A 54,913-nucleotide genomic window follows, 5' to 3' on the forward strand; every position below is an offset into this window, starting at 1 on the left:
TTTGACAAGTGCACGCTGTTGAGTTCTCAAGGATCGGACGCTCCCCCGACCCAGTCATCACAACCAGGCCCGAAGGGCAACTTCTCAATCTTACCTGTCCTGCTCGGCTTGTCAAATCGACACGCCGTGAGGCTCAGAACCAGATTCGCAACCTCACCGCTCAGGGCGCCGAGGCAACTTCACTAGCTTATCCGCCCCGCCTCGCTTGTCAAATCAGCGCGTCGAGCAGATCTGAGATCCGCCGCGCAGCTGGAGACAGCCGCAGAAGGGGTGGACCTCCCATCCTAGACGCAGGCGTCTGATCTCACAAGTGAGAGGATCGGGAGGTGGTTCTCCGCTTGAGGGGGGTGAAGCTCTCGGCCTCTCCGCTTCCCTGTGGGGCGAACAAGTAATAAGTTACGCGGATTCCGGGGTTCCGGCAAATCGGGCCGTACCCCCCGGGCGTGTCGTCGTCGCCGGTCCCGCTGTTTCCCCCTGGCCAGATCGCGAATCCGGCGTCGAACGCGCCGCGGAGTACGATCGGCTCATGTCTGCGCCCCTCCTCCCCCGTCCGGACCAGGCCCTGCACGATCGCGTTCTCACCGAGCTCGGCATGGATCACGCGTCGGTCCCGATTCCCGCGCCGGCACACCGCGTACCCCTGCCCTCCCGCCTGGCGACGGCGGATCTCGCCTGGGCGAGCGTGGCCTCGGTGGCATCTGTGGCGGGGATCAGCGCAGAGCTCGACCCTGACCGGATCGCCCTCTCATACCGGAGCGACCGCCTGCTGACCGTCGACGACACGGCGCCATCGGTGTGGTCGCCGTACTCGGGGTTCTGGCGCTCCCGCGACGGGTGGGTGCGCACCCACGGGAACTACCGCCACCACGCGGAGGCGCTGCTGCGGGGTCTCGGGATCACCGACCTCGACGCGATCTCCTCCGCGTTCGCCGAGCGGACATCGACGGAGGCTGCCACCGCGATCTCCTCCGAGGGAGGTCTCGCCGTGGTCGTCTCCACCGAGCGGCCGGCCGAGGATGCCGCACTGCGCAGGACTCCTCTGCTGGACGTCCGCGGTGTCGAGGGCCCCGGTCGAGCACCCCTTGCTCCGGAAATCCCCCTCCCCCTCTCGCCCGTCCGCGCACTCCCACTGTCGGGGATCCGCGTCCTCGATCTCACCCGCGTGATCGCCGGCCCCGTCTGCACTCGCACGCTCGCGCTCCTCGGCGCCGACGTCCTCCGTATCGATCCGCCGCACCTGCCGGAAGCCGAATGGCAGCACTTCGACACCGGCCACGGCAAAAGGTCGGCCCTGCTCGACGCCCGCTCGTCCGAGATGCACGCGCTCCTCGCCCAGGCGGACGTCGTCGTGCTCGGATACCGCCCCGCGGCGCTGGATCGACTCGGCTTCTCCCCAGAAGTCCTCGCCGAGCGCTATCCAGGTCTCGTCATCGCGCAGCTCAGCGCCTGGGGTGTCGACCACCCGGAGCGCGCCGGTTTCGACAGCCTGGTGCAGGCGGAGTCAGGCATCGCGCTCGTCGAGTCGGCGGACGGCGACCGTCCGGGGGCGCTTCCCGCGCAGGCACTCGACCACAGTGCGGGCTATCTGCTCGCCGCGTCCGTCGTCGCGCTGCTCGAGCGGCGACGACGAGACGGCGGCACCTGGCAGGTGCGAACCTCCTTGCGTCGCATCGCCGCCGAGCTTCTCGGGATGCCGCGGAACGCGGAACCCGCGCCGGAACGCGACGTCGACCCCGCACCCCATACGGCGCACTTCGCCATCGGAGGACGACGACTCGCCACCGCGCGACCCGCTCTTCCCGGGCTCGACTTCCGTGCCCCGCACGAGTGGGGCGCGGATCAGCCCCGCTGGTGACGACCGCGGAACACCGGCAGCAGCAGGCAGAGGATCACGGTCAGCGCACCCCACACCGCACAGGCCGGTGGGAGCACCCGATAGGCGAGGTGCTGCAGGGTGAAGTCATCGGTGAACGGACCGTAGGCCGCGAACCCGATGATCCACGCCGTGGCGAGGATCATCGGGAGCGACAGCCACCAGGAGATCCGCACGGCCGAGGGGAGCGCCCGCACGATGCTCTCTCGGGGCACGGCCCTGGTCACTCGAAGGATCGCCCAGCCGCCGATGATGACCAGCGCGCCCGCCCCCGAGCCGTACTGCAGCCATTTGAACCCGGTCAGAGGTCCCCACATCCGATCGAGCGCCGGCAGCATCTCGACACCCCACCGCCCCTCGTGTGTGAAGGAGTCCCAGAGGATGTGGGACAGGACACCGAGGATCAGCGAGGCCGCGAGAAGCAGGGGGAAGAAGCGCGACTCGCCATTGCCGATCGCCTTACGCAGCGCAGGGAGGCCCCGGTCATCCCAGCTCGCAGGAAGCCGACGCGCCAACCAGACCGGTGAGAGCTCCGGAACGGCCGGACGCAGCACGACTCGCCAGATCAGGAACAGCGCGAATGCGACGAGCGCCGTCCAGATCACGTTCGCGTAGGTGTGAGTGAACCCGTAGTCCAGCCCTGTTCCACGGATGAACAGGGGCAGATCGGGCGCCATCGCACCTATCGCGATCGCCGACGGCACGAGCGGCGTGCGTACGAACGGCAGTGCGACCAGCGCGTGACTCGGGGTGAACGGCATCCGCTCTGCTCGCGACGGACGACCGTCAGCCGACGAAGACGCCGGCGAGAGTCTTCTTGCCTCGACGGAGCACGGAGACTCCGCCGGGAAGCGCACCGCTCACGGTTGCGGACTCGTCGTCGACACGGATGCCGTCGACCGACACCCCGCCCTGCGTGATCGCACGCCGGGCCTCGCTGAGACTGGACACCAGACCGGTCGTCACGAGAGCCTCGACGACCGGAGTCCCCGAAGGCACGGTGGCGTTCGGCAGCTCCTCCAGCGCGGTCCGCAGCGTCGAGGCGTCGAGCGCGGTCAGGTCGCCCTGTCCGAACAGCGCCTCGGATGCCGCGATCACGACGGCGGCGGAATCGATGCCGTGAACCGTGGCGACGACCTCGAGCGCGAGACGCTTCTGCGCCGCACGGCGGAACGGCTCGGACTCCACGAGCGCCGCGTACTCCTCGATCTCTGCCCGGCTGAGGAAGGTGAAGACCTTCAGCCGGTCGATGACGTCGGCATCCGCGGTGCTGAGCCAGAACTGGTACATCCGGTAGGGGCTGCACATCTCGGCATCCAGCCAGATCGCGTTGCCCTCGCTCTTGCCGAACTTCGTGCCGTCGCTGTTCGTGATCAGCGGGGTGCCGATCGCGTGCACCGAAGCGCCCTCGACGCGGTGGATGAGGTCGGTTCCGCTGGTGAGGTTGCCCCACTGGTCGCTGCCGCCGGTCTGCAGCACGCAGTCGTACTGGCGGAAGAGCTCCAGGAAGTCCATCCCCTGCAGGATCTGGTAGCTGAACTCGGTGTAGCTGATGCCGGCGTCGGAGTTCAGGCGCGCGGCGACCGCGTCCTTCTTCAGCATGGTGCCGACGCGGTAATGCTTGCCGATCTCGCGCAGGAAGTCGATCGCCGACATCGGCGCCGTCCAGTCGAGGTTGTTGACGATGCGTGCGGCGTTGTCGCCCTCGAAGCTGAGGTAGCGCTCGACCTGGGTGCGCAGGCGCCCGACCCACTCGACCACGGTCTCGCGCGTGTTCAGCGTGCGCTCGGCGGTCGGCCGCGGATCTCCGATGAGGCCGGTCGAGCCGCCGACGAGGCCGAGAGGCTTGTGGCCGGCGAGCTGGATGCGACGCAGCGTGAGCAGCTGCACGAGGTTGCCCAGGTGCAGGCTCGGAGCGGTCGGATCGAACCCGCAGTAGTACGTGATGGGGTCTCCCGCGAGCAGGGCGCGCAGCGCCTCCTGGTCGGTGGACACGTGGACGAGGCCACGCCACACGAGTTCGTCCCACACGTTGTCGAACGTGGGATCGATCGCGGGCGCCGCAGTCGTCAGAGCGGGATCAGACACGCGATCAAGGCTATCAGCGGTGAACCGCTCAGCTGTGCGCGGCCCACCAGACAAGGAACGTCGCTCCCAGCCCGATCACCCAGCTGACGAGGCTTCCGACGAGGAAGTACTCCGCCCTGGCGCCGGTCTCGCCGTCGCGCGAGATCTCCGGGAAGCGCACGATGCCCTTCGCCGCGAGCATCGCTGCCAGGATCGGGTACGCCGATGCGAGGGTGAGGATCATCACAAGCGTGCGCTCCAGCGGCCCGATCAGCCGCCCGCCTTTGAACCCGCCGCGCGGATCAGCAGGAGTCGCTGCGCTCTTCGCCGCCGCATCGTCCGACGACTCGGCGCCCGACGACTCGGCCTCCACGACGGGGGTCGCCGAGTCCGACGGTGCGGTGACGACCGCCACCGGATCGGCCGGACGCCAGGTGTGCTCGCCGTCGAGTGCGGCGCGCACCACGAGGTTCGCGGATTCGAGCAGGAAGACTCCGGCGCCCAGCGTGAGCACCGCCAGATCGAAGGACACGTCGCCGAACGGCGAGCGCAGACTCCAGACTCCGCCGATGAGACCGGCGTCGGTGCGGGCTCCCCACCACACCACCGCGCCCACGCTGAGGACGCCGAGGAGGACCGCAGGCCAGAATCCCAGGGGCGCCGGTCGATCGTCTGGCATGCACCACACCCACAGAGCGCCCACGACGAGCGCTGCGATCATCGGCAGCAGGGCGTCGCTCACGCTGCCGAGCAGGAGCAGGATCACCACCACGGAGAGATAGCCGATCCACCGGCGGGGCGCGAACTGCCGCACGAGGTCGGCGGCGCCGACGGCCAGCAGGACGAATCCGGCGACGATCATGCGAGCTCCCCTCTGAGCGCGGCCAGTCCCTCGACGATCGCGGCGGCTCCCGCGGTGCGCAGCGCCTTCGAGATGCTCGGCTGGGAGATGCCCTCCTCGGCGGCGAGCTCCTGCTGCGACCGTCCGATGATGCGTCCGTAGGTCAGACGCCGTTCGCGCTCGTTCATGGCGCCCACCAGCTCGTCCCTGACGAGGAGGTAGGCGTTGGACGCCGCGATCGTGGTCTCCATGACCTCATCCTGCCCGGGGGCTCCGACAATCCACGTGCGCGTGCGCGGCACGGCGCGGCCTTCCCTCGCGTGCACGGTCTCGATCGCCGCGCGCGCGGCGTACCACCCCGGCCCGTCTGCGAGCTCGCCGTGCACGGATGCGACGGGACGCACCTCTCCCACGCCGATCCCGAACCGGAACGCGATGCCGTCCGGCAGCCGGAGCTGGATCATCAGGAGCGAGATCAGCGCGTCTCCGAGGTCGCTGTAGACGCCCTGCTGCTCGTCTCCCACCGTGGGAGTCAGCGGCTGCGCGGCCAGCGGGAGGTCGGCCTCGACCTGCGCGATCGTCCGGTCGAGCACGTGCTGCGCGGCCGTGCGATCATCGAGCCTGCGGGAGCCGACGATGTCGGCGAGTACGGCGATGACCATCGGATAACCGTATCACGAATAACTCTGTACTTATGCGTTATTTAGTTATATCTTGAGGATATGCCTGAATCGCACATCATCCCCTGGTCCGACGGCTCGTGGACCCATGCCCCCTTCGCCCAGTCGACGGCGGCATCCGACGAACCCCACCTCGACGTCACGGCCGTCGAGGGCAGCGACGCCTGGCGACGCACCGCCTACGGCTTCGTGCACGACAGCGAGCACGCGCTTCTCGCGCCCCTCGCCGTCGGCGAGGCCATGGACGTGTCGTTCCAGGCTCCGTGGGACGGTCAGTTCGACCAGGCCGGTGTCTTCGTGAAGATCGACGACGAGCACTGGATCAAGGCGGGGATCGAGTACGCCGACGACCACCTCGGACTCGGCGCCGTCGTCACCGACGTCGGCTCGGACTGGTCGGTGGGCCACGTCGACGACTGGCACGGAAGCGAGATCACCGTGCGCGTGAGCCGCTGGCCGGATGCCGTGATCGTGCGGGCTCGCGCCGACGACGGCGACTGGCGCCTGGTGCGGGTCGCGCCGTTCGACGGAGACGCCGCGGCATCCGCCGGTCCGTTCCTCGCCGCCCCCATGCGCTCCGGGCTCACCGTGCGATTCACGCGCTGGGTGCGCTCCGCGGCGGACGCGACCCTGCACTGAGCCGGATCCGCCGCGGCAGGACTACAGCCCGAGAGCGTGCGCCGCTGCCTGTGCCCGTGCGACGAGCTCGGCGCGCTGCTCCGCGACGCGCACGGGGGCGGTGCCACCGGCGCCCGTGCGCGAGGCGACGGATCCCTCGATCGTCAGCACCTCGCGCACCTCGGGCGCCAGGTGTGCGGACACCGAGAGCAGCAGCTCGTCGGAGGCGTCTTCGAGGCCGATCCCCCGGTCCTCGCAGGAGCGGACGAGCGCACCGGAGATCTCGTGCGCGTCGCGGAAGGGCACGCGGCGCTTGACCAGCCACTCCGCGACGTCCGTCGCGAGGGAGAAGCCCTGCGGGGCGAGCGCGGCCATCCGCTGCGTGTCGAACTGCAGCGTCGCGACCATGCCGGCGAACGCGGGCAGCACGACTTCCAACGTCTGCACGGAGTCGAAGACCGGCTCCTTGTCCTCCTGCAGGTCGCGGTTGTACGCCAGGGGCAGCCCCTTGAGCGTCGCCATGAGACCCGAGAGGTTGCCGATCAGCCGGCCCGACTTGCCTCTGGCCAGCTCGGCGATGTCGGGGTTCTTCTTCTGCGGCATGATGCTCGACCCGGTCGAGTAGCCGTCGTGCAGCGTGACGAACCCGAACTCGCGCGTGTTCCAGAGGATGATCTCCTCGGCGAGGCGCGACAGGTCGACGCCCGTCATGGCCGTGATGAAGGCGAACTCCGCCACCACGTCACGCGCGGAGGTGCCGTCGAGGGAGTTCTCGGCGGGACGGTCGAGTCCGAGCTCCGTCGCGACGAGCGCCGGGTCGAGGCCCAGGGTCGAACCCGCGAGCGCTCCGCCGCCGTACGGCGAGACGCCGGCACGGCGACGCCAGTCGACGAGCCGCTCGAGCTCTCGCACCAGAGGCCAGCCGTGCGCCTGCAGGTGGTGGGCGAGGAGCACGGGCTGCGCGTGCTGCAGATGGGTGCGACCGGGGAGGATCGCATCGGGGTGCGCCTCGGCCTGGGCGACGAGCGCGTCGATCACGCGGAGGATGTCACGGGCGATCACCCGGGCGTGGTCGATCAGGTACATGCGCACGAGCGTCGCGATCTGGTCGTTCCGGCTGCGACCCGCGCGCAGGCGTCCGCCCAGCTCGGGCCCGAGCTCGGCGATCAGGGCCTGCTCCAGGGCGCCGTGCACGTCCTCGTCCGTCGGCTGCGGCCGCAGCGAGCCGTCCGCGACCTTGCGGGCCACGGCATCCAGTCCCTCGTGCATCCGCGTCGCCTCATCGGCTTCGAGGTACCCTGCGGCTTCGAGGGCCGTCGCATGTGCATGGGATCCGGCGATGTCGTACGGTGCGAGGATCCAGTCGAAGTGCGTCGAGCGGCTCAGCTCGACGAGCTCGGGAGAGGGACCGCTCGCGAAACGCGCTCCCCACAGGGCTCCCTCGTTCGTGCCCTCGTTCTTGTCCGCGCCCATCAGGCGGCCTCCCCGTTCTTGCGGAGCAGCCAGACCAGCAGCGCCTTCTGCGCGTGCAGGCGGTTCTCGGCCTCGTCCCACACGACGCTCTGCGGACCGTCGATGACCTCGGAGTCGACCTCGTAGCCGCGGTCAGCGGGGAGGCAGTGGATGAAGATCGCCTCGGAGTCGGCGATCGTCATCGTCTCCGGCGTCACCTTGTAGCCCCCGAGATCGCGGATGCGCGCGAGCTTCTCCTCCTCCTTGCCCATCGACACCCACGTGTCGGTGACGACCACGTCGGCGCCGGCCGCCGCCTCCACCGGGTCCGTGTAGAGCGTGATCGAGCCGCCGGTCTCGGCGGCACGGCGGTCGGCGGCCTCGACGACGTCGGCGCGCGGCGCGTAGTCGGCCGGCGAGGCGATGCGCACGTGCATGCCCGCCGTGACGCACGCGAGCGCGTAGGAGTGCGCCATGTTGCTCTGCCCGTCGCCGAAGAACGTGAGGGTGAGACCCTTCAGCTCGCCCTTGTGCTCGCGGATCGTGAGGAGGTCGGCCAGCAGCTGGCAGGGGTGGAAGTCGTCGGAGAGCGCGTTGACCACCGGCACGCGGGTGCCGTTCGCCATCTCCTCGAGACCGGCCTGGGCGTAGGTGCGCCAGACGATCGCCGCGACCTGGCGCTCCAGCACGCGTGCGGTGTCGGAGGGCGTCTCCTTGCCGCCGAGCTGGCTGTTGGCCGTCGAGATGATCAGCGGGGAACCGCCGAGATCCGCGATGCCGACCGCGAAGGACACGCGAGTGCGGGTGGACGACTTGTCGAAGATCACCGCGACGGTCTGCGGACCGGCGAGGCTCTTGTCCGCCCAGCGGTCCTTCTTCAGCTCCAGCGCGAGATCGAGGATCTCCGCCTGCTCGGCGGGGGTGAGGTCGTCGTCACGCAGCAGGTGGCGGGTCATGCGGGGGCCTTTCCGGAGTCGGTGAGGGATGCCTGGACGTCGGCGAGGGATGCAGTGAACAGCTCGCGGAACTCGGCGAGCTCGGCGGCGCCGATGGTGAGCGCCGGCGCGATGCGCACGGTCTCGGGGTTGGCGGCGTTCACGATGAGACCGCGCTCCTGGGCCGCGGCGACCACGGCGCCGGCCACGGGAGCGGTCAGTGCGACGCCGATGAGGAGACCGCGACCGCGGACGCCCTCGATCAGCGGGAAGTCGATGGCCTCGATGAGATCGCGCAGCTCGGCGCCGCGCAGGGCGGCGTTCTCGACGAGACCCGCGTCCTCGATCTCGGCGAGGACGGCATCGGCCACTGCGGTCGCCAGCGGGTTGCCGCCGAACGTCGAGCCGTGCGAACCGGGTGTGAAGAGCGCGCTCGCGGCCCCGTAGGTGACCAGGGCGCCGATCGGGAAGCCGCCGCCGATCCCCTTCGCGAGGGTGATCGCATCGGGGGTGATGCCCTCGTGGCTGAAGCCGAACCAGGCTCCGGTGCGCCCTGCGCCGGTCTGGATCTCGTCGACGATGAGCAGCGCGCCGTGCTTCAGGGTGAGCGAGCGGGCCGCGGCGAGGTACCCCTCGGGCAGCTCGACCACTCCGGCCTCTCCCTGGATGGGCTCGACGATGACCGCGGCGACGCGGTCGTCGATCGCGGCCTCGAGCGCCTCGATCGTCGCCGGGATGTGCTCGACACCGCCGGGCATGGGCTCGAACGGGGCGCGCATCGAATCCTTCGCCGTCATGGCGAGGGAGCCCATCGTGCGCCCGTGGAAGCCGTTCTCCAGTGCGATGATGCGCGGCTTCCCTGCTCCGCCGTGCAGACGGGCGAGCTTGAACGCCGCCTCGTTGGCCTCGGCGCCGGAGTTCGAGAAGAACACGCGGCCGTCGAGGCCCGCACCTGCGAGCCGCTTCAGGCGCGCGGCGAGCGCGAGCTGCGACGGTGTGGCGAAGTAGTTCGACACGTGAGCGAGGGTCGCCGCCTGGCGGGACACGGCCTCGACGAACACGGGGTGCGCGTGGCCGAGGGAGGTCACCGCGATGCCCGCGAGGAAGTCCAGCAGGCGCCTGCCCTCGGAGTCCCACAGATACGAGCCCTCGCCGCGCGTGAGCATGGCGAGTCGGGGCCCCGCGTTGAGGACCAGATCGCTCGCCGCGTCATCCTGCCAGTTGCTCATGCCGTCGTCCCTGCGCTTCCCATGACCACTTCTGTTCCGATTCCCTTGCTGGTGAAGAGTTCGACGAGCACCGAGTGCGGCACCCGTCCGTCGATGATCGCCGCGGCGTCGACGCCGCCCTCGACCGCGTCCAGGCAGGCCCTCATCTTCGGGATCATCCCGGACTCCAGGCTCGGCAGCATCTCGACGAGCGCGTCCGATGTCAGGTGCGAGACGAGGGAGTCCCTGTTGGGCCAGTCGGCGTAGAGCCCCGGCACATCGGTGAGGATGACGAGCTTGCGCGCCCCGAGCGCCACCGCGAGGGCGGCGGCGGCGGCATCCGCGTTGACGTTGAGCGACTGACCAGGGTGGTCCAGATCGGGCGCGATCGACGACACGACCGGCACTCGCCCCGCCGCCAGGTGATCGAGCACGGGGGTCGGATCGACCTCGACGACATCGCCAACGCGACCCAGATCGACCTCCTCCCCCTCGATGATGACGCCGCGACGACGCCCGCCGAAGAGACCGGCGTCCTCACCGCTGAGACCGGTGGCGATCGGGCCGTGCGAGTTGATCTTCGAGACCAGCTGCGGGTTGACCTGGCCGGTGAGGACCATCCGCACGACGCTGATCGCCTCGGTGGTGGTGACCCGGTAGCCGCCCTTGAACTCGCTCGGGATGTCGAGACGATCGAGCATGTTCGAGATCTGCGGGCCCCCGCCGTGCACGACGACGGGCTGCACGCCGACGTAACGCAGGTACGCGATGTCCTGGGCGAACGCCTCCTGCAGCTCGTCGGAGACCATGGCGTTGCCGCCGTACTTGACGACGACGATCTGGTCGCGGAACTTCTTCAGCCACGGGAGGGACTCGATGAGGGTCTCGGCCTTGACCGCGGCGATCTCGGCCGGGGTGTCCTGGATGTCGGTCATGAGGCGTAGGCGCTGTTCTCGTGGACGTAGTCGTGGGTGAGATCGTTCGTGAGGATGGATGCCGTGGCCTCGCCGACCTTGAGGTCGATGACGAGGTGGGTGGCCCGAGGGGTCAGGTCGACCTCATCGCGCGGACGGTCGGGGCCGCCCTCGCTGCACACGCGGACGCCGTTCATCCACACGTCGACGTCGTAGGGGTCGAACTGCGCGGCCGTGGTGCCGATCGCGGCGAGCACGCGCCCCCAGTTCGGGTCGTTGCCGAAGATCGCCGCCTTGAAGAGGTTGTTGCGGGCGACGGAGCGGCCGACCTCGACGGCGTCCTTCTCGGATGCCGCGTGCTGCACCTCGATCGTGATGTCGTGGCTCGCCCCCTCGGCGTCGCCCTGCAGCTTGACGGCGAGCTCCTGGCAGACCTCGGAGAGCGCGGCGGCGAAGTCGTCGAGGTCGGGAGCCACCTCGGACGCCCCGTTGGCGAGCAGCGTCACCTGGTCGTTGGTCGACATGCAGCCGTCGGAGTCGAGACGGTCGAACGTCTGACCGGTCGCCCGACGGAGCGCCTCATCGGCCTCGAGCGGTTCGAGGACGGCATCCGTGGTGAGCACCACGAGCATGGTGGCGAGACCGGGCGCGAGCATCCCCGCGCCCTTCGCCATGCCGCCGATGGTCCAGCCGTCGCGGCTGACCACCGCGGTCTTGGCGACCGTGTCCGTGGTCATGATGGCCTGGGCTGCGGCGTCTCCACCTGCGGAGGAGAGCTCGGCGATCGCCTGCGCGGTGCCGGCGAGGACCTTCGAGCGGAAGACCTCGTCACCGGTGCCGATGAGCCCGGTGGAGCACACGAGCACATCCCCCGCGCTGACGCCGAGGAGCTCGGCCGCCTTCTCGGCGGTCTGGTGCGTGGTCTGGAAGCCGAAGCTGCCGGTGAAGCAGTTCGCGCCGCCCGAGTTCAGCACAACGGCCTCGACGACCCGGTCGGCCACGGCCTGCTGCGACCAGATGATGGGGTTGGCCTTGGCACGGTTGCTCGTGAAGACGGCCGCTCCGACCTTGCGCGGGCCGCGGTTCACGACCACGGCGACGTCGGGCTTTCCCGTGCTCTTGAGGCCTGCGGCGACGCCGGCCGCCTCGAATCCTGCAGGTGCGGTGACACTCACGGTGCGACTCCGTTCACGGAGAGGGCGCGGTCTTCGGGGAGGCCGAGCGCGATGTTCATGGACTGGATGGCGGCACCGGCGGTGCCCTTGACGAGGTTGTCGACCGCGGTGACGACCGTGACGCGGTTCGCGGCGCGGTCGATCGCGAGTCCGATCAGTGCGGTGTTCGCCCCGAGCACGTCGGCCGTGCGCGGGAACTGCCCCTCGGGGAGCAGTTGGACGAAGGTCTCCCCCGCATAGGCGCTCTCCCACGCGTCGCGGATCTGCGCGTCGGTGACGCCCTCGACGATCGGAGCGGTCGAGGTGGCGAGGATGCCGCGCGACATCGGGACGAGCACGGGCGTGAAGGAGATGCGGATGCCGTCGGCGTCTGCCCCGGACGCCGCGGCGAGCGCCTGCCTGATCTCCGGGATGTGGCGGTGCGTGCCACCCACGGCGTAGGGGTTGGCGGTGCCGAGGATCTCGCTGCCGAGGAGGTTCGTCTTGAGGCTCTTGCCCGCGCCGGAGGGGCCGACCGCGAGCACGGAGACGATGTCGCCGGGATCGATCACTCCCGCGGCCACACCGGGGGCCAGGCTGAGGCTCACGGTCGAGGCGTTGCACCCCGGCGCCGCGATGCGTGTGGCACCGCGCAGGTTCGCCCGCTGCTTCCCCCCGCCGACGGGCAGCTCGGGAACGCCGTACGCCCACGGCTCGTGGAAGTCGCCGCCGTAGAAGGCGTCCCACGACTCCTTCGAGGTGAGCCGGTGGTCGGCGCCCGCGTCGATCACGAGCGGCACCGAGCCGAGCGCGTCGGTGTACTGCCCCGACTGCCCGTGCGGCAGGGCGAGGAACACGATGTCGTGCCCTGCCAGGATCTCGGGTGTCGTGTCCTGCAGCGTGAGATGGGCGAGCGAGCGCAGGTGGGGCTGATGCTGGATCAGCGGCTGCCCTGCGTTCGAGTGCGCGGTGACGGTGCGGATCTCGATGTCGGGATGGGCGGCCAGGAGGCGCAGAATCTCGCCGCCTGCGTAGCCGGATGCGCCGGAGACGGCGACGGAGTACGTCATGCTTCTACCTTAACGGTGGGAGGGTCGGAGGCCTGAGCGGCGACACCGGCACTCGACCGCCGTGCGTGCACAGGCAGGAGCGCGGGGTCGCCTAGAGTCGGCGGCCGCCGCGGCGTCGGCGCACAGCGATGACGCTCGGAGCGAGCGTCAGAGAAGCGGTGGCGGCCGAAGGCATGTCGCGACAGTAGCGCGAGCGCCGAGGCATCCGCAAATCCTGCGCGTCACATGCCCTGCGGGATCGGCGCAGCGAAGAAGGCGAGCTCGTGCGCGCTCGCGATCTCGAAGGCGCGGAGCATCCTCTCTCTACGCGAGGGCGACGATGCCGCCGCGGCCCGCGACACGTACGCGATCGCCGTCTCCGTCGCGGCTTCGAAACCGGGGTCGGCGTAGGTCGCGAGCCAGGACGCGTACGGATGCCGTGGATCGCGGGCGTACTCCCCGGACTCCCCCGCGTGCAGACGCCGACCGAGGTCGGTGTAGAGCCAGAAGCAGGGCAGGATCGCCGCGATGAGCTCGGCGTAGTCGCCCCCGAAGGCGACGGAGCGCAGGTGGTCGAGGTAGGCCGTCGTGGTCGGGGCGGGCGCGGCGGAGAACGTCTCCTGGCCGACGCCCGTCGCGGGGGTCAGCCAGGAGGCGTGCAGCTCGAGCTCTCCGACGATCGCCCCGTGTGCGGACTCCGCCCAGAACGCCTGCTCCGCCGACGACGGCGCCAGGCGGGACGCCTCCGCCAGCACTCTGGCGTACTCCCGCAGGTACAGCGCGTCCTGCGCGAGGTAGAACACGAACGCGTCCCGATCCAGCGTTCCGTCGGCGAGGGCACGGATGAACGGGAGCTCGTCGATGCCGGAGCGGATGCCGGAGATGCCCTCCCACCAGTCCGCGCGGACCTCGCCGGGGGTGGGTCGGGTGTCGAGTCCGCCGCGGGACCACAGGCCTGCGAAGTGGTGCACCGGACCGTGTCCGCGTCCGACACGGAGTTCGTGGCTCTCGCGCAGCGCCTCTCTCAGCCAGGTGCGCGCTCCGGCGACGGCATCCGCCGGGCTCTCCCCCCTCGCGAGCAGCGTGGCCAACGCGGAGGACAGCGAGCAGCCGGTGCCGTGCGTGTGCGGGGTGTCGATGCGGGCGCCGGAGAACTCGCGCCGCACCCCGGCGCCGATCAGCGCGTCCGGGGTCTCCGCGCCGGTGAGGTGCCCGCCCTTGACGAGCACCTGGGCGCCGATCTCGGCCGACAGATCCTCCGCCGCGGCGAGCGCCTCCTCCCAGCCTGCGATCCGACGGGAGGTCAGCACGGCGAGCTCGGTGAGATTGGGGGTGACGACGTCGGCACGGCTCAGCAGTCCGCGCAGCGCTCGCTCGGCCGCCGCGTCGAGCAGGCGGTCCCCGCTGGTGGCGACCATGACGGGATCGATCACGACGATCGGCGGGCGCACCCTGTCGAGCCAGTCGGCCACCGCGCCGATGACCTCCGCGTCGGCGAGCATGCCGATCTTCACGGCGTCCACGACGATGTCGTCCGAGATCGCGTCGAGCTGCGCGCGCAGGAACTCCGTCGGCGGCACGTGCACGGCGCTGACGCCCTGCGTGTTCTGCGCGGTGAGTGCGGTGAGGACGGCCATGCCGTATCCCCCGTTCGCCGCGATCGACTTCAGGTCGGCCTGGATGCCCGCCCCTCCCGACGGGTCGCTGCCGGCGATGCTGAGCACCCGCGGCACCCCCGCTGCACGCCAGCGGCGGAGGAGGCCTCGCGCCGCCGCCGCCGGATCATCGGCGGCGCACAGGGCCGACACGACCGCGAGACCGGCGGCGCCCGCCTCGCGCAGAGGCTCGGCGTCGTCGATGCCGACGCCGCCGATCGCCACGCACGGCAGCGGAGTGGCCGCGGCCACCGCCGCGAAGCCCTCGATGCCGAGTGCCGGCGGATGGTCGGGCTTGGTGCTTGTCGGTCGGATGACGCCGACGCCGAGGTAGTCCACGGTGCCCTCCGGCAGCTCTCCGAGTGCGGCGAGGTGCTCAGGGCTGTTCGCGGTGAGACCGATGAGGGCGTCGGGGCCGAGTGCGGCGCGGGCGCGCAGCACCGAGGAGTCCCCCTGTCCGAGGTGCACGCCGTCGACGCGGGCGCCTGCGGCACGAGCGGCGAGCGCGGCGTCGAGCCGGTCGTTCACGACGAGGAGCGCTCGACCGTCGATCACCCGGGAGAGCTCGACGAGCTGCGCGGTCGTCTCGGCATCCGTCGCCCGTTTGTCGCGCAGCTGCACGATGCGCACTCCCCCGTCGACGGCCATCCGCACGGTCTCCACGACGCCGCGTTCTCCGCACAGCCCCGGATCGGTGACGAGGTACAGAGAGAGGTCGGCGATCACAGCGCGCCGCCCTCGACGCGCGCCGCTCCGGCGAGATCGTCAGGGTGCACGGCGGCGAGCGCATCGAGCAGTGCGACCGCGAAGCTGCCCGGGCCCGCGGATGCCGCAGCGGCGCGCTCGGCGGCGATCGTGTAGACGAGGCTGGCCGAGGCGACCGCGGTGAGCGCATCGGCTCCCGTGGTCCGTGCGGCCCCGAGGAACGCAGCCATGACGGCGCCGAGAGCGCAGCCGCCTCCGGTGACCCTGGTGAGCAGCTCGTGTCCGTTCGCGAGCCGCAGTACGCGCTGCCCGTCGGTGATCAGGTCCACCGGCCCCGACACCGCGACGATGCTGCCGAAGCGCGAGGAGAGCGCGACCGCGGCGTCGGCGGCGGCATCCGTGGTGTCGGTGGCGTCGACCCCACGTCCGCCTGCGCTGAGACCGGCCAGTGCCAGGATCTCCGAGGCGTTGCCTCGGATGGCCGTCGGGCGCAGCGCCACGAGCTCCTGCGCCAGCGCCGTGCGCACCGGGAGCGCGCCGATGGCGACGGGGTCGAGCACCCAGGGCGTGCCGGACGCCGCGGCTCCGGCCGCCGCCTCCAGGCTCGCCGCTCGCTGCTCGGGGTTCGGCGTGCCGAGATTCACGAGCAGGCCGGAGGCGACGCCGGCGAACATCCCGGCCTCGCCGACGATGTCGACCATCGCGGGGGCCGCGCCGACGGCGAGGAGCACGTTGGCCGTGAACCCGGTGACGACGGCGTTGGTGATGCAGTGCGTGAGAGGAGGCGCCTCTCGCAGCACCCCCAGCAGCGTGGCGGCCTCGAAGACGAGATCGGAGGCGGATGCAGGACGCAGAAGATCGCTCATGCGACATTCCCTTCGCTAGTGCTAACTAGATCAGGTTCGACGGGTCTGTTCTCAGCCGCGGATGCGGCACCCCGTGTCACTGCTCGCAGTCTAGCGAAGAGCGCGGGTCACCCGAGCTCGGCGAGCAGCTCCAGCTCGTGGGATCGGGTGAGCCCCGCGCGCCGCTCGCGGTCGACGCCGCGTGCTCGTTCGTCCGCGAGAACCGCGTCCACGGTGTCCGCGAGCGGACGCAGCGTCCCGCCGTCGGAACGATAGGCGGCGTTCGAGCGCGTCATGAAACCGGTCATCTCCGCCGGCAGCCACAGCGGCAGCGAGCGCTCCCCCATCCAGTACTCGACGCCGTGCTCCACGAGCCATCCCTCGTCGGCGGACACCGTGGCGCCGGCATGCCCCGCCACCGCGCGGAACAGTGCGAGCACCTCGCCGAGCGGATGCTCGTCGCCGATCGTGTTCACCGCACCGGTCGATGCCGTGGCGGCCACGTACGCCGCGAGATCATCGACGTCGATCACCTGCGTCGTGCGCCCCTCGGTCGGCGGCAGCAGCACCGTCCCGTCGCCCGCGCGGTCGAAGGCCGCGGCCCAGTATCCGAACCGATCGCTGGGGTCGCCCGCGCCGACGATGAGTCCGGGTCGCACGATGAGCGCCCGGTCTGCGAGAGTGCGCACCGCGTCCTCCGCCGCGACCTTCTGCGGACCGTACTCGTACTCGTCCCCCGGTTCGGCGGCGATGTGCAGCGGAGCGGACTCGTCGGCGCCGACCGTGACGTCGTCGGAATAGGCGGACATCGACGAGACGTACGTCCAGCGTGCGGCTCGGTCTCCGAGCGCCTCGACGGCGGCGACGACATGGTCGGCTCGGGAGGAGATGTCGATCACACGGTCCCAGTCACGGACGGCCGCCTCCGCGTATGCGTCGGGCTCATCGCGGTCGGCCCGCACGAGAGCAGCCCCGCTCGGCGCCGTGCGTGCGCCACGGGCGAGGCACGTGACCTCGACACCGTCGTCGATCAGCCGTCGCGCGATGCGGCCGGAGAGCCAGCCGGTCCCGCCGAGGATCAGTGCAGTCGTCATGCGTCCATGTCATCAGCATCCGCCTCCGCACGGAAGCCCGTTCCGCCCAGAGCAGAGCGCCGACACCGCAACAGAGCAGACCTCAGGGGCGCCGCAGCCCCTCCAGGCCGCGAAGCTCGGGGAGGGTCCACGTCGGGTCGGGGCGCCATGCGACCCACTCCGGGTCGAAGGGCCAGTCGCCGTCGTGGAAGGACTGGATCGCGGCATCCGCATGCCTCTCGATCTGCGCGGCCTGCTCGCAGGTGAGCCGACCCTGCACGATCGCCGCGGCGACCTCGTCTTCGTCCTTGAGATGAACCGTGCGGTCCGCCGCGATCCAGACGTCGAGGATGTGATCCGAGGAGTAGGTGTCGCGGTCGGTGCGCAGGTGGGCGTTCTCCAGATTCACGTACCAGCCGTCGAAGCGCCAGTCGCCGTCATCCGCGTGCGTCCAGAACAGGCACACCGACCAGGGCGCTCCGGCCGGAGCGATGCGCAGGCTGCCGCCGCCCCACCATGCCTCGACGATCCTCGTGCGGCCGTCGAGCCAGCGCCGCTCCAGCGGGATCGAGCGCACACGCTCGCCCGTGACCGTGCCCTGAGCCTCCTGCAGCGTGCCGGAAGCGAGCCAGGCCACGAGACCGCGCTCATCGTCGCGCACGACGCGCATGGGGCTGATCGTCGAGGGATCTCCCGGCTGCCAGCCGGGCGCGCGGTAGTGCCAGTCGATCTGCTCTCCCGGCGTGAGGAACGGACCGTCGCCGAGCGGACGGGCGCCCTCGGGAACGGCCGCCGGGGTGCTGTGCGGGAGGATGCTCATCCCGACACGCTACCCCGGCGCCGTGCCGGAACCGGGCTCAGTCGCGCAGCGCGGCGCCGAACCGCTCCGCCGCGACCGCGACCCCGGCGAGCTTGGCCTCCGTGGCCTCCGCCGCGGTCAGCGTGCGGTCGTCGGCGCGGAAGCGCAGTGCGAACGTGAGGCTCTTGGACCCCTCGGGAACGCCCTCGCCGCGGTAGTCGTCGACCAGTCGCAGGGACTCGAGCATGGGCCCCGCCCCCTCGATGAGAGCGGCACGGACCTCCCCAGCGGGGACCTCCGCAGGCACCGTGAGCGACACGTCCTGCGTCGCCGCGGGGAAGGTCGACAGCGAGGCCGCGACCGTCCCTCCCCCGGCGAGCGAGAGGATGCCGTCGAGATCGAGCTCGAGCACCGTCGCGCGACCGGGCAGATCGGCGTCCTCGGAGACCGCGGGGTGCAGCTCGCCGACGTAGCCGACCTCCACATCCCCGATGCGGAGCGCACCGGCACGGCCGGGGTGGAGTGCGGCGCGCTGCGTCTGCACCACGTCGATCTCGACGCCCGCCGCCGCGGCGATCACGCGCACGGCGTCGAGGGCCTCGGAGAGACCGGCCGCCTCGGCTGCTCGGCCCGGCTGGCGCGCCGACACGTTGCCCGTGAACAGCGCCGCGACGTGACGGTGCTGCGGCGGGATCGACGCGTTCAGCTCTGCGAGCGTCTCGTCCGACGGACGCACGCCGAGCGGCGGCACCTCGTCGGTGCCGTAGACGACGCCGGGCTCAGGCAGGAAGACGACGCCGGTCTCGAAGATCGCGAGGTCCGTGAAGCCGCGCGAGATGTTGCGATGCGCGATCTGCAGCAGCCCGGGGATCAGCGAGCGCCGCAGGTACGGTGCCTGGCCGTCGAGGGCGTTCGCAAGGCGGATGCTGGGCAGGTGCTCGCCTGCGGCGGAGCCGTGCAGATCGTTCTGCGACTCGTTCGTGAACGGGAACGCGGACGTCTCGACGAGTCCTGCGGACGCGAGCGCGTTCGCGACCCGGCGGCGACCCTGCTGGTGCGCGGTGAGTCCGCGGCCGGAGGGCGGCGTGGGCAGCACCGACGGGATGCGGTCGAGCCCGTGGATGCGCGCGACCTCCTCGGCCAGCGTCCACTTGTCCGTGAGGTCGGGACGCCAGGTGGGCGGGATGACCGTCCAGCCGGCGTCGGTCGCGGTGACTTCGGCGCCGATCGTCTCGAGCGCGCCCGAGATCTCGGCATCCGTGTAGTCCACGCCGATGAGCCCCTCGACGAAGCCCGTGGGCAGCTCGATGTCGCCGACGAAGACCTCGGCGAACAGCGCGCCGCCCTCCTCGGTGAGCGTGCCGCCGGCGAGCTCGACCATGAGGTCGGCGGCGCGGCGGGCCGCGACGAACGGGATCAGCGGGTCGACGCCCCGCTCGAAGCGCTTGGACGCCTCGCTGGGCAGCTTGTGACGACGTGCCGAGCGCGCGATCGTGACCGGGTCGAACGTCGCCGCCTCGATGAGGACGTTGCGCGTGGTCTCCGTCATCTCGGTCGTGCCGCCGCCCATGACCCCGGCGATGCCGATGGGGCCCGAGTCGTCGGTGATCAGCAGGTCAGAGGCGTCGAGCGTGCGCTCCTGGCCGTCGAGCGTCGTGATCTTCTCGCCCGCGGAGGCGCGGCGCACGGTGATGCCGCCGCTCAGGGCGTCGAGGTCGTAGCCGTGGAGGGGCTGGCCGAGCTCGAGCATCACGTAGTTCGTGATGTCGATGAGCACGCCGAGAGAGCGCATGCCGGCGAGGGTCAGACGCGCGATCATCCAGGTCGGCGTCGGACGCGACGGGTCGACTCCGCGCACCACGCGGGTGACGAACTCGCTCGCGCCGACGCGTCCGCGCACGGGGGCTTGGTCGTCGACGATCGCGGTGTGACCGGTGCCCGGCTGAAGCTCGGCGAAGTCGCGCTCGGCGGGGTCGCGGAACGCCGCCCCCGTCGCGTGCGAGTACTCGCGAGCCACTCCGCGGAGCGAGAAGGCGTAACCGCGGTCGGGGGTGACGTTGATGTCGACGGCGACGTCGTCGAGTCCGAGGAGCGCGATCGCGTCGGCGCCGACAGGCGCGTCGATGCCCAGGTCGGAGAGCACGACGATGCCGTTGTGCTCATCCCCCAGGCCGAGCTCGCGCGCCGAGGCGATCATGCCGTCGGACACGTGCCCGTAGGTCTTGCGCGCGGCGATCGGGAACGGCCCGGGCAGCACCGCACCCGGAAGCGTCACGATCACCTTGTCGCCGGCGACGAAGTTGTGGGCGCCGCAGACGATGCCGCGGATGCCGCCGTTCGCCTCACCCACGTCGACCTGGCACCAGTTGATCGTCTTGCCGTTCGACTGCGGCTCGCCCTCGAGCGAGACGACCTGACCGACCACGACGGGACCGGTGATGTCGAAGCGGTGGACGTCCTCCTCCTCGAAGCCGACGCGCACCATCGCCTCGAGGACGTCCTCGGGCGTGGCATCCGCTGCCAGATCGACGTACTCACGCAGCCACGAAAGCGGGACGCGCATCACACCACCATCCCGTACTGCTCGCTGAATCGGATATCGCCCTCTGCCATGTCGCGCATGTCCTGCACGTCGCTGCGGAACATGAGCCCGCGTTCGACGCCCATGCCGAAGGCGAAGCCGCTGTAGACGTCGGGGTCGATGCCCGCCGCGCGGAGCACGTTCGGGTTGATCATGCCGCAGCCACCCCACTCGATCCAGCGCGCGCCGCCCTTGAAGGTCGGGTGCCACAGGTCGAGCTCTGCGGAGGGCTCGGTGAAGGGGAAGAAGTTCGTGCGGAAGCGCGTCTTGGCCTCCGGGCCGAAGAGCTGACGCGCGACGTGGTCGAGCGTGCCCTTGAGGTGCGCCATCGAGATGCCCTTGTCGACGACGAGTCCCTCGAACTGGGTGAACACCGGCAGGTGGGTCGCGTCGAACTCGTCGGTGCGGTACACACGGCCGGGGCACAGCACGTAGATCGGCACGTCGCGGTCGAGCATGGACCGCACCTGCACGGGGCTCGTGTGGGTGCGCATCACCAGGTGACGCGAGGCCGGGTCGACGTAGAACGTGTCCTGCTCCTGGCGCGCCGGGTGGTCGACGTCGAAGTTCAGGGCGTCGAAGTTGAACCACTCGTGCTCGAGCTCGGGGCCTTCCGCGATCTCCCACCCCATGCCGACGAAGATGTCGGAGATCTGCTCGCTGAGCAGGGTGAGCGGATGCCGTGCGCCGACGCGCGTGCGGGACGGCACGGCGGTGATGTCGACGCGCTCCGATTCGAGTCGCGCGGCGACCTCGGCCTCGGCGAGCTCGGCTTCCTTGGCGGCGAGCGCCTGGGTGACCTGGCCGCGGCCCTGGCCGACCAGCTTGCCGAACGCCGCTTTGTTCTCGGGGGCGACCTGCCGCATGGACGCGTTCAGGACCGCGAGCGGCGACCCCTCGGCGACGTGTGCGGCGCGGGCCGCCTTCAGCTCGGTGGTGTCGCGCGCCGCCCCGATGGCCTCGAGGGCTGCGGCGACGGCGGCTTCGACCGCTTCTGGGGTGATCTCTGGAGACTCAGACACGAGAGTCGAGTCTACCGGGGGCACGCCGCCGCGCCGTGCGGCTGCTCACAGACCTTGGGCGCCGGAGTTGCTCCCGTCGTGCTTCCCGGCTCGGCTCTGCAGCGCGATCACCTCGGTCATCGTCGACTCGTCGTCTGCAGCCGCGTTGTGCGCGACCGCCGCCTGCTTCGGCGAGCGCTTGGCCCGACGCTGGAGCCGGTAGGCGATGTAGGAGAGCACGAGACAGACCGCCACGTACATCGAGCCGCCGACCATAGCCGCCTGGATCAGTGGAGATCCGTACGGCGCCTGGTTGCCGATCTGGTTGATCACATAGAGCAGCTCCTGGTACGTGATGATGAACCCGAGTGCGGTGTCCTTCAGCGCGACGACGAGCTGAGCGATGATCACAGGCATCATCGCGCGAATGGCCTGCGGCAACAGGACCAGCTGCATCACACCGCTCTTGCGCAGGCCGATGGCGTAACCGGCCTCCCGCTGCCCCCTCGGGAGCGACTCGACGCCGGTGCGCAGCACCTCGGCGAGCACGGACCCGTTGTAGACGATCAATGCGATCACGACCGCGAAGTACGGCGGCATCTTCACGCCGATCACGGGAAGACCGTAGTACAGCAGCATCATGAGAACGAGCACCGGAACCGCCCGCAACACCTCGATGATCCATCTGACCGGCTCACGCACCCAGGCATGGTCGGAGAGACGCCCGATGCCGAGGATGAAACCGAAGACGAGCGATCCGACGCCTGCCGCGGCGAAAGCTCCGAGGGTGCTGAGCAGACCCTGCCCGAACCGCACCCAGACCGCGGAGAAGGTGAAGATGTTCCACTTTTCCGCGCTGAACTGTCCGGTGACGTAGAGCCGCCATGTCACCCAGCCGAGAGCGGCGAGAACGACGAGCACGGTGAGGACGCCGATGATGCGGTTCCGGGCGATCGCCCTGGGTCCAGGGACGTCAAAGAGTACAGAGCTCATCGAGCGATCCTCCACTTGTTCTCGAGATAGCGCTGCAGCCAGCCGAGCAGCAGGACCAGTGCCACGAAGACCACCATGACCCAGAGCAGAACCACCAGCGCGTTCTCGCCCACCTCACTGAGTGACGCGCGGATCGTGCCGAGGTTGACGACCGAGAACCCGGCCGCGACCGTGGTGTTCTTCATGAGGGCGATGAGCACGCTCATCATGGGAGGCACGACAGAGCGCGTAGCCTGCGGCAGCACGACGAACCGCATGACCTGCCCGAAGTTCAGGCCGATCGCCCGCGCCGCCTCCGCCTGCCCGACCGGGACCGTGTTGATGCCGGCCCGGAGGGCTTCGGCGACATAGGTGGCGGTGTAGACGCCGAGCGCGACGATGGCGAGCAGCGTGTAGTTCATCCGCTCGCCTACGAGGATCGGCAGGCAGAACGCGAAGAAGAACATCACGAGGGTCAGCGGCGTGTTGCGAATCCAGTTCACGTACACGCCGCCGACCGCCCGTGCGATCGGCACCGGGGACACCCTCGCTGCTCCTACGACCAGCCCGAGCACCAGGGCGATGAGCCCACCGCCCAGGAACAGCACGATCGTGCCCCCCAGTGCTTCTCCCCAGAGATCGAGGTTGTCTGTGATGACTCCCACTGCTGCTCCTGTCGATTCGTGTGCTCGTGCTGCCCCTGCCGATCAGCGGGCGGCCGAGGATATCGGCCGCCCGCCGGAACTCAGCCGACCGGGTCGACCTTGGGCTGAGTCGCCTTGACCCCGGATGCGCCGAGGTTGTTGTCGAAGATCTGCTGCCAGACGTCGCCGCCATCGGTCAGCTGCGTGTTGAAGTACTCCACCAGCGCGGTGTCGCCCTTGGCGACGCCGATGCCGTAGCGCTCCTCGCTGAACGGCTTGCCGACGACCTTGATCTTGTCGGGGGCCTGCGCCGCGTAGCCGATGAGGATGGCCTCGTCGGTGGTGACGGCATCCACCTGCCCGTTCTTCAGGTCCTCCACGCACTTCGAGTACGTGTCGTACTCCTTGGTCGGGACCTCGGGGTAGTTCGTCTTGATGTTCTGGATCGGCGTCGAGCCGGTCGCGGAGCACACCGTCGTCGACGAGCTCAGGTCGTCGACGCTCTTGATCTTGCTGTCGGAGGCGACGAGGAGGCCCTGCCCGGTGACGAAGTACGGGCCGGCGAAGGAGATCTGCTCCTTGCGCTTGTCGGTGATCGAGTAGGTGCCGACGTAGTAGTCGATGTCGCCGTTCACGATCGCCTGCTCACGGTTCGCCGACGCGATCGCCTGGAACTCGATCTTCTCGGGGTCGACGCCGAGGGATGCCGCCATCCAGCGGGCGATGTCGACGTCGAAGCCGGTGCGCTTCCCCGTCACCGGGTCGAGGTAGCCGAGACCCGGCTGGTCCTCCTTGACGCCGACCTTGACCGTGCCGGAGGACGAGATCCTGTCGAACGTCGGGCTGCCGTCGATCTTGACGTCGGTCGCCACCGTCCACGGCGTGCTGCTCGTCGACGGCTCCTCCTCGGCGCCTCCGCCGGTTCCGGTGCTGGTCGGGGTGCCGCTGTTGCAGGCGGTCAGCGCGAGCAGCGCAGCCGCAGCGATCCCGATTCCTGCCAGTGTCCGTGTGCGTCGCATGTGCGTCTCCTTCGTGTGCTGTGTGTGCAGGGTGGAAAGGTCAGTGGGTGAGGAGCTTCGAGAGGAAGTCCTTGGCGCGATCGCTCTTCGGGTTCGTGAAGAACTCCTCCGGCGTCGCCTCCTCGACGATGCGCCCGTCGGCCATGAAGACGACGCGGTGGGCGGCCTTGCGGGCGAAGCCCATCTCGTGGGTGACGACGATCATCGTCATGCCCTGCTGGGCGAGCTCGATCATGACGTCGAGCACCTCGTTGATCATCTCGGGGTCCAGCGCGCTGGTCGGCTCGTCGAACAGCATCACCTTCGGATGCATCGCCAGCGCACGGGCGATGGCCACGCGCTGCTGCTGACCGCCGGAGAGCTGCGCGGGGAGCTTCGAGGCCTGCTTGGCCACGCCGACGCGCTCCAGGAGCTCCATCGCCTCCTTCTCGGCGTCGGCCTTCTTGATCCCGCGGACCTTGATGGGCCCGAGCGTCACGTTCTCCAGGATCGTCAGGTGCGCGAAGAGGTTGAACGACTGGAAGACCATGCCGACATCGGCGCGGAGGTTCGCGAGCCCCTTGCCCTCGGCGGGCAGCTCCTTGCCGTCGATGCGGATGCTGCCGCTCGTGATCGTCTCCAGGCGGTTGATCGTGCGGCAGAGCGTCGACTTGCCGGAGCCGGAGGGCCCGATCACGACGACGACCTCGCCCTGATCGACCGTGAGGTCGATGTCGGTGAGCGCCTGGAACTCGCCGTAGTGCTTCTGCACGTTCTCGACCACCACAAGGGCGTTACCAGAGGTCATGTGTTCTCCAAACTCGCAGGGTGGTCAGCGGTGCTCGATCGGGGGTGCTCTCCCAGAGAGCTCATGCGCGCCACCCGTCCCCACGGGCGTCTGAGTTCTCCATCGAATCGTGCGCGACCGACCTCACGATGGCAGAGCGCGACGAGCGGTGTCAGACTTCTTGAGGGTTTCTTGAGGCTCGTAACACGGGTGTTACCCAACGGACACGGAGCGACGTGCGTGCGGCGCTCCGCGGCTCAGTTCCTGGTGTCCCGGTAGTACGTCAGCGCACCCGGATGCAGCTCGACGGGCTCGGTGAAGATCGCCTGCCTCCGGTCCAGTCGCGCGGCGACCGGGACCTCCTGAGCGATACGGGAGCGGGCGTCGAACAGGGTGGAGACGATGTCCTCCACCACGGCATCCGGCGTGTCCGTGGCGGTCATCAGGAAGTTCGGGACCGCCATCGTCAGCGTCGGCTCCTCGATGCCATAGGTGCCCGCCGGGATGTCGGCTGGTCGATACGCTCCTGAGTGGCTCGCGTTCACGCTGTTGACCCAGGCCTGCTCCACCGGGAGCAGCCGCACGGGGGTGTTCTCCGCGAGCTGGGCGATCCCCGGAGTGGGCAGGCCGCCCACCCAGAAGAAGCCGTCGATGTCCGAGCTCTGCATGGCGTCGATGGACTCGGCGAGTCCGAGCTGCGGGTCGCTGATCGTCGCGGCATCCACCCCCGCGGCCTCGAGGAGCCTCGTGGCGATCACGTGCACGCCCGAGTTCTCGGCGCCCAGGGAGATGCGCATGCCGGCGAGATCGCGCACATCGTCGATGCGGGAGTCGGCACGCACCACGATGTGCAGGTACTCGTCGTAGAGCCGCGCCACGGCCTTCACGGCGAGGGGTTCCTGGAACACCCCGGTCCCGGCGACGGCGTCGGCCGCGGCATCCCCCTGCGCGAAGCCGACGACGGCCCGTCCGGAGGCGATGCGCAGCAGGTTGTCCACCGAGCCGTTGGTCTCCGCGACGGTCACGGGGGTCCCGAGGCGGGTGGAGAGCTCTCCCGCGAGATGCTCCCCGTAGTCGTAGTAGACCCCCGTCGTGCTTCCGCCGGCGATCACGGTGCTGCTCGTGCTCCACTCGTCGCTCGGCGCGCTGCAGCCGCCGACCCCGACGGCGACGGCTGCCGCGGCGAGCACCGCGACGACCCTGCGCAGGCCTCTCCTCATCGGACGGCTCCGTCCGGGATCCACAGCGACACGAGCAGCCCTCCGTCGTCCGGCGCCTCCACGCTCAGCTCTCCGCCGATCGAGGCGAGGAGGTCGGTGGCGATCGCGAGCCCGAGGCCGGATCCGCTCACGGTCCCCGTCTCGGAACTGCGCCAGAACCGCTCGGTCGCGCTTCCGACCTCGGACGCCTCGAGACCGGGGCCGTTGTCGCGCACGGCGATCCCCGTGCGACCGTCAACTGCGACGGCGCGGACCTCGATGCGACCGCCCTCGGGCGAGTACTTCACGGCGTTGTCGATCACCGCGTCCAGAGCGCTCTCCAGCACCGTCCTGTCCGCCATCGTCGGCACGGCCCGATCGCCGGTCACCTCCACGGTCACCGAGCGACGGCCGGCCACCTCCCGCCAGGCCTCCGCTCGGCGCCGCGCGAGCCCGGCGAGGTCGACGGCGGCGAAGCTCGCATCGCCTCGTCCGCCCTTCGCGAGGCTCAGGAGGGTCTCCAGGATCCGCGTCATCCGCCGCCCCTCCTCCCTGGTCTCCTCGATGTCCTCGCGCCACTCGCGACCGAGGCCCGTCATCAGGTGCTCGACCCTCAGGAGCAGCGCGTTCAGCGGGTTGCGCAGCTCGTGCGAGGCGTTCAGGGCGAACTCCTGCTGACGGGCGAGCACGCGTTCGATCTCGGCGGCCATGCTGTTGAAGAGCACCGTCATGCGACGCAGCTCTGGCGGACCGGTGTCTTCGGAGACCCTGGCGTCCATCTCGCCGCGCTCGATCGCGACCATCGCCTGATCGAGTCGGCGCACCGGCGCCAGGACCCAGTTCGCCAGCCCGAACACGAGCAGCAGCCCGGCGAGGATCGTCGCGATCACGATGAGAGACAGCACGAACCAGTGCTGAAGGATCTCCGACCTCGGCGAATCGGTGCTCGACGAGATCAGGACCACGCCGATCACGTCGCTGTCGTCGAAGACCGGCTCGGCCATGACCGCATCGTTGTCGATCAGGGGGAAGGTGGGCTCCGGCGGCTCAGCGCGACGCCCGCTGAGGGCGAGTTGCACCCGTTCGGACTCCGCCTCCTCCAGCACCGCCGAATCCGGTCCGCTCGCCGCCCACACCTCACCCGACACGTCGACGACCACCACGCGGATGCCGTACACGTCCTGGAACCTGCGGACTTCGCCCTCGAGCACCGCGGGGGTGTCGGCGCGCAGCGACTGCCGCGCACTGGTCACGAAGTAGGTGAGGTCGCCGAACTGATCGCTGTAGAAGGACTGCTGCACGCTGCGCGCCGCGCTCCAGGCGTACGCTCCGCTGAGTGCGAGGACGATCGCGATCAGGGGCACGAGGAAGACGATGACGAGGCGGTTCCGCATGGATCAGCCGCCGATCAGCCGATAGCCGACTCCGCGGACGGTCTCGATGAGCGGCACTGCGACCTTGCGCCTGACCGCGCCCACGTGCACCTCGAGCGAGTGGCTGAAGCCGTGCCAGTCGGTGTTCCAGACCTCTCTGATCAGCCGGTCTCGCGGCACCGCGACACCGGGGTATCTCGCCAGCACGGCGATGATGTCGAACTCCTTCTTGGTGAGATCGACCGGATCGGCGCGCACCCGCAGCTGGCGCTTGACGAAGTCGACCTCGACGGCGCCCCCGTGCAGGCGCACGATCTCCTCCGACTCGACTCTCGCGGGCCGGGTCCTGCGGGTGACCGCCTCGATCCTGGCCAGCAGCTCCTGGATGTCGTAGGGCTTCACGACGAAGTCGTCGGCTCCCGCCCTGAGCCCCCTGATGCGCTCGTCGACCTGACTGCGCGCCGTCACGACGATGATCGGCACATCCGTGCGCGCTCGGATCCGGCGGCAGAGGTCGATGCCATCGACATCGGGGAGGCCGAGATCGAGCAGCACGACCTCGGTGTCGGCTCCGAGGGCGTCCAACGCCTCCTGACCGGTCGCCGCCCGGACCGTGGCGTACCCGGAGCGGCTCAGGAACGCATCGAGAGCCTTCGCGACGCCGGCGTCGTCCTCGACGATCAGAACTCGCATCGGCCCCTGTCCCCACGTCAGGCGGGAACGGCGCCCTGCCGCTCCATCCGGATCAGTCTGCCACGGCTGCGCGCTGCGCGAAGGCGCTCTCGTACAGGCACACGCTCGCGGCGGTCGCGAGGTTCAGCGACTCGGCACGGCCGAAGATCGGGAGCTTGAGGACGCGATCGGCGAGTTCCAGTGCGCTGTCCTCGAGACCGCGGGCCTCGTTGCCGAACAGCCAGGCCGTCGGCTCGGCGAGCACGCCCTCCGCGCGGGCGGCGAGGAGGTCGTCGCCCTTCACGTCTGCAGCGAGGATGCGGAGCCCGGCGTCGTGCGCCCGCTCCACGACCTCGGCGAGATCGCCCGCGACCGACACGGGCAGGTGGAACAGCGACCCCGTGGTCGCGCGGACGACCTTGGGGTTGTACGGGTCGACGGTGCGGCCGGTGAGCACGACGGCATCGGCTCCGGCGGCATCCGCTGCCCTGATGATCGTGCCGAGATTGCCGGGGTCGCGCACCTCCTCGCAGATCGCGACGAGACGAGGCGACGACGCGAAGACATCGCGCACCGACGTCGGCGTCTGCTGGACGACCGCGACGAGCCCCTGAGGGGTCACGGTGTCGGCCATGGCGTTGAGGACGTACTCGGTGACGTACTCGACGTCGACGTCGGCATCCACCGCCTTCGCCCTGATGTCCGGATGCTTGTCCCACCCCGTCGGGGTCGCGAAGAGCTCGACGATCGTCTCGGGTCGGTAGGTCAGCGCCTCGCGCACGGCCTGCGGGCCCTCGAGGAGGTACAGCCCTGTCTCTGTTCGCGCGCTGCGCTTGGTCAGCTTCGCGACGGCACGGACTCGGGGGGACCGGGGGTTCTCCAGCACGATCACAGTCTAGGGAACGTGGAGGTCCTTCTCGCGCCATCCGGATAAGGTGCGTGCATGATGACGGATGCCGCCCCGACGCCGATCCGCCGACGGCTCGTGCTCGCGGTGCTCGCCGCCCCGACCGTGGGGCTGGGGCTGCTCGTGCACCGGTCGGTCTCGGGCCCCGTCGGAGATGTCGTCGGCGATGCGCTCTACGCCGTGCTCATCTATCTGCTCGCGACCTTCGTCGCCCCACGTGTGCGGCCGTTGCGGCCGGCCCTCATCGCCTTCACGATCTGCGCGGGGATCGAGCTGCTCCAGCTCACCGGGCTCCCCCGTCTCTGGGCAGCGGAGTTCCCACCGATCGGCCTGGTACTGGGGGCCGGCTTCGACCCGCGCGACCTCGTCGTCTACGCCGTCGCCGTCATCGCGGCCGCCGTCGTCGACGAGGCCATCGCGCGTCGTCGGGGCTCACTCGCTCCCGGAAACGCCACAGGGCGCCCTCCCGAAGGAGAGCGCCCTGTGTGAAGAGGTGCTTACGCAGCCGACTTCGGAGCGTTGACGTCGGAGGGCAGAGCCTTCTTCGCCGTCTCCACCAGCGTGGTGAAGGTCGCAGCGTCGTTGACCGCGAGGTCGGCGAGCATGCGACGGTCGACCGTGACACCCGCGAGGCCGAGGCCCTGGATGAAGCGGTTGTAGGTCATGCCGTTCTGGCGGGCAGCGGCGTTGATGCGCTGGATCCACAGACGACGGAAGTCGCCCTTGCGCTTGCGACGGTCCCGGTACGAGTAGACCAGGGAGTGGATGACCTGCTCCTTGGCCTTACGGTAGAGGCGCGAACGCTGACCGCGGTAGCCGGAGGCGCGCTCGAGGATGACGCGACGCTTCTTGTGGGCGTTTACCGCCCGCTTGACTCTTGCCATTTTCCTGTGTTCCTATTCGTGCGTTCGATCGCGTCAGCGACCGAGAAGCTTCTTCGCGACCTTGAAGTCTGCCTTCGACAGAACCTGGTCCTGGTTGAGGCGACGGGTGCGACGGCTCGACTTGTGCTCGAGGTTGTGGCGCATCCCGGCCTGCTGCTTCTTCAGCTTGCCGCTGCCGGTGATCTTGAAGCGCTTCTTAGCACCCGAGTGGGTCTTCTGCTTCGGCATCTTCTCTTCCTTCGTATGGCGCCTTCTCAGGCGACGGTGTCAACCCGCGGTGCGGGAGTATGTGGGGCGGGAGTTACTCCGCTGCGGCGCCTTCGGCGGGAGCATCGGTCTTGGCCTCGCGGGCCGCCTGCTTGTTCGCTGCGCGCTGCGCGTCGCGAACGGCGTTCTGCTCCTGCTTCGCCTCGGACTTGCTCTTGAGCGGAGCCACGATCATGACCATGTTGCGTCCATCGATGGTCGGGTTGGACTCGACCGTTCCGAGCTCGGCGACGTCCTCGGCGAACTTGCGGAGAAGACGGACACCCTGCTCCGGACGCGACTGCTCGCGACCGCGGAACAGGATCATGGCCTTGACCTTGTCGCCCGCCTTGAGGAAGCCCTCGGCGCGCTTGAGCTTCGTCGTGTAGTCGTGCGCCTCGATCTTCAGGCGGAAGCGGACCTCCTTGAGGATGGTGTTCGCCTGGTTGCGGCGAGCTTCCTTCTCCTTCTGGGCGGCTTCGTACTTGAACTTGCCGTAGTCCATGATCTTGACCACGGGCGGCTTCGAGTTGGGTGCGACCTCGACGAGGTCGAGGTCGGCTTCCTGCGCAAGGCGCAGCGCCGCCTCGATGCGGACGACGCCGATCTGCTCACCCGCGGGGCCGACGAGGCGGACCTCGGGGACGCGGATGCGCTCATTGGTGCGGGGATCGCTGATGCGGAACTCCTTAGACGATGGTTTCGGCCACCGGATGCTGTTCGCAATCCGGGCGAAATCAGAATCGTCTCCCACCCACCGGCATCCAGACGCCGGCTTCGCACCCAGTCTGCCGGCGGCATCTGTCGATGCGATCCGGTGGAGTGCAAGACCCGGTAGCCTGGAACGGCAAGCGCGGGTGGGAAGTGAATCCTCTTTCGTACCGGAGCATGACGCTCCGGAGCCCGACAAAGTCTAACAGAAGGCAAGGCGAAGTGACGAACCAGGCATCGGACGAGGCTGCACGCGAGCGCGAAGAGCGCTGGGCCCGACAGGAGGAGGCCGCGTCATCCGCCACCCGGGACATCGCAGACGTCCCCGCCGTCGAGGTGATCACGACCGCGGCCGTGCACCTCATGAGCGCCGCAGCCGTCAAGCTCGGCCTCGCCGACGACCCGGATGCCGCAGCGCAGCTCGACCTCGACGAGGCGCGCAAGCTCATCAACGCGCTGGCCGGACTCATCACGGCCGGCGCCCCCGAGATCAGCGACATGCACGCGCGGTCGCTGCGCGACGGACTGCGGTCCCTGCAGCTCGCTTTCCGCGAGGCCTCCGTCATCCCCGACCCGATCGGCAAGGGGCCGGGCGAGAAGTGGACGGGGCCGGTCAACTAGTCTCTCGTTGCCGGACTCCGGGATGTCTTGGTCAGGCAAAGAACGGGACCCTCCCGATTCGCGGGCCCCTCCCGATTCACCCGAACAGGGCAACCCTGCGCCCTCACGTCCTGTTGACGAACGGCTGGGGTAGAAGTCCGCAACCCGGACGTTGAGCGAGCACAGCGAGACGACACGCGGCGAGGACCGCGCGACCGAGGTGCCGCTCGTCGTCAGGCGGAGCGGCGGAGCTTGACGGTGAGCGAGTCGACGAGCACAGCGATGCGATCGTCGGCGGACCAGCGCTGGGCGAGACGCGCGAGAACCGCGTCAAGCACCTCGCGCTCGAGTCCGTCGACGAGCTCGAGGATCACGACGAGCTCGGGGCCGCGGAGCCTCGCGTCCGGGTCGCCTGCGGCGACGGCGACGTCGATCACCGCGAGCTCGTGCGCGACGCTCTCCTGGAGTGCGCCGAACACCTCCGGCGAGAGGAAGCTCGGCTCCCACGCGTGCCCCTGAGCGATCGCCCACACCGCGGGTCGGCGGATCACGAACTCCGTGTCGGACGTCGGGTCCAGCACGATCAGATCGGTGTCGTCGGCGGAGGCCGCCAGCGCGGCGCGCACGGCTTCGACCGGGATGGGCCGGGCCGTGGCATCCCACCGCTGCATCGCGTCGACCGAGGAGAACACCGGCTGCACGCGGCGGCCGTCGGGGGCCGCGACCGTGACGATCGACAGCTCCTGCGTCTTGTCGACGACCAGGCCCGTGGGACCTACGCCCTCATCACCCTTCTCGGCGACGAGGGGGATCAGCACGCGCGCGGAGCGGAAGGCGTCGACGACCTCCGTCTGCGCGCCATCGCCCGCACGGAACCTCTGCAGAGCCTCGAGCAGCGCGGGGTCGGCGGAGCCGTCGTCCGCGGCGTGCGGATTCGGCTCGAAGCTGCGCCCCTCCCACGGAACGCCCGCCGAGTCGCCGTGATTGTGCGACTCGGGCCCGCAGGAGTGCGCGTCAGTCTCCTGCGACATCCAGAGCCTCGGCCAGCGTGAACGCGCCTGCATACAGCGCCTTGCCGACGATGGCGCCCTCGACGCCCAGCGGCACGAGCTCGCGGAGAGCGGCGATGTCGTCGAGGTTCGCGATGCCGCCCGAGGCGACGACGGGCTTCGGGGTGCGCGAGGTCATCTCGCGCAGGAGCTCGAGGTTCGGTCCGCGGAGCGTGCCGTCCTTGGTCACGTCGGTCACGACGTAGCGGCTGCAGCCGGCGTCTTCGAGGCGATCCAGGACCTCCCAGAGATCGCCGCCGTCCTTCGTCCAGCCGCGGGCCGCGAGGGTCGTGCCGCGCACGTCGAGGCCGACCGCGATCGCCTCGCCGAACCGGCCGATGACGTCTGCCGCCCACTCGGGGTTCTCCAGCGCCGCAGTCCCGAGGTTGATGCGCGTGGCGCCGCTCTCGAGCGCCGCCTCCAGCGTCGCGTCGTCGCGGATGCCGCCGGAGAGCTCGATGTTGACGTTCTTGAACTGCTTGATCACCTTGCGCAGGATGGGGGCGTTGCTCCCTCGTCCGAAAGCGGCGTCGAGGTCGACGAGGTGGATCCACTTCGCGCCCTGCGCCACCCACTCCCCTGCGGCGTCGAGAGGATCGCCGTAGCTGGTCTCGCTGCCGGCCTCGCCCTGCGTGAGGCGGACGGCCTTGCCGCCCGCGACATCGACGGCCGGGAGCAGAGTGAGGGAGGGAGACTGCGCGAAGTCGTTCATGACGTCCTTGAGTGGTGGGAGTGCGCCGATGAGAGGCACGAGAACCGAGGTTACCCTCGCAATCGGCGCTCGTTCAAATGCGTGACGCCGATCGAGGAGGTCAGAGGCTGCCGACCCAGTTGCGCAGCAGCTGGATGCCCGCGTCTCCGGACTTCTCCGGGTGGAACTGGGTGGCCGAGAGCGGGCCGTTCTCGACGGCTGCGAGGAAGGGATCGCCGTAGGTCGTCCAGGTGAGCACGGGCTGCGGGAACGGAGGGATGACGTCGAGCTCCCAGGACTGCGCCGCGTACGAGTGCACGAAGTAGAACCGCTCCTGCTCGATGCCGCGGAACAGCACGCTGTCGGCGCCGGGCTCGACCGTGTTCCAGCCCATGTGTGGCAGGACCGGCGCGTTGAGCTCCGTCACCGCGCCCGGCCATTCGCCGAGGCCCTCGGTGTCGTGCCCGCGCTCGACGCCATGGGAGAACAGCACCTGCATGCCGACGCAGATGCCCAGCACCGGGCGTCCACCGGCGAGCCGACGATCGATGATCTCGTCACCACCGTGGGCGAACAGCGCGTCGCGGACCGCCTGGAAGGCGCCGACGCCAGGAACCACCAGGCCGTCGGCCTCCAGCGCCTGCGTCTTGTCGCGGGTGAGCACAGCATCCGCTCCCGCGGCGACGAGCGCTTTGACGGCGGAGTGGACGTTGCCGGACTCGTAGTCGAAGACCGCGACCGTGGGGGCGCTGCTCACAGCGCGCCCTTGGTGGACGGGACGCCGTCGACCAGCGGATCGAGAGCCTTCGCCTGGCGGAAGGCACGCGCGAAGGCCTTGTACTCCGCCTCGGCGATGTGGTGAGGATCGCGGCCGCCCAGCACGCGGACGTGCACGGTGAGTCCGGCGTTGAACGTGATCGCCTCGAACGAGTGCCGCACGAGGGCGCCCGTGAAGTGACCGCCGATGAGGTGGTACTCGAATCCTGTGGGCTCACCCTCGTGCACGAGGTACGGGCGACCGGAGATGTCGACGACCGCCTGCGCGAGCGCCTCGTCGAGAGGGACCAGCGCGTCGCCGTAGCGGGAGATGCCGGATTTGTCGCCCAGCGCCTCGCGGATCGCCTGCCCGAGCACGATCGAGACGTCCTCGACGGTGTGGTGCGCATCGATGTTCGTGTCGCCGGACGCCCGCACCGTGAGGTCGGTGAGGGAGTGCTTCGCGAACGCGGTCAGCATGTGGTCGAAGAACGGCACCGAGGTGTCGATGCGGCCCACACCCGTCCCGTCGAGGTTGAGCTCGAGCTCGACCGTGGACTCCGACGTGCTGCGCACGCGGCGGGCTGTGCGCGGGGCGGGGGTGCTCATGATGCCGATCCTATCGAGGCGAGGGCGTCGAGGAACGCCGTGGTCTCGGCCTCCGTACCCGCGGTGACGCGGAGGTGGCCGGGGATGCCGACGTCGCGGATCAGCACGCCCCTGTCGTACAGCTGCTGCCACGTGGCCTTCGGGTCAACCACCCCGCCGAAGAGGACGAAGTTCGACCAGGACTCGTGCGGCGTGTACCCGAGGGCTTCCAGGGTTGCCGAGATGCGATCGCGCTGCTCGACGATCTCGTCGACCATGCCGAGCATGACGTCGGCGTTGCGCAGCGCGGCGATCGCCGCCGCCTGGGTGAGGGCGCTCAGGTGATAGGGCAGGCGCACGAGGCGCAGCGCGTCGATGAACGCGGGATCGGCGGCCAGGTAGCCCACCCGCGCTCCCGCGAAGGCGAAGGCCTTGCTCATCGTGCGCGACACCGCCAGACGCGGACGCCCTTCGAGGAGAGAGAGGGCGGATGCCGCCTCCCGCGGTGCGAACTCCTGATACGCCTCGTCGACGATCACGATGCCTCTGGCCGCCTCGTAGACGGCCTCGACGACATCGAGCCCGAGGGGCGTGCCCGTCGGGTTGTTCGGGGAGCACAGCAGGATCACGTCGGGGTCGACAGCGCGCACCTGAGCAGCAGCGTCTTCCGCGGTGATCGTGTAGTCGGGCTCGCGGACGCCCGCCACCCAGCGCGCGCCGGTGCCCTGAGCGATCAGCGGGTACATGGAGTACGTGGGGGCGAAGCCGAACGCCGTGCGTCCAGGACCGCCGAACGCCTGGAGAATGTGCTGCAGCACCTCGTTCGAGCCGTTGCCCGCCCAGATCTGGTCGGCAGTGAGCCCGTGCCCGAGATACTCGGCGAAGCCCTCGCGCAGAGTCGTGAACTCTCGATCCGGGTAGCGGTTCATGTCGCGCAGCGCCACGGCGATGTCGTCGAGGATGTCGCTGGCGACGGCATCCGGAATGGGATGCGTGTTCTCGTTGACGTTGAGCGCGATGGGAAGCGGGGCCTGCGGAGCTCCGTAGGGAGTCAATCCGCGGAGGTCGTCGCGAAGCGGGAGATCAGCGAGTGATGCGGTCACCCTTCCCATGCTAGGACGCGCGAAGGCCGATGATGCACCGGGTGACGCCGCATTGCGCATCCACCGCTCTCCCGACGGGCTCGCAGGACGCGCGCTCCGAGATCACTCCGAGTACTGCGCGGGGATGGCGAGCTCGTCGCCGATCTGCAGTGCGCCGCCGGTGAGCATGTTGAGCCGGCTGATCTCGCCGATCACCTCGCGGGGGTCGGCGTCGGGAGCGACCGTGGTGGCGATCGACCAGAGGGTATCCCCCGGCATCACCGTGACGGTCTCGAAGGACGCCGCCGCGACGTGAGCGCCGGACGCCGCAGCGCTTCCGCCGCTGAGCGCGGCGAAGGCGATGCCCGCCGCGAGAGGGACCGAGGCGAGCCCGAGGAGCACGCGGCGACCGCGGACCGTCAGACGCAGGCGTGCGGCCGGACGTGCCGGAAGGACTGCTGCGGTTCCGAAGGTGATGGTGCTCATGTCGTGCTTCCTTTCTGGCCTCCGGCGGATCATCCCCGCCGGAGAAAGTTGGCGTAGCGTTCGCATCCAGGACTCGGCCGGGAGTCAGGAATGCGAAGCTACGTACCGAAGATATCTTCGAGTTCGAACATCTGTCAAGCGTTCTTCGAAACCTGATCCGAGAATCTGCCGACACGCTCGAACAGATCTTCCAGATCGGGCCGTTTCTCGGATACGGTTTCGATACGGATACCCCACCACGGACCTCCGACATTCGAACTGCGACGCCGGAATCGCGTACAAAGGAGCACGATGAGCGAGAACTCCGCCCCCGACACCGAGGCGCCGCGCACCCGTCGCCGCAAGAGCCTCAGCCCCAAGCAGATGGCGATCCTCGAGGTCATCCAGAACTCGATCAGCCGGCACGGCTATCCGCCGAGCATGCGCGAGATCGGCGACGCCGTCGGCCTCAAGTCGCTGTCCAGCGTCACGCATCAACTCGGACAGCTGGAGCTCAGCGGCTATCTGCGCCGCGACCCCGGCAAGACCAGGGCCATGGAGGTGCTCATCGACCTCCCCGGCGCGAGCGGCGAGAACCCCGCCGATGTCGCCACCCCGGTCGGAGACGCCGCTCTCGTGCCGCTGGTGGGCCGCATCGCCGCCGGCGTGCCGATCACCGCGGATCAGCAGGTCGAGGAGATCTTCCCGCTCCCCCGGCAGCTCGTCGGCAAGGGTGACCTGTTCATGCTCAAGGTGTCGGGCGAGTCCATGATCGACGCCGCGATCTGCGACGGCGACTGGGTCGTCGTCCGCTCGCAGCACAGCGCGGAGAACGGCGAGATCGTCGCGGCCATGCTCGACGGCGAGGCCACGGTCAAGGTGCTCCGCCGCCGCGACGGGCACACCTGGCTCCTCCCCCGCAACTCCGCCTTCGAGCCGATCCTGGGCGACGAAGCCGTGATCCTCGGCAAGATCGTCGCGGTGCTGCGCGCGGTCTGACGACCGCTGACGACAGCGAACCGCCCTTCCCGAGCTCCGGGAAGGGCGGTTCGCTTCTCTCTTCTGACGGGCGTCAGACCGCGACGACCACGTCCTCGCGCACCCGACGCGTGGCCTCGACGATGTTGCGCAGCGACGCCACGGTCTCGTCGTATCCGCGCGTCTTCAGACCGCAGTCGGGATTGACCCACAGCTGACGCGTCGGGATCTCGTCCACCGCGCGGCGCAGCAGCGACTCGACCTCCTCCGCCGAGGGGACGCGCGGCGAGTGGATGTCGTAGACACCGGGGCCGATGCCGTGATCGAAGCCGACCTCGGCGATGTCCGTCACGACCTCCATGCGACTGCGGGCCGCCTCGATCGAGGTCACGTCGGCGTCGAGGGCGCGGATCGCGTCGATCACGACGCCGAACTCCGAGTAGCAGAGGTGGGTGTGCACCTGGGTGCCCGCCGCCGCGCCACCCGTCGCGAGACGGAACGAGTCCACGGACCACTGCAGGTACGCGGGCTGATCCGCCTTCTTCAGAGGAAGCAGCTCGCGCAGCGCGGGCTCGTCGACCTGGATGATCGCGATGCCAGCGGCCTCGAGGTCGGCGATCTCGTCGCGCAGGGCGAGCGCCACCTGGTTCGCGGTCTCGCCGAGCGGCTGGTCGTCTCTGACGAAGGACCAGGCGAGGATCGTGACGGGGCCCGTCAGCATCCCCTTCATGTGCTTGGTCGTGAGCGACTGGGCGTACGTCGACCAGTCCACCGTGATGGGAGCGGGACGGGAGACGTCGCCCCACAGGAGGGACGGGCGGGTCGCGCGGGAGCCGTACGACTGCACCCAGCCGTTCTCGGTGACGTCGAAGCCGTCGAGGTTCTCGGCGAAGTACTGCACCATGTCGTTGCGCTCCGGCTCACCGTGCACGAGCACGTCGAGGCCCAGGTCCTCCTGCAGCGAGACGACGCTGGCGACCTCGCGACGCAGGAACTCCTCGTAGTCCTCGGCGGGGATCTCGCCCCTGGTGAACCGCGCCCGGGCACGGCGGATGTCGCCGGTCTGCGGGAACGACCCGATCGTCGTGAGCGGCAGCGCCGGAAGGCCGAGGGCCTCCTGCGCGGACTCCCGCTCCTCGTAGGACACGCGCGAGAAGTCCGCCTCGGTGAGCGCACGGGCACGAATGGCACCGTCGCGGACGCCCGGAGCCGAGAGACGGTCCTGCAGGGCAGCGGATGCCGCGTCGAGATCGGCGGCGACCGCCGCACGCCCCTCGGCGAGGCCCCGGGCCAGGGCCACGACCTGCTCGACCTTCTGGTCGGCGAAGGCGAGCCACGAGACCAGACGCGCATCGAGCTTCGTCTCGTCGGACACATCGTGCGGCACGTGCAGCAGAGAGGTCGACGTGGAGGCCGAGACGCCGGCGGCGCCGAGCGCGCGCAGCGCCTCGAGCGTGTCGAAGGCCGAGGCGAGGTCGCCGCGCCAGATGTTGTGACCGTCGACGACGCCGCCCACGAGGGTCTTCCCCTCCAGGCCGGCTGCGGCCGCGGGGACGCCTCCGCGCACGAGGTCGACGGCGATCGCCTCGATCGGGGCTGCGGCCAGCACGGGGAACACCTCACCGAGGTCGGCGTACGGCGCGGCGACCAGGATCGACGGGCGCGCCGCCGCTCCGCCCAGCACCGCGAGGGCGCGGCCGGCGGCATCCGCCAGCGCAGCGATCGACGCAGGGAGCGACTCGCTGACCAGTGCGGGCTCGTCGAGCTGCACCCACTCCGCACCGGCGTCCTTCAGCCGCGCGAGCAGCTCGACGTAGATGGGGAGCAGGTCGTCGAGTCGCGACAGCGGATCGAACCCCTCGGGGGCGTCGTCCGATGCCTTCGCCAGAGCGAGGAGGGTCACCGGGCCGACGATGACCGGGCGGGTCGTGAATCCGGCGGCCGCGCCCTCTGCGAACTCGCGGACGACACGGTCGCTGGACAGCGAGAACGCCGTCTCGGGGCCGATCTCCGGCACCAGGTAGTGGTAGTTCGAGTCGAACCACTTGGTCATCTCGAGCGGGGCGCGCTCCCCCTCGCCGCGGGCGACCGTGAAGTACGCCGGAAGGCCGATGGTGCCGTCCTCCGACCGGAGGTCCTCGAACCGCGCGGGGATCGCGCCGACCGTCACCGCGGCGTCGAGCACCTGGTCGTAGTACGAGAACGACTCGGGGATGGCGGAGTCGGTGCGGCCGAGGCCGAGCGCGGCGAGACGTTCGCGCGTGGCTGCGCGCAGCTCCGCGGAGGTGGCCTCCAGCTCGGCGAGGTCGGTGCGGCCGGCCCAGAACGCCTCGACGGCCTTCTTCAGCTCGCGACGGCGACCGATACGGGGGTAGCCGAGGATGGTGCCCTCGGGGAATGCGGACATGGGTGTTCCTTTCAGCGGGGGTTCTGGGGTCAGCGGAGTCGGGACACCGGCAGGACGCCGGCCTCCTCGAGGACGGTGAGCACGGTGTCGTGCTGGTTGAACGCGTAGAGGTGCACGCCGGGTGCGCCGCCGTCGACGACCTCCCTGGCGAGGCGCGCGGCCCACTCGACGCCGATCTCGTGCCGGCCCTCGCGGGTCGGCTCCACGTCGAGGGCGATGGCGAGCTCGCTGGGCAGCGTCTCGCCGGTGAGCTCGAGCACGCGAGCGAGCCGGACCGGCGAGACGATCGGCATGATGCCGGGGAGGATCGGGATCGTGACGCCGGCGGCGCGCGCCCTCTCGACGAACGTGAGGTAGTCGTCGGCGTGGAAGAACAGCTGCGTGATCGCGGAGGTCGCACCGGCGGCCTGCTTCGCGAGCAGCGCGTCGACGTCCTGCCAGCGGTGGACGGAGCGCGGGTGCCCGTTGGGGAAGGCGGCGACTGCGATGCTCGCCTTGCGGCGCGCGCTCACGCGTGCGGCGCCGGGGATGCCCGGCACCGGCGACTCCTCGTAGGGGGCACGTTCCGCCTGCACGCGGTCGATGAGCTGCACGAGCTGCGCCGCGCTCTCCAGATCGCCGAGGAACGGCTCGTCGTGCCCGACGGGCGGATCCCCGCGGAGGGCGAGGAAGCTGAGGATGCCGGCATCCAGGAACTCCCTGATGAGCGTCGCGGCGCCCGCGTAGGTGTTGCCCACGCAGGTGAGGTGCGCGAGGGGCTCGACATCGGTGTGCTCGCGGATGAAGCGGAGCACCTCCAGGGAGCGTCCCCCGGTCGAGCCGCCGGCGCCGTAGGTCACCGAGATGAAGTCGGGCCCTGCGGCCGCCAGCCGACGGACGGTCTCGTGCAGCGCCTCGTGGCTGGACGCCGAGCGCGGCGGATAGAGCTCGAAGGAGAACGGCACTCGAGGGTTCGGCGTCTCGGAAGACATCTTCTTCTCCTGGGGACAGGGCGGGCACGGGGCCGCGAGCGGCGCAGGACTGCGTCGATCTCGCGGGCGGGTGCCGGGCTCGGCTGTCGCTCCACGCACCGGGGCGAACCGGGCGTTTCCAGAAACCTATGGCACGCCGACGCCCGCCCGCATCCTGTGTGACGTCGTGTGTCGCACGCCAATAGGCTCGAGGCATGTCGATGCCGTTCGGGTCCTGGCCGTCTCCCTTCTCCGCCGCCTCGGTCGCTGCGTCCTCGCCCCGCATCGACGGCGCCCGCTTCGTCGGCGACGCGATCTGGTGGGGCGAGTCGGTGCCCTCCGACGGCGGGCGCGTGACCGTGCGCAGCTCGGAAGGGCGCGAGGTGCTTCCGGCGCCGTGGAGCGCGCGCTCCCGCGTGCACGAGTACGGCGGCGGCGCCTGGACGGCGAGCCCCGCCGGTTCGCTCTTCTTCGTGAACGCCTCCGATCAGCGCGTGTATCGGCGCGACGACGGCGCAGAGCCGCGCCCGCTCACCCCCGCCGGTCCTGCCCACGGAGGGCTGCGGCTGCAGGGCGGGCGACTGTTCGCCGTACGAGAGGACCTCACCGCCACCCCGCATCTGCGCGCGATCGTGGATATCCCGATCGACGGCTCGGCCGCAGACGACGTCGAACGGCTCCGCACGGTCGTCGAGGGCACCGGCTTCTACGCCCATCCCGCGCTCTCCCCCGCCGGCGACCGGATCGCCTGGGTGCAGTGGAGCGGCGATCGGATGCCGTGGGACAGCGCCCGGCTGCACGTCCGCGGTGCGGACGGAGCCGAGCTGGTCCTGCCCACGCGCGCCGCCCTCCAACCGGAGTGGGCAGGTGAGGATGAGCTCGTGTTCACCGACGATCCCTCAGGTCGCTGGGACCTGCACAGGGTCGCGCTCGACGGCTCGACCCCCGAGCCGATCGCGCCGGCCGATGCCGACACGGGGTACGGACTGTGGGTGCTGGGCAACCGCTGGTACGGGCTCCTCGACGACGGCCGGATCGTCGCCGTCCGGACGAACGGACGCGACGAGGTCGTGCTGATCGACCGTGACGGGTCGGCCAGCGCTCTCACCGTGCCCTGCGACGGTCACGTGAGCGTCGACGACGTGTCGGGGTCAAGGGTGCTGCTGAGCGGCAACGGGTCAGCCGTCGCTCCGGGAGTCTGGTGCGTCGACCTCGACACGGGCGCCGTGTCGACCGTCGCCGGAGGCGCTCCTGCGGACGCCGCGTGGATGCCGCCGGCGCGTGCGCTGGTGGTCGACGGGATGCACGGACCGGTGCACGCCTTCGCCTACGCTCCCGCCAACCCCGACGTCTCGACGCCGGAGGGCGGGCGTCCGCCCTATCTCGTGCTCGTTCACGGCGGACCGACCGCCCACGTCACCGGCGCGGCGTCCGCGGCCATCGCCTTCTACACGAGCCGCGGCATCGGGGTGCTCGACGTGAACTACGGCGGATCGACCGGATACGGCCGCGCCTATCGGGAGAGGCTGCACGGCCAGTGGGGCGTGGTCGACGTCGACGACGTGATCGCCGCCGCACGCGGTCTCGCCGACGCCGGGCTCGCCGACCCCGCGCGCATCGCCATCCGCGGCGGGTCGGCCGGAGGCTGGACCGTGCTCTCCGCCCTCGTGCGCGGAGGAGCGTTCGCCGCGGGGGTCAGCCGCTACGGCGTGACCGACCTGCGCGGGCTCGTCGAGCACTCCCACGACTTCGAGGCGTCGTACATCGAGGGTCTCGTGGGGCCGCTCCCGGCATCCGACGCCCTCTACGTCGAGCGTTCGCCGCTCACCCACGCGGATCGGATCGACGTCCCCGTGCTGCTGCTGCAGGGCGAGGATGACCGTGTCGTGCCGCCCGCGCAGTCCGAGGCCATCCGCGACGCCCTGGCCGCGCACGGCGTCGACCACGAGTACGTGCTGTATCCCGGTGAGGGGCACGGCTTCCGCAGCGCCGAGACGATCGTCGACGCTCTGGAGCGCGAGATCGCCTTCCTGCGGCGCGTGTTCGGCTGACTACTCCCCGACGCGGTTGCGCAGCCGCATGGCGCGCTCCGCCTCGCGGGTGTCCTGCCGCTCACGCAGCGTCTGCCGCTTGTCGAACTCGCGCTTGCCCTTCGCGAGCGCGATCTCGACCTTGGCGCGGCCGTCGGAGAAGTAGAGCTTCAGCGGGATGAGCGTGTACCCGCCCGCCGACACGGCGTGCTGGAGCTTGGCGATCTCCTCACGGTGCAGCAGCAGCTTGCGGACCCGCTTGGCCGAGTGGTTCGTCCAGTGCCCCTGGGAGTACTCCGGGATGTGCACGGAGTCGAGGAAGACCTCGTTGCCCTTGACGAACGCGTAGCCGTCGCTGAGGTTCGCGCGTCCCTGACGCAGTGACTTGACCTCGGTGCCGGTGAGCACCATCCCCGCCTCGTACGACTTCTCGATGTTGTAGTCGTGACGTGCGCGACGATTGGTCGCGATGACCTTCTCCCCGCGTTCCCTGGGCATGATGCTCTCCTGATTCCGTGCCGTGCGCGCGCACGACAGCCTGTCAGCTTATCAGGTGCGCAGCCACCGGCGGATCGCGAAGCCGGCCGACAGCGCCGCGAGGAGCACGCCGATGCCGATGAGCACGGGCACCACATATGCGGCATCCTGCATGCTCACCCAGGTCGTGATGAACGGCACCCTGCCGCGCAGATATCCTTCGACCCCGAAGTGCACCCCTGCGACGACCGCCGCGCTGGCGAGCACGGAGCCGAGGAACGCCGCGAACACTCCCTCGAGCACGAACGGCGTCTGGATGAAGCGGTTCGACGCTCCGACGAGCCTCATGATGCCGATCTCCTTGCGCCGCGCATACGCCGACAGCCGGATGGTCGTGCCGATCAGGAGGATCGCGGCGATCAGCATCAGCGCGGCGATGCCGACCGCGATGTACGTCGCCACGGTGAGCGCCGAGAACAGCGGTTCGAGGTACTGCAGCTGGTCCTTCACCTGCTCGACGCCGACCTTGCCGCTGAACGCCTCGACGAGGACCTGCGACTGGGTCGGGTCCTTGAGCGTGACGTAGAAGCTCTCCGACATCTGATCGGCGGTGAACAGGCTGGCCTTGTCCTCGCCGAGCTGCGCGACGATGTTCGCGTAGGCCTCGTCCTTGTTCTCGAACCGGACGTTCGAGATGAGTCGTGCGAGAGCGTCGCCTTCCAGGGTCGCCTTGACCGCGGCGACCTGATCCTCGTCGGCCGCGCCGCCGACGCAGGCTTTCGTGGGCTCGGACAGCGGCGAGCACATCGAGACCACCACCTGCGCGCGGTCGGTCCAGTAGCCGCGCATGGTGCCGATCTGAGCCTGCATGAGGATCGCCGCCCCGACGAACGTCAAGGACACGAATGTCACCAGCACGACGGAGATCACCATCGAGATGTTGCGTCGAAGGCCGCCGAGGGCCTCCGTGAGGATGAGTCCGATTCTCATGAGGTCGGCCCCACTTCGTCGTCGCCGTCGTCGGAGAGGCCCAATCTGTCGGCGACGCCGAGTTCGGCGACGTCGACCTGTGGGAGGACGATGGGGTGCGTGCGGGGGCCCACCGCGGCGGACGCCTCTGCGGGCTTCTCCTCCTGCGGTGCCTGCTGCGGCTCGATGGGTGCCGCCTGCGCTTCGGGGATCTCGGATGCCGCGGGCACGGCGTCGGTGGTCGAGGCTTCCGCCTTGCGCTGAGCGCTCAGCTCCTCTGCCAGCGCCGCACGGACGACCGAGAGGTCGGCGGTCTGCCGCTGGACCTCCTGGACGGCGGTGAGGGCTGCGGCCGCCGCGGCTCCTCGCACCTCCTCGGGGACGAGACGCGGGATGTTCGAGGTGTCGCCGTAGCCGCCGTGGACCTCGTCGCGCACCATCTCGCCGTCGCGGAGCTCGATCACGCGACGCTGCATCGCGTCGACGAACGCGGCCTCGTGCGTCGCCATGAGCACCGTCGTGCCACCGGCGTTGATCCGGGCGAGCAGCTGCATGATGTCGACGGAGGTCGCGGGGTCGAGGTTTCCGGTGGGCTCGTCGGCGAGCAGCACCTGAGGGCGGTTCACGAGAGCGCGGGCGATGGCCACACGTTGCTGCTCGCCGCCGGAGAGCTCATGGGGCATGCGCTTCTGCTTGCCGTCGAGGCCCACGAGCGCCAGCGCCTCCGGCACCGCCTGCTGGATGAAGCCGCGCGAGGATCCGGTCACCTGGAGCGTGAACGCGACGTTCTGGAAGACGGTCTTCGACGGGAGCAGGCGGAAGTCCTGGAACACCGAGCCGATGTGGCGGCGGAAGTACGGGACCTTGCGGTTCGCGAGGGATCGGAGGTCACGGCCGAGCACGGCGACACGGCCCGACGTCGGCACATCCTCTCGGAGGATGAGTCGCAAGCACGACGACTTGCCGGACCCCGACGCCCCCACGAGGAAGACGAACTCTCCTCGCTGGACCTCGAAGTCGACACCGGACAGAGCGGGCCTGGTGGTCCCGCGATAGCGTTTCGTGACGTTCTCGAACCGAATCATGGCGGTACGAGCCTAAGCGCCTGCTCCCGTCTGCCGTCGAGCGACACCCCGCAGCCATGAGCGTGTCACCGCTCACTGCTATACATGAAGGTGCTGATCCACGCCGCCCGCGTGGGCTCCGAGGTCCGAGGGGGACACGATGACCACACCCGCAGGCTGGTACGACGACGGCTCCGGACGCCAGCGGTGGTGGGACGGCGAGCAGTGGACGGAGCACTTCGCTCCGCTCGTCGAGCCCGAGGCGCCCGCGACGGATGCCGCCCCCGTGGCCGAGAGCACCCCGGACACGCAGCTCTCTTCGGAGACGCCCGTCGAGCAGACGCCGCAGACGGATGCCGCGGTCGAGGCCCCCGCAGCGGTCGACGCCGCCCCGACCGAGGCCGCCCCCGCTGCCGACTTCGCGGAGACCAGCACCGCGGCCGATGCGCCGTCGGACATCGAGGGCACCGTCATCGCATCCGAGGCCGTCGAATCCCCCGAGGCGCCGATCGCCGCCCCCGAGGATTCGGCCATCGCTCCCGAGGCTGCGGCCCCTGCCGAGACGACGACTCCTGCCGATACCGTGACGCCCGCTGAGACCGGGGTTGCAGCCGCGCAGGACTGGTCCGCCCCTGCGGCGGGCGCACCCGCGGCGGCCACGCCCCAGGACGAGCAGCCGACGACCCCCTTCATCGCACCGGGCGCGACGGCGCCGACGGCTCCGCTTCCGCCCTATGCCGCGGGAGCCCCGGTGCAGGGATACTCCGCCCCCGGCGCATACCCCGGCTCGGCGCCCGCGCAGCCCTACCCCGGCACGGCCCCGACCTACCCCGGCGCTGCGCCGACGTACCCGGGAGCGGCTCCCGGCTACCCCGGAGCGGCTCCCAGCTACCCCGGCGCCTACCAGGCCCCCTACGCGGCCGCCCCCACAGGCCCCGTGCCGCTCTCCATCCTGGGCCTCGTCGGCCTCGGCATCGCCGGGCTCGGCACGATCCTCTCCTGCATCCCGTTCACGGCCATCTTCGGCTGGTTCCTCCTCTTCGCCGGATTCGTCGTGTCTCTGATCTCGGTGTTCCTCAAGGGACGCAAGTGGCCGGGAATCGCGGGAATCATCGTCTCGGTTCTGGGCACGATCCTCGCCGTCGTGATGGCCATCGTGTTCGCCGTCTCGGCCGTCGGCTCCGCGATCAGAGACCTGCCGACCGATCTCCCGTCGAGCAGCACGGACTCGGGAACGGACTCCGGCACGGACTCCGGAACCGACAGCAGCGACAGCGGCTCCGCCTCCGGAACGGTCGTCGAGGGCGCGATGGGCGAGACGGTGACCGTCCCGCACTCGACAGGGACCGGCGACATCGTCATCGGCTCGGCGACCTGGAGCACGTCCGACGGCAGCGGCATCGACGCCACCAACGGCGGATTCCTCACGATCGATGTGACGTGGACGGGCGTCGACGGCACCACGTACGTCGGCCCGTTCTACTTCACGGTCGAGACCGCCGACGGCACCGAGGGCACCTACGACTTCTTCGCCGACAGCCAGTTCGAGAACGCAGAGCTGGCGGCCGGGGAGACGGCGCATGGCACGGCGACGTTCGACATCGCGCAGAGCGACTCCTACACGGTCGTCGTGCTCGACGGCATCCTGCAGCCCGTGGCGCGCATCACCGTGACGCCGTCGGCCGGCTGATCCCGACGGAGGACGACAGATGACGATTCCGGCGGGCTGGTACGACGACGGGTCAGGACGTCAGCGGTGGTGGGACGGCCTGCAGTGGACCGAACACCTCGTGGAGGCGCCCACGCCGGCCCCCGGGCCGGCAGACTCCACGGCTTCCGCGCACCCCGTTGATGCCGCTCAGAGTGCAGACGCTGCCGCCGCCGCGGCTGTGGCGTCCACGCCCAGCGTCGACGCGACAGCGCCGAACAGCGACGCGGCTCCGTTCACCCCTCCCTTCGAGCTGCCCGGTCCCGGGGCGTCGGCCGCTCAGTTCGCCGCACAGCCGACCGTGTACCCCGGATACGCCGGATCCGCTCCCCCGTACGCGACCGCACCCGCGACCGCGCCAGCGAAGAAGGGACTGTCCGTCCTGGGGCTGGTGGGCCTCATCGTCGCCGTCGTCGGCATCGTCGTCTCGTGCATCCCCCCGATCGCCGTCGGCGGCTGGGTGATGCTCGGCCTCGGCTTCGTGATGTCTATCGTCTCGCTGTTCCTCCGCGGAGCCAAGTGGCCGGGCTTCCTCGGCCTGGGCGCCAGCGGTCTCGGCGCGATCCTCGCGGTGGCCGTGGCCCTCATCTCGTTCACGGGATCGGCCGACCCCTCCGGTCCTGTCGCCGAGGAGAGCACGACCCCCTCCGATGCGCCGAGCGCTGAACCGACCCCGGTCGATCCCGCCGACGTCGACGGCGCGGTCATGAAGGGTCTGATCGAACTGACGGTGGGAGACTGCATCCCCCTCATCGATTACGGGGATAAGGGGGTGTACGAGGTGCCGGTCGTCCCGTGCGATCAGCCGCACACCGACGAGGTCTACTTCGTGTTCGACGTCGAAGGGCCCGAATTCCCCGGCGACAAGGCGGTCGACGTCGAGGCCCAGACCCGGTGCAGAGCCGAGTTCGAGACCTTCGTCGGCATCCCGTATGCGGACTCCGTGTTGGATTTCTACTACTACGTGCCGACGAAGCGCAGCTGGACGCTCGATGACGACCACGCGATCCAGTGCATCGTCTACAGCGAGGAGGACGTCACCGGCACTCTCGCCGGCGCCGCCCAGTGAGCGGGATCAGTCTTCTTCTTTGCGCTTCCGCCAGCGGATGCCGGCGGAGATGAAGCCATCGAGATCGCCGTCGAACACGGCGGCGGGGTTGCCGGACTCGTGCCCGGTGCGCAGGTCCTTGACGAGCTGCTGGCCGTAGAGGAAGTAGGAGCGCATCTGGTCGCCCCAGCTCGCCGTGATGTTGCCGGCGAGCTCCTTCTTCTTCGCTGCTTCCTGCTCCTTCTGCAGGAGCAGGAGGCGGGTCTGCAGCACGCGCATGGCCGCGGCGCGGTTCTGGATCTGCGACTTCTCGTTCTGCATCGACACGACGATGCCGGTCGGGAGGTGCGTGAGGCGCACGGCGGAGTCGGTGGTGTTGACCGACTGCCCTCCGGGGCCCGACGAGCGGAACACATCGACGCGGATGTCGCCCTCGGGGATGTCGACCTCGGTCGCCTCCTCCATGAGCGGGATGACCTCGACGGCGGCGAAGGACGTCTGACGCTTGTCGGCGGAGCCGAACGGGCTGATGCGCGCGAGCCTGTGGGTGCCGGCCTCGACCGACAGCGTGCCGAAGGCGTAGGGGGCTTCGATCTCGAACGTGGCCGACTTGATGCCAGCGCCCTCCGCGTAGGAGGTGTCCATGACCTTGACCGGGTATTTGTGCTGCTCGGCCCAGCGCAGGTACATGCGCATGAGCATCTCGGCGAAGTCGGTGGCGTCGTCGCCGCCCGCGCCGGAGCGGATCGTGATGATGGCGCTGCGCTCGTCGTACTCGCCGTCCATGAGCGTCTGCACCTCGAGCTGATTGATCAGCTCGGTGAGCGCGGCGAGCTCGGCGCGCGCCTCGGCGGCGGAGTCCTCGTCGTCCATCTCGTTGGCGAGGCCGACGAGCACCTCGAGGTCGTCGAGGCGGTTGCCGATGCCCTCGACCCTGGCGAGAGCCGACTGGCGGTGGCTGAGCGCGCTGGTCACCTTCTGGGCCCGCTCGGTGTCGTCCCAGAGGTCGGGGGCACCGGCCTCTTCGCTGAGGCGGGCGATGTCTGTGCGGAGCGCTTCGACATCGACGACCTCGCGGATGTCACCGTAGGTGACTCGCAGGGCCTGGATGTCGGCGGAGAGATCGAGTTCGAGCATGGCTCACCCAGCCTAGCCTGCCGAGTAGAGTCGCAGTGATGAGCAGCGCATCCGTGGTCCTGAGGCAGTTCGGGCCCATGGTGTACCTGCCGACGCTGCTGTTCTCGCTGGGCGAGGGCGCGGTGATCCCGCTGATCCCCGTGGTCGCGGCGTCGATGGGCGCCGATATCGCCCTCGCCGCGCTCATATCCTCCGCCCTGGTGGTCGGTCAGCTCTGCGGCAATCTGCCCGCAGGATGGGCCGTCGCCCGCATCGGCGAGCGGATGACGATGGTGACCGGCGGCGTCGTGGCGATCGCGGCGGGCGTGCTGATGCTGTTCGCTCCGACGCCCGCTGTGCTCGCGGCATCCGTCTTCCTGCTGGGCTTCTGCGCTGCGGCGTTCGGGCTGGCGCGGCACGCCTTCATGACGACGCGCGTGCCCGTGGACTTCCGCGCCAGGGCGCTGTCGCTCCTGGGTGGCAGTTTCCGCCTCGGGATCTTCATCGGTCCGTTCGTCGCCGCGGGGCTCCTGCAGCTGTTCGGCACGGAGGCCGCGGCGTTCTGGTTCTTCCTCGTCTGCCTCGTGGTGATGGTCGTGCTCGTCGTGTTCGGCCCCGACCCGGAGAAGACCGTCCCTGTGCCGCCCTCCTCTGTGTTGACCGAGGACTCGGGCGAGGTGGTGAGCGGTTCGATCCCGACGATCGAGCGCGCCGGGGTCTTCCGCACGATGTGGCAGCAGCGTGCCGTGCTCGGGCGTCTCGGACTGGCGGCCGCGTCGCTCTCGGCGGTGCGTTCGGCCCGCCAGGTGCTCCTGCCGCTGTGGGGCCTCTCCCTCGGTCTCGACGCCTCCACGATCGCCCTCGTGGTGGGTGTCTCCGGCGCGATCGACTTCGCCCTGTTCTACGCGAGCGGGCAGGTGATGGACCGGTTCGGCCGACTCTGGGCGGCGATGCCCGCCATGGTGCTCATGGGAGCGGGGTTCCTCGCCCTCTCGTTCACGCACGACCTGGACGCCTCCGTGCTGTGGTTCGGCATGTTCGCGGCCATGCTCGGCGTCGGCAACGGCCTGTCCAGCGGAATCCTGCTCACGCTCGGCGCCGATGTCGCTCCGAAGCGCGAACCGGCGGCCTTCCTCGGTTCCTGGCGGACGCTGACGGATGCCGGGGGCGCCGTCGCCCCGTTGATGATCTCCGGGGTCATCGCGGTCGCATCCCTGCCGGTCGCCGCAGCCGCCATCGGATTGGTCGGTCTGCTGGGCGCTGTGGGCTTCATCCGCTGGATCCCGATGTTCGTGCCGCGGACGGCGGCCGACGAGACCTGATCGATCCGGCACGACCGCGTTCACTGCAGCGCCGTGCGACTGGTGCCCGTCGCCTCGAGGCGGACGCCGTCCGGTAGGAACAGGGAGAAGAGCGGCGGATGCCACTCCCCCTCCACCGTCACGCGCGCGGACAGTCCGTCCGGGGTGCCGGCGGACACGAGACGCGCATCCGTCGGCAGCGCGGAGAGCAGTGCGTCGACCTGCGCGCGAACACCCTCGTCGTCGAGTTCGGCTCGCGCCTCCTCACCGTCGAGGGTCAGCGTGAAGCCGTCCGCTCCGGCGAGCGCGGCGGAGTCGGCGAGCGCGTCGAGCCGCTTCTGGGTGACGTAGAGATCGGTCGCGCAGACGCACACGAAGATCAGGGTGAGCGCGAGGAGAGCGTAACCGAGCGCCAGCAGGAGGACACTCCCTTCGTCGTCGCCTGCCGTCCGAGCGGCCATCAGCCGCCCGCCCACAGTCGGGAGATCTTCTGCACCGAGGCGGCCTCGACCGGGATCGCCGTGGACTCGTCGAGCCCCAGTACCGACGGCATCAGGGGCAACTCGATGCGGGTGCGGACCGTGACCGTCAGCGTGGCTCCCGCGGCTGGGCACTCCGCGCCGACCGGCGTGCATACGAGCGACACGTCGACGGACTCGGGGTCGAGGCCGTACTCCTCGACGACCGCCGCGAGCACCTGCTCACCCCGAGCTGCGGCGCTCGCAGGGTCGGATGCCTGGGCGATCAGCCGAGCCGTGTGCCGCGCGGCCGCTTCCACCCCGAGGGTCTGCTCCTGGATGACCCCGAGCGCCGCGATCAGGTAGACGAGAGGCACGAGCAGGATGAGCCCGACCGTGATGAACTCGAGTGCGGCCGAGCCGTCGTCATTCTTCACCCAGCGATTCCACCGGCGCATGCGCTTCCACCTCCAGAGCGTGCGGGATGCCGAGCAGACCGATCACGGGGAGCGTGGTGCGAAGTCTCACGGTGACCTCCTGCTCCGTCATGGAGATCGTCACGTCCTCCGCGTAGGACGCCCCCACCGCGCGGTTCACGGCGATCCGAGTGCGCTCCACTCCCTGCTCGGGTTCCGTGTCGGCGAGTGCCGCGTAGTACGCGCCCTCCACCGCGGCATCGTGCACGACATTGCGCACATACACGGCGAGCGCGAGCTGCAGCACGGCGAGCGTGAGCACCGTGAGGAGTGTGCCCACCAGAACGAACTCCACCGCGCTGGATCCGCGCTCATCGACGAGCTCACGCCGCAGGGACACGTCAGAGCCCCGAGACCCGTTGGATGGCCTGCTCGAACAGGGCGCTCAACGCGGGCCCTGCGACCGCCCAGATGAGAACGACCAATCCCGCGGTCATCAGGGTCACGAGCACCCAGCCAGGAACGTCGCCGGTCTCGTCAGCTGCGAGCTCGTTCGCCCACTCACCAGGGCGTCGCCACCATCGTCGAAGAGTCGTCATTGTCGTCCTTTCGTGGAGCGCTCAGCCGATGCCGAGGCGGAGGATGAAGAGGCCGGGGTAGATCGCGAAGAGAACGCTCAGCGGGAGGATGAGGAACACCAGCGGGAGGAGCATCAGGATCTCCTTGCGCCCCGCCTGCTCGATGAGCGTGCGCTTCGCGTCTTCGCGCGCATCGCCGGCCTGGGCGTGCAGCACCGCGGCGAGGGGCGCGCCGTGCTCCAAGGCGGACACGACCTGGTCGACGGCTCTCGTGAGCCCGGGCAGCTGGAGCCGGGACGCCATCTCGCCGAGCGCATCGGCCAGAGGCGACCCCGTCCCCACGGCCAGTACGACCTGTCGCAGTTCGGCGGTCAGCTCACCGGAGCCGATCGCTGCGACGCGACGGAGCGAGTCGAGCAGTCCCTCCCCCGCGGAGAGGCACAGCGCGAGGAACTCCAACGTGGTCGGCAGCTCGTCGGCGAGCCGCACACGTCTGGCCTTCGCCCGCGCGGTCAGCTGCATGTCGTACCCGAGAGCGGCAGCACCGCCGCCGAGCAGAGGCAGCATCGCCACGGGCACGGTCATCCGCCCGAGGAGGACCAGCGCGATCAACACCATCGCACCCGCGCCGATCCCCGCCAGCATCCAGCCCAGCTGCCGACCGCGGAAGGCCGCCGGATCCGTGCGCAGACCCGCCTGGGCGATGCGCTGGCGCAGCGACTCCCCGCCCCCGAGACCCCGTTCGAACGCCGCCAGCATCCATTGCCAGGCCGTGCGTCGCGTCGCGGGCAGCACGCCGACCCGCGGAAGGACGGCAGAGGGCAGGGCGTCATCGACGACGACGTCTCTCACGTAGGGCGCGATCCGCACCGTCAAGGAGGCCGCGCGCCATCTCGGAAGGGTCGCGAGGATGCAGAGCGCTCCGATCGCGAAGCCGCCTCCGGCGAGGATCGCGACCGCGATCGCGGAGAACCCGCTCATCCGAACCACCGCCTCGGCTCCGGCAGCCGTCCGATCCGGACCATGATGCGGTAGGCGCTCACCGACACCGCGGCTCCGACGCAGATCACCAGCATGCCCTCCGGGGTGCCGTACGCCGATGCTCCCTCCGGTCTCATCACGAGAAGCCCGAGGATGATCCACGGAGCGACGGAGCCGAGGACGGCGGCTCCTCTGATCCACGACTGACGAGCCTCCACCTCGCCGCGGAGGGCCGCATCCGCCCGCACGGATGCGGAGAGCGCTCGCAGCACACCGGTGAGCTCCGTTCCTCCGACCTGTCTCGCCATCCGCAGCGTCTCGACGATGCGGTCGGCGATCGGATCGGCGAGCGAGTCCTTCAGCCGGTCGAGGCTGCTCTCGAAACGCCCGGTCGCGCGAAGATCCCTCTCGAACACGATGAAGGCCGGACGCAGCATGGACGGCGCCGACTCGGCGAGGCTCGCCACGGCGTCAGGCAGCGACAGCCCCACCCTGATCGAACCGATCAGCAGATCGCAGACATCGGGCCAGAGCAGCCGTCGAGCTTTGCGCAGGCGAAGACGCCGCGAACGCAGGAACCCGACCGGGACTCCCGCGCCGGCCGCGCCGGCGAGAGCGGAGAGCGCGGAGAGCCCGGTGAGCAGCCAGGCGACCGACGCCGCCGTCAACGCCGTGGCCACCGTCGCCGCGACGATCGCCCGCGTGCCCAGCGACGCGAACCCCGCTTCGCCCGCGAGGCGAGCGAGTCTCCCGCGCACTTCCGGTCGGGGTGTCTCCGTGCGGCGAGGCCACAGCCACGGCGAGGCGCAGAGCAGCACCCCGGCGGCCAGGACGGCCCCGAGCAGCACGGTCATGCGCCGACCTCCACGCGTCGCAGTTCCCCGCGGGTGCGCGTATGCCGGGTCGCGTCCGCACCATGCTCGTAGAGGGTCCTCGAGACGATCCGACCGTCGACGATCTCCCCCGTCGGCGCGATCACCTCCTGCACTCTCCGGGTGCCGTCGAGGTCACGGCCGCAATGCACCACGAGGTCGACCGCGGCCGCCAATGCCGGGGCGATGAACGCCCGGTCGATGTTGCGTCCGGCGAGCAGCGGCAGCAGGGTCAGCTTGTCGAGAGCATCGGCGGCCGAGTTCGCGTGCACGGTGGCCGCTCCGGGCACGCCGGTGTTGAGGGCGAGGACGAGATCGAGCGCTTCGGCGTCGCGCACTTCGCCCACGACGAGCCGATCGGGGCGCATCCGCAGCGCCTCCTTCACCAGTCGCCTCAGGGTGATCTCGCCCGTTCCCTCGAGACTGGCCTGACGCCCCTGGAGTGCGACGAGATCGGGGCCGTCCACCGCGAGCTCGAAGGTCTCCTCCACAGTGATGATGCGCTGCCGGTCTGCGCAGGCGGCGAGCAGGGCCGCGAGGAGAGTCGTCTTGCCCGCGTGGGTCGCCCCGGACACGATGACGCTGCGTCCCTCGCGCATCGCCCGCCTCAGCGTCGTCGCGAGCCCTTCCGGAAGCGCTCCCTGCGCGGTCAGCGACTCCAGCGTGCGGTGACCGGGGAGGAACTTGCGAATGTTGACGGCCTACAACTAACCACGCGTTTCCCACCTCGCTACGATGACCACTCGGTCCGCTCCGCGTCCAACCCGCACGATGATCGCTCCCGCGAGCTCCGACAGCGCGTGGCGGCGTGCGAAGGTCTCAAGACTTGCCCACGTGCCAGCGAGCGTCGTCGCGACCTGGCGCACGTCGACTTCGCGTTTCGCGTTCAATAGCTCGACAGACTTCTGACGCTCCATCAGGCTCGTTCGTTCCGCATCAAGCTTCTGGATCGTTGCACGATACGCCGCGTCAGGGATATCACCAGCGTGGTCGAGCGATCGGATCGTGAGCGCCGCCATTCGTTCGTCGATGCGAGCGATGCGCCGATCGATAGCCTCTGCATCGTTCACCGATCGAACGCGAGTCTTTGTGGTTGCGGCGAACGCTGCGAGGAGAGATTCGGTGTCTTCAGCGAGTGACAGGACCCAGTCCTCAACGGCACCTTCTGCGATCTCTGCCGAGATGGTTACGACACGCCTCCCCGTGCCTTTGTAGCGGGCCGCAGCGGTGCAGACATAGCGCCCGTCGCTGTGGTGCATTCGCGCACCGCAGTCAGCACAGTAGATGAGACTGGTCAGCAAATGACGCGCTTCGATGCTCCTCGATGGCTCCGAAAGTGAGAGGCGACGTGCCCAGTACGAAGCCCACTCCGATGGTTCTATGACGGCCGGGTGCGCACCAGGGTGGAACACCCATTCGCTCTTGGGTAGGCGCTTGTTCTTCCATCCTGGGCGGTGGACGATCAGGCCAGCACCGAAGCCGCCGT

General features: G+C 69.8%; 56 protein-coding genes and 1 riboswitch (1 of these 57 cut by a window edge). Of the genes, 9 read left to right on the top strand and 47 right to left on the bottom strand.

Annotated features, from left to right (window positions below; all coding sequences use genetic code 11):
• Window positions 1–526 precede the first annotated feature (526 nt).
• Complete coding sequence (locus tag ACFVRO_RS17055; protein WP_386954525.1) at window positions 527–1,855, top strand: CoA transferase; 1,329 nt, start codon at window positions 527–529, stop codon at window positions 1,853–1,855.
• On the opposite strand, the gene ACFVRO_RS17060 is transcribed toward ACFVRO_RS17055, so the two are convergent.
• The 4 genes from ACFVRO_RS17060 to ACFVRO_RS17075 are packed head-to-tail and all read right to left on the bottom strand — an operon-like array spanning window position 1,840 to window position 5,443.
• Window positions 1,840–2,634: a DUF4184 family protein gene (locus ACFVRO_RS17060; protein WP_386954528.1), complete on the bottom strand. Its 795-nt coding sequence runs from the start codon at window positions 2,632–2,634 to the stop codon at window positions 1,840–1,842. The genes ACFVRO_RS17055 and ACFVRO_RS17060 overlap by 16 nt on opposite strands.
• A gap of 25 nt (window positions 2,635–2,659) precedes the next feature.
• Complete coding sequence (gene tyrS / locus ACFVRO_RS17065) at window positions 2,660–3,961, bottom strand: tyrosine--tRNA ligase (protein WP_386954530.1); 1,302 nt, start codon at window positions 3,959–3,961, stop codon at window positions 2,660–2,662.
• A gap of 28 nt (window positions 3,962–3,989) precedes the next feature.
• Complete coding sequence (locus tag ACFVRO_RS17070) at window positions 3,990–4,802, bottom strand: hypothetical protein (RefSeq protein WP_386954532.1); 813 nt, start codon at window positions 4,800–4,802, stop codon at window positions 3,990–3,992.
• A complete protein-coding gene (locus tag ACFVRO_RS17075; protein ID WP_105672374.1) occupies window positions 4,799–5,443 on the bottom strand; it encodes a SatD family protein in 645 nt (214 codons plus the stop codon). Before ACFVRO_RS17075 ends, ACFVRO_RS17070 begins: the two co-directional genes overlap by 4 nt.
• A 60-nt stretch (window positions 5,444–5,503) precedes the next feature.
• Here ACFVRO_RS17075 and ACFVRO_RS17080 point away from each other — a divergent pair, with 60 nt between their 5' ends.
• Window positions 5,504–6,100 carry a DUF1349 domain-containing protein gene (locus ACFVRO_RS17080; protein WP_386954535.1) on the top strand — a complete coding sequence of 199 codons (597 nt, stop codon included), beginning with the start codon at window positions 5,504–5,506 and terminating at the stop codon, window positions 6,098–6,100.
• Between the two features lie 21 nt (window positions 6,101–6,121).
• Here the strand turns inward: ACFVRO_RS17080 and argH are convergent, their stop codons facing one another.
• The 20 genes from argH to ACFVRO_RS17180 all read right to left on the bottom strand — a co-directional run bounded on the left by argH (window position 6,122) and on the right by ACFVRO_RS17180 (window position 28,981).
• The gene (argH, locus tag ACFVRO_RS17085) at window positions 6,122–7,552 is read right to left on the bottom strand and encodes an argininosuccinate lyase (RefSeq protein WP_386954538.1); all 1,431 of its coding nucleotides are present in this window, start codon (window positions 7,550–7,552) and stop codon (window positions 6,122–6,124) included.
• Window positions 7,552–8,487: an ornithine carbamoyltransferase gene (argF, locus tag ACFVRO_RS17090; protein ID WP_341941770.1), complete on the bottom strand. Its 936-nt coding sequence runs from the start codon at window positions 8,485–8,487 to the stop codon at window positions 7,552–7,554. The genes argH and argF overlap by 1 nt, the downstream gene beginning before the upstream one ends.
• Complete coding sequence (locus ACFVRO_RS17095) at window positions 8,484–9,695, bottom strand: acetylornithine transaminase (RefSeq protein ID WP_386954540.1); 1,212 nt, start codon at window positions 9,693–9,695, stop codon at window positions 8,484–8,486. The genes argF and ACFVRO_RS17095 overlap by 4 nt, the downstream gene beginning before the upstream one ends.
• Window positions 9,692–10,609 (bottom strand): acetylglutamate kinase, encoded by a 918-nt coding sequence (gene argB / locus ACFVRO_RS17100; protein ID WP_105672379.1) that lies wholly within the window; start codon window positions 10,607–10,609, stop codon window positions 9,692–9,694. Before argB ends, ACFVRO_RS17095 begins: the two co-directional genes overlap by 4 nt.
• Window positions 10,606–11,763, bottom strand: coding sequence for a bifunctional glutamate N-acetyltransferase/amino-acid acetyltransferase ArgJ (argJ, locus tag ACFVRO_RS17105; RefSeq protein WP_386954542.1), 1,158 nt, complete (start codon window positions 11,761–11,763; stop codon window positions 10,606–10,608). Before argJ ends, argB begins: the two co-directional genes overlap by 4 nt.
• On the bottom strand, window positions 11,760–12,812 hold the full coding sequence (argC, locus tag ACFVRO_RS17110) for an N-acetyl-gamma-glutamyl-phosphate reductase (protein WP_386954545.1): 1,053 nt from the start codon (window positions 12,810–12,812) through the stop codon (window positions 11,760–11,762). Before argC ends, argJ begins: the two co-directional genes overlap by 4 nt.
• A 221-nt stretch (window positions 12,813–13,033) precedes the next feature.
• Window positions 13,034–15,172 carry a bifunctional hydroxymethylpyrimidine kinase/phosphomethylpyrimidine kinase gene (locus ACFVRO_RS17115; RefSeq protein WP_386954548.1) on the bottom strand — a complete coding sequence of 713 codons (2,139 nt, stop codon included), beginning with the start codon at window positions 15,170–15,172 and terminating at the stop codon, window positions 13,034–13,036.
• On the bottom strand, window positions 15,169–16,017 hold the full coding sequence (gene thiM, locus ACFVRO_RS17120) for a hydroxyethylthiazole kinase (protein ID WP_386954551.1): 849 nt from the start codon (window positions 16,015–16,017) through the stop codon (window positions 15,169–15,171). The genes ACFVRO_RS17115 and thiM overlap by 4 nt, the downstream gene beginning before the upstream one ends.
• Window positions 16,007–16,101, bottom strand: a riboswitch (TPP riboswitch). Its footprint overlaps the gene before it by 11 nt.
• Before the next feature lie 23 nt (window positions 16,102–16,124).
• The gene (locus tag ACFVRO_RS17125) at window positions 16,125–17,090 is read right to left on the bottom strand and encodes an NAD-dependent epimerase/dehydratase family protein (protein ID WP_386954553.1); all 966 of its coding nucleotides are present in this window, start codon (window positions 17,088–17,090) and stop codon (window positions 16,125–16,127) included.
• Window positions 17,091–17,172: 82 nt separating this feature from the next.
• The gene (locus ACFVRO_RS17130; RefSeq protein WP_386954556.1) at window positions 17,173–17,889 is read right to left on the bottom strand and encodes a DUF402 domain-containing protein; all 717 of its coding nucleotides are present in this window, start codon (window positions 17,887–17,889) and stop codon (window positions 17,173–17,175) included.
• 37 nt (window positions 17,890–17,926) lie between these two features.
• Window positions 17,927–20,431: a phenylalanine--tRNA ligase subunit beta gene (gene pheT / locus ACFVRO_RS17135; protein WP_386954559.1), complete on the bottom strand. Its 2,505-nt coding sequence runs from the start codon at window positions 20,429–20,431 to the stop codon at window positions 17,927–17,929.
• On the bottom strand, window positions 20,431–21,471 hold the full coding sequence (gene pheS / locus ACFVRO_RS17140) for a phenylalanine--tRNA ligase subunit alpha (protein ID WP_386954562.1): 1,041 nt from the start codon (window positions 21,469–21,471) through the stop codon (window positions 20,431–20,433). The genes pheT and pheS overlap by 1 nt, the downstream gene beginning before the upstream one ends.
• A 45-nt stretch (window positions 21,472–21,516) precedes the next feature.
• Complete coding sequence (locus tag ACFVRO_RS17145) at window positions 21,517–22,443, bottom strand: amino acid ABC transporter permease (RefSeq protein ID WP_386954564.1); 927 nt, start codon at window positions 22,441–22,443, stop codon at window positions 21,517–21,519.
• The gene (locus ACFVRO_RS17150; protein ID WP_341941759.1) at window positions 22,440–23,087 is read right to left on the bottom strand and encodes an amino acid ABC transporter permease; all 648 of its coding nucleotides are present in this window, start codon (window positions 23,085–23,087) and stop codon (window positions 22,440–22,442) included. Before ACFVRO_RS17150 ends, ACFVRO_RS17145 begins: the two co-directional genes overlap by 4 nt.
• 80 nt (window positions 23,088–23,167) lie before the next feature.
• A complete protein-coding gene (locus tag ACFVRO_RS17155) occupies window positions 23,168–24,085 on the bottom strand; it encodes a glutamate ABC transporter substrate-binding protein (RefSeq protein ID WP_386954567.1) in 918 nt (305 codons plus the stop codon).
• A 40-nt stretch (window positions 24,086–24,125) separates the two neighbouring features.
• Window positions 24,126–24,872, bottom strand: coding sequence for an amino acid ABC transporter ATP-binding protein (locus tag ACFVRO_RS17160; RefSeq protein WP_386954569.1), 747 nt, complete (start codon window positions 24,870–24,872; stop codon window positions 24,126–24,128).
• 236 nt (window positions 24,873–25,108) lie between these two features.
• The gene (locus tag ACFVRO_RS17165) at window positions 25,109–26,071 is read right to left on the bottom strand and encodes a TAXI family TRAP transporter solute-binding subunit (protein ID WP_386954572.1); all 963 of its coding nucleotides are present in this window, start codon (window positions 26,069–26,071) and stop codon (window positions 25,109–25,111) included.
• On the bottom strand, window positions 26,068–27,444 hold the full coding sequence (locus ACFVRO_RS17170) for a sensor histidine kinase (protein WP_386954575.1): 1,377 nt from the start codon (window positions 27,442–27,444) through the stop codon (window positions 26,068–26,070). Before ACFVRO_RS17170 ends, ACFVRO_RS17165 begins: the two co-directional genes overlap by 4 nt.
• A gap of 3 nt (window positions 27,445–27,447) precedes the next feature.
• Window positions 27,448–28,116 (bottom strand): response regulator transcription factor, encoded by a 669-nt coding sequence (locus ACFVRO_RS17175; RefSeq protein ID WP_105672394.1) that lies wholly within the window; start codon window positions 28,114–28,116, stop codon window positions 27,448–27,450.
• Between the two features lie 52 nt (window positions 28,117–28,168).
• Window positions 28,169–28,981 carry an RNA methyltransferase gene (locus tag ACFVRO_RS17180; RefSeq protein ID WP_105672429.1) on the bottom strand — a complete coding sequence of 271 codons (813 nt, stop codon included), beginning with the start codon at window positions 28,979–28,981 and terminating at the stop codon, window positions 28,169–28,171.
• Window positions 28,982–29,038: 57 nt separating this feature from the next.
• Between ACFVRO_RS17180 and ACFVRO_RS17185 the strand changes: the two genes are divergently transcribed.
• Complete coding sequence (locus tag ACFVRO_RS17185; protein WP_386954578.1) at window positions 29,039–29,491, top strand: DUF2809 domain-containing protein; 453 nt, start codon at window positions 29,039–29,041, stop codon at window positions 29,489–29,491.
• An 8-nt stretch (window positions 29,492–29,499) separates the two neighbouring features.
• Here ACFVRO_RS17185 and rplT read toward each other — a convergent pair whose 3' ends face one another.
• From rplT to infC, 3 genes are all read right to left on the bottom strand, one after another.
• Window positions 29,500–29,886, bottom strand: a complete 387-nt coding sequence (gene rplT / locus ACFVRO_RS17190) for a 50S ribosomal protein L20 (RefSeq protein ID WP_017202428.1) — start codon at window positions 29,884–29,886, stop codon at window positions 29,500–29,502.
• Between the two features lie 33 nt (window positions 29,887–29,919).
• A complete protein-coding gene (gene rpmI, locus ACFVRO_RS17195) occupies window positions 29,920–30,114 on the bottom strand; it encodes a 50S ribosomal protein L35 (protein ID WP_060927878.1) in 195 nt (64 codons plus the stop codon).
• Window positions 30,115–30,187: 73 nt separating this feature from the next.
• Window positions 30,188–30,886 (bottom strand): translation initiation factor IF-3, encoded by a 699-nt coding sequence (gene infC / locus ACFVRO_RS17200; RefSeq protein ID WP_374197869.1) that lies wholly within the window; start codon window positions 30,884–30,886, stop codon window positions 30,188–30,190.
• 179 nt (window positions 30,887–31,065) lie between these two features.
• Here infC and ACFVRO_RS17205 point away from each other — a divergent pair, with 179 nt between their 5' ends.
• Complete coding sequence (locus ACFVRO_RS17205) at window positions 31,066–31,464, top strand: DUF1844 domain-containing protein (RefSeq protein WP_223586190.1); 399 nt, start codon at window positions 31,066–31,068, stop codon at window positions 31,462–31,464.
• Between the two features lie 212 nt (window positions 31,465–31,676).
• Here the strand turns inward: ACFVRO_RS17205 and ACFVRO_RS17210 are convergent, their stop codons facing one another.
• The 6 genes from ACFVRO_RS17210 to ACFVRO_RS17235 form a co-directional block, all read right to left on the bottom strand.
• Window positions 31,677–32,474 carry an SseB family protein gene (locus tag ACFVRO_RS17210; protein WP_386954581.1) on the bottom strand — a complete coding sequence of 266 codons (798 nt, stop codon included), beginning with the start codon at window positions 32,472–32,474 and terminating at the stop codon, window positions 31,677–31,679.
• Window positions 32,458–33,204, bottom strand: coding sequence for a bifunctional 1-(5-phosphoribosyl)-5-((5-phosphoribosylamino)methylideneamino)imidazole-4-carboxamide isomerase/phosphoribosylanthranilate isomerase PriA (gene priA, locus ACFVRO_RS17215; protein WP_105672398.1), 747 nt, complete (start codon window positions 33,202–33,204; stop codon window positions 32,458–32,460). The genes ACFVRO_RS17210 and priA overlap by 17 nt, the downstream gene beginning before the upstream one ends.
• Window positions 33,205–33,304: 100 nt before the next feature.
• On the bottom strand, window positions 33,305–33,940 hold the full coding sequence (hisH, locus tag ACFVRO_RS17220; RefSeq protein ID WP_105672399.1) for an imidazole glycerol phosphate synthase subunit HisH: 636 nt from the start codon (window positions 33,938–33,940) through the stop codon (window positions 33,305–33,307).
• Entirely contained in the window at window positions 33,937–34,548 is a 612-nt protein-coding gene (hisB, locus tag ACFVRO_RS17225; protein WP_386954584.1) for an imidazoleglycerol-phosphate dehydratase HisB, read from the bottom strand. Before hisB ends, hisH begins: the two co-directional genes overlap by 4 nt.
• A complete protein-coding gene (locus ACFVRO_RS17230) occupies window positions 34,545–35,639 on the bottom strand; it encodes a histidinol-phosphate transaminase (protein WP_181155786.1) in 1,095 nt (364 codons plus the stop codon). The genes hisB and ACFVRO_RS17230 overlap by 4 nt, the downstream gene beginning before the upstream one ends.
• A gap of 93 nt (window positions 35,640–35,732) precedes the next feature.
• Window positions 35,733–36,095 (bottom strand): LysM peptidoglycan-binding domain-containing protein, encoded by a 363-nt coding sequence (locus ACFVRO_RS17235; RefSeq protein ID WP_386954587.1) that lies wholly within the window; start codon window positions 36,093–36,095, stop codon window positions 35,733–35,735.
• A gap of 291 nt (window positions 36,096–36,386) precedes the next feature.
• Between ACFVRO_RS17235 and lexA the strand changes: the two genes are divergently transcribed.
• A complete protein-coding gene (lexA, locus tag ACFVRO_RS17240; RefSeq protein ID WP_105672403.1) occupies window positions 36,387–37,073 on the top strand; it encodes a transcriptional repressor LexA in 687 nt (228 codons plus the stop codon).
• 73 nt (window positions 37,074–37,146) lie between these two features.
• Here lexA and metE read toward each other — a convergent pair whose 3' ends face one another.
• Window positions 37,147–39,459 (bottom strand): 5-methyltetrahydropteroyltriglutamate--homocysteine S-methyltransferase, encoded by a 2,313-nt coding sequence (metE, locus tag ACFVRO_RS17245; protein ID WP_386954590.1) that lies wholly within the window; start codon window positions 39,457–39,459, stop codon window positions 37,147–37,149.
• Between the two features lie 29 nt (window positions 39,460–39,488).
• Window positions 39,489–40,430: a methylenetetrahydrofolate reductase gene (locus ACFVRO_RS17250; RefSeq protein ID WP_386954592.1), complete on the bottom strand. Its 942-nt coding sequence runs from the start codon at window positions 40,428–40,430 to the stop codon at window positions 39,489–39,491.
• Between the two features lie 194 nt (window positions 40,431–40,624).
• Between ACFVRO_RS17250 and ACFVRO_RS17255 the strand changes: the two genes are divergently transcribed.
• On the top strand, window positions 40,625–42,460 hold the full coding sequence (locus tag ACFVRO_RS17255) for a prolyl oligopeptidase family serine peptidase (RefSeq protein WP_386954595.1): 1,836 nt from the start codon (window positions 40,625–40,627) through the stop codon (window positions 42,458–42,460).
• Here ACFVRO_RS17255 and smpB read toward each other — a convergent pair whose 3' ends face one another.
• From smpB to ftsE, 3 genes are read right to left on the bottom strand one after another with little or no spacing between them, the layout of a single operon-like run.
• Window positions 42,461–42,937 (bottom strand): SsrA-binding protein SmpB, encoded by a 477-nt coding sequence (gene smpB, locus ACFVRO_RS17260; protein ID WP_060927199.1) that lies wholly within the window; start codon window positions 42,935–42,937, stop codon window positions 42,461–42,463.
• 51 nt (window positions 42,938–42,988) lie between these two features.
• Window positions 42,989–43,906 (bottom strand): permease-like cell division protein FtsX, encoded by a 918-nt coding sequence (ftsX, locus tag ACFVRO_RS17265; protein WP_386954597.1) that lies wholly within the window; start codon window positions 43,904–43,906, stop codon window positions 42,989–42,991.
• Window positions 43,903–44,970, bottom strand: a complete 1,068-nt coding sequence (ftsE, locus tag ACFVRO_RS17270; protein ID WP_386954599.1) for a cell division ATP-binding protein FtsE — start codon at window positions 44,968–44,970, stop codon at window positions 43,903–43,905. Before ftsE ends, ftsX begins: the two co-directional genes overlap by 4 nt.
• A gap of 139 nt (window positions 44,971–45,109) precedes the next feature.
• Between ftsE and ACFVRO_RS17275 the strand changes: the two genes are divergently transcribed.
• Window positions 45,110–46,639, top strand: coding sequence for a DUF2510 domain-containing protein (locus ACFVRO_RS17275; protein WP_386954602.1), 1,530 nt, complete (start codon window positions 45,110–45,112; stop codon window positions 46,637–46,639).
• Window positions 46,640–46,658: 19 nt separating this feature from the next.
• Window positions 46,659–47,726: a DUF2510 domain-containing protein gene (locus ACFVRO_RS17280; protein WP_386954605.1), complete on the top strand. Its 1,068-nt coding sequence runs from the start codon at window positions 46,659–46,661 to the stop codon at window positions 47,724–47,726.
• 6 nt (window positions 47,727–47,732) lie between these two features.
• Here the strand turns inward: ACFVRO_RS17280 and prfB are convergent, their stop codons facing one another.
• Window positions 47,733–48,842: a peptide chain release factor 2 gene (gene prfB / locus ACFVRO_RS17285; protein WP_105672410.1), complete on the bottom strand. Its 1,110-nt coding sequence runs from the start codon at window positions 48,840–48,842 to the stop codon at window positions 47,733–47,735.
• Between the two features lie 38 nt (window positions 48,843–48,880).
• On the opposite strand from prfB, the gene ACFVRO_RS17290 reads away from it, so the two are divergent.
• A complete protein-coding gene (locus ACFVRO_RS17290; RefSeq protein ID WP_386954608.1) occupies window positions 48,881–50,143 on the top strand; it encodes an MFS transporter in 1,263 nt (420 codons plus the stop codon).
• 20 nt (window positions 50,144–50,163) lie between these two features.
• Here the strand turns inward: ACFVRO_RS17290 and ACFVRO_RS17295 are convergent, their stop codons facing one another.
• The 8 genes in view from ACFVRO_RS17295 to ACFVRO_RS17330 are tightly spaced (at most 21 nt apart) and all read right to left on the bottom strand, a layout consistent with a single transcriptional unit that may run on beyond the window.
• The gene (locus tag ACFVRO_RS17295) at window positions 50,164–50,583 is read right to left on the bottom strand and encodes a pilus assembly protein TadG-related protein (protein WP_105672432.1); all 420 of its coding nucleotides are present in this window, start codon (window positions 50,581–50,583) and stop codon (window positions 50,164–50,166) included.
• A complete protein-coding gene (locus ACFVRO_RS17300; RefSeq protein WP_386954611.1) occupies window positions 50,583–51,017 on the bottom strand; it encodes a TadE family protein in 435 nt (144 codons plus the stop codon). Before ACFVRO_RS17300 ends, ACFVRO_RS17295 begins: the two co-directional genes overlap by 1 nt.
• The gene (locus tag ACFVRO_RS17305) at window positions 51,007–51,396 is read right to left on the bottom strand and encodes a TadE/TadG family type IV pilus assembly protein (protein ID WP_386954614.1); all 390 of its coding nucleotides are present in this window, start codon (window positions 51,394–51,396) and stop codon (window positions 51,007–51,009) included. The genes ACFVRO_RS17300 and ACFVRO_RS17305 overlap by 11 nt, the downstream gene beginning before the upstream one ends.
• A gap of 1 nt (window position 51,397) precedes the next feature.
• On the bottom strand, window positions 51,398–51,595 hold the full coding sequence (locus ACFVRO_RS17310; protein WP_341941742.1) for a hypothetical protein: 198 nt from the start codon (window positions 51,593–51,595) through the stop codon (window positions 51,398–51,400).
• 21 nt (window positions 51,596–51,616) lie between these two features.
• Entirely contained in the window at window positions 51,617–52,555 is a 939-nt protein-coding gene (locus ACFVRO_RS17315; protein WP_386954617.1) for a type II secretion system F family protein, read from the bottom strand.
• A complete protein-coding gene (locus tag ACFVRO_RS17320) occupies window positions 52,552–53,409 on the bottom strand; it encodes a type II secretion system F family protein (protein ID WP_386954619.1) in 858 nt (285 codons plus the stop codon). The genes ACFVRO_RS17315 and ACFVRO_RS17320 overlap by 4 nt, the downstream gene beginning before the upstream one ends.
• The gene (locus ACFVRO_RS17325; protein WP_386955208.1) at window positions 53,406–54,119 is read right to left on the bottom strand and encodes an ATPase, T2SS/T4P/T4SS family; all 714 of its coding nucleotides are present in this window, start codon (window positions 54,117–54,119) and stop codon (window positions 53,406–53,408) included. The genes ACFVRO_RS17320 and ACFVRO_RS17325 overlap by 4 nt, the downstream gene beginning before the upstream one ends.
• A gap of 15 nt (window positions 54,120–54,134) precedes the next feature.
• A protein-coding gene (locus ACFVRO_RS17330; RefSeq protein ID WP_386954622.1) for a recombinase family protein crosses the window boundary here: on the bottom strand, window positions 54,135–54,913 show its 3' portion. Its footprint extends 700 nt past the window's final position; the window shows 779 of its 1,479 coding nt (coding positions 701–1,479); the start codon falls outside the window, past its right edge; its stop codon occupies window positions 54,135–54,137.

This window comes from Microbacterium sp. NPDC057944, from assembly GCF_042887445.1.
Lineage (GTDB): Bacteria > Actinomycetota > Actinomycetes > Actinomycetales > Microbacteriaceae > Microbacterium > Microbacterium natoriense.

What these genes read in the sequence shown, in the direction of transcription:
- ACFVRO_RS17210 (WP_386954581.1), bottom strand. Translation starts at nt 32,474, where the DNA reads ATGTCGCAGGAGACTGACGCGCACTCCTGCGGGCCCGAGTCGCACAAT.
- ACFVRO_RS17185 (WP_386954578.1), top strand. Translation starts at nt 29,039, where the DNA reads ATGATGACGGATGCCGCCCCGACGCCGATCCGCCGACGGCTCGTGCTC.
- ACFVRO_RS17310 (WP_341941742.1), bottom strand. Translation starts at nt 51,595, where the DNA reads ATGACGACTCTTCGACGATGGTGGCGACGCCCTGGTGAGTGGGCGAAC.
- ACFVRO_RS17055 (WP_386954525.1), top strand. Translation starts at nt 527, where the DNA reads ATGTCTGCGCCCCTCCTCCCCCGTCCGGACCAGGCCCTGCACGATCGC.
- ACFVRO_RS17070 (WP_386954532.1), bottom strand. Translation starts at nt 4,802, where the DNA reads ATGATCGTCGCCGGATTCGTCCTGCTGGCCGTCGGCGCCGCCGACCTC.
- lexA (WP_105672403.1), top strand. Translation starts at nt 36,387, where the DNA reads ATGAGCGAGAACTCCGCCCCCGACACCGAGGCGCCGCGCACCCGTCGC.
- rplT (WP_017202428.1), bottom strand. Translation starts at nt 29,886, where the DNA reads ATGGCAAGAGTCAAGCGGGCGGTAAACGCCCACAAGAAGCGTCGCGTC.
- ACFVRO_RS17315 (WP_386954617.1), bottom strand. Translation starts at nt 52,555, where the DNA reads ATGAGCGGGTTCTCCGCGATCGCGGTCGCGATCCTCGCCGGAGGCGGC.
- ftsE (WP_386954599.1), bottom strand. Translation starts at nt 44,970, where the DNA reads ATGATTCGGTTCGAGAACGTCACGAAACGCTATCGCGGGACCACCAGG.
- ACFVRO_RS17280 (WP_386954605.1), top strand. Translation starts at nt 46,659, where the DNA reads ATGACGATTCCGGCGGGCTGGTACGACGACGGGTCAGGACGTCAGCGG.
- smpB (WP_060927199.1), bottom strand. Translation starts at nt 42,937, where the DNA reads ATGCCCAGGGAACGCGGGGAGAAGGTCATCGCGACCAATCGTCGCGCA.
- ACFVRO_RS17320 (WP_386954619.1), bottom strand. Translation starts at nt 53,409, where the DNA reads ATGACCGTGCTGCTCGGGGCCGTCCTGGCCGCCGGGGTGCTGCTCTGC.
- ACFVRO_RS17230 (WP_181155786.1), bottom strand. Translation starts at nt 35,639, where the DNA reads ATGGGAAGGGTGACCGCATCACTCGCTGATCTCCCGCTTCGCGACGAC.
- rpmI (WP_060927878.1), bottom strand. Translation starts at nt 30,114, where the DNA reads ATGCCGAAGCAGAAGACCCACTCGGGTGCTAAGAAGCGCTTCAAGATC.
- ACFVRO_RS17165 (WP_386954572.1), bottom strand. Translation starts at nt 26,071, where the DNA reads ATGAGGAGAGGCCTGCGCAGGGTCGTCGCGGTGCTCGCCGCGGCAGCC.
- ACFVRO_RS17170 (WP_386954575.1), bottom strand. Translation starts at nt 27,444, where the DNA reads ATGCGGAACCGCCTCGTCATCGTCTTCCTCGTGCCCCTGATCGCGATC.
- ACFVRO_RS17160 (WP_386954569.1), bottom strand. Translation starts at nt 24,872, where the DNA reads ATGACCTCTGGTAACGCCCTTGTGGTGGTCGAGAACGTGCAGAAGCAC.
- argB (WP_105672379.1), bottom strand. Translation starts at nt 10,609, where the DNA reads ATGACCGACATCCAGGACACCCCGGCCGAGATCGCCGCGGTCAAGGCC.
- prfB (WP_105672410.1), bottom strand. Translation starts at nt 48,842, where the DNA reads ATGCTCGAACTCGATCTCTCCGCCGACATCCAGGCCCTGCGAGTCACC.
- ACFVRO_RS17295 (WP_105672432.1), bottom strand. Translation starts at nt 50,583, where the DNA reads ATGGCCGCTCGGACGGCAGGCGACGACGAAGGGAGTGTCCTCCTGCTG.
- ftsX (WP_386954597.1), bottom strand. Translation starts at nt 43,906, where the DNA reads ATGAGAATCGGACTCATCCTCACGGAGGCCCTCGGCGGCCTTCGACGC.
- metE (WP_386954590.1), bottom strand. Translation starts at nt 39,459, where the DNA reads ATGTCCGCATTCCCCGAGGGCACCATCCTCGGCTACCCCCGTATCGGT.
- pheT (WP_386954559.1), bottom strand. Translation starts at nt 20,431, where the DNA reads ATGCGCGTCCCGCTTTCGTGGCTGCGTGAGTACGTCGATCTGGCAGCG.
- argF (WP_341941770.1), bottom strand. Translation starts at nt 8,487, where the DNA reads ATGACCCGCCACCTGCTGCGTGACGACGACCTCACCCCCGCCGAGCAG.
- ACFVRO_RS17080 (WP_386954535.1), top strand. Translation starts at nt 5,504, where the DNA reads ATGCCTGAATCGCACATCATCCCCTGGTCCGACGGCTCGTGGACCCAT.
- thiM (WP_386954551.1), bottom strand. Translation starts at nt 16,017, where the DNA reads ATGAGCGATCTTCTGCGTCCTGCATCCGCCTCCGATCTCGTCTTCGAG.
- ACFVRO_RS17075 (WP_105672374.1), bottom strand. Translation starts at nt 5,443, where the DNA reads ATGGTCATCGCCGTACTCGCCGACATCGTCGGCTCCCGCAGGCTCGAT.
- ACFVRO_RS17060 (WP_386954528.1), bottom strand. Translation starts at nt 2,634, where the DNA reads ATGCCGTTCACCCCGAGTCACGCGCTGGTCGCACTGCCGTTCGTACGC.
- ACFVRO_RS17235 (WP_386954587.1), bottom strand. Translation starts at nt 36,095, where the DNA reads ATGAGCACCATCACCTTCGGAACCGCAGCAGTCCTTCCGGCACGTCCG.
- ACFVRO_RS17290 (WP_386954608.1), top strand. Translation starts at nt 48,881, where the DNA reads ATGAGCAGCGCATCCGTGGTCCTGAGGCAGTTCGGGCCCATGGTGTAC.
- ACFVRO_RS17125 (WP_386954553.1), bottom strand. Translation starts at nt 17,090, where the DNA reads ATGACGACTGCACTGATCCTCGGCGGGACCGGCTGGCTCTCCGGCCGC.
- ACFVRO_RS17275 (WP_386954602.1), top strand. Translation starts at nt 45,110, where the DNA reads ATGACCACACCCGCAGGCTGGTACGACGACGGCTCCGGACGCCAGCGG.
- hisB (WP_386954584.1), bottom strand. Translation starts at nt 34,548, where the DNA reads ATGAGCACCCCCGCCCCGCGCACAGCCCGCCGCGTGCGCAGCACGTCG.
- argC (WP_386954545.1), bottom strand. Translation starts at nt 12,812, where the DNA reads ATGACGTACTCCGTCGCCGTCTCCGGCGCATCCGGCTACGCAGGCGGC.
- priA (WP_105672398.1), bottom strand. Translation starts at nt 33,204, where the DNA reads ATGAACGACTTCGCGCAGTCTCCCTCCCTCACTCTGCTCCCGGCCGTC.
- ACFVRO_RS17155 (WP_386954567.1), bottom strand. Translation starts at nt 24,085, where the DNA reads ATGCGACGCACACGGACACTGGCAGGAATCGGGATCGCTGCGGCTGCG.
- ACFVRO_RS17250 (WP_386954592.1), bottom strand. Translation starts at nt 40,430, where the DNA reads ATGTCTTCCGAGACGCCGAACCCTCGAGTGCCGTTCTCCTTCGAGCTC.
- argH (WP_386954538.1), bottom strand. Translation starts at nt 7,552, where the DNA reads ATGGGCGCGGACAAGAACGAGGGCACGAACGAGGGAGCCCTGTGGGGA.
- ACFVRO_RS17255 (WP_386954595.1), top strand. Translation starts at nt 40,625, where the DNA reads ATGTCGATGCCGTTCGGGTCCTGGCCGTCTCCCTTCTCCGCCGCCTCG.
- ACFVRO_RS17130 (WP_386954556.1), bottom strand. Translation starts at nt 17,889, where the DNA reads ATGAGCATCCTCCCGCACAGCACCCCGGCGGCCGTTCCCGAGGGCGCC.
- ACFVRO_RS17175 (WP_105672394.1), bottom strand. Translation starts at nt 28,116, where the DNA reads ATGCGAGTTCTGATCGTCGAGGACGACGCCGGCGTCGCGAAGGCTCTC.
- ACFVRO_RS17145 (WP_386954564.1), bottom strand. Translation starts at nt 22,443, where the DNA reads ATGAGCTCTGTACTCTTTGACGTCCCTGGACCCAGGGCGATCGCCCGG.
- ACFVRO_RS17095 (WP_386954540.1), bottom strand. Translation starts at nt 9,695, where the DNA reads ATGAGCAACTGGCAGGATGACGCGGCGAGCGATCTGGTCCTCAACGCG.